This is a genomic window from Stenotrophomonas sp. YJH_SMC_33 (assembly GCF_059372295.1).
The window spans coordinates 57,672-113,354 of the sequence record NZ_JCAFVJ010000010.1; the positions used below are offsets into that span (position 1 = coordinate 57,672).

General features: G+C 66.8%; 54 protein-coding genes and 1 other RNA gene (2 of these 55 running past the window's edge). 23 read left to right on the forward strand and 32 right to left on the reverse strand.

All coding sequences use genetic code 11. The features are described from left to right. From secF to queA, 5 genes are all read right to left on the reverse strand, one after another. On the reverse strand, nt 1–506 hold the 5' portion of the coding sequence (gene secF, locus AC5P9W_RS15040; protein ID WP_021202635.1) for a protein translocase subunit SecF. 475 nt of this gene lie to the left of the window's left edge; only the first 506 of its 981 coding nucleotides appear in the window; the start codon lies at nt 504–506; its stop codon lies off the left edge, out of view. A gap of 15 nt (nt 507–521) precedes the next feature. After that, nucleotides 522–2,378, reverse strand: a complete 1,857-nt coding sequence (gene secD / locus AC5P9W_RS15045) for a protein translocase subunit SecD (RefSeq protein ID WP_019661260.1) — start codon at nt 2,376–2,378, stop codon at nt 522–524. A gap of 61 nt (nt 2,379–2,439) precedes the next feature. Then, on the reverse strand, nt 2,440–2,784 hold the full coding sequence (gene yajC / locus AC5P9W_RS15050; RefSeq protein ID WP_006434333.1) for a preprotein translocase subunit YajC: 345 nt from the start codon (nt 2,782–2,784) through the stop codon (nt 2,440–2,442). 133 nt (nt 2,785–2,917) lie between these two features. Then, nucleotides 2,918–4,048: a tRNA guanosine(34) transglycosylase Tgt gene (tgt, locus tag AC5P9W_RS15055; RefSeq protein ID WP_005409256.1), complete on the reverse strand. Its 1,131-nt coding sequence runs from the start codon at nt 4,046–4,048 to the stop codon at nt 2,918–2,920. A gap of 237 nt (nt 4,049–4,285) precedes the next feature. Next, on the reverse strand, nt 4,286–5,362 hold the full coding sequence (gene queA, locus AC5P9W_RS15060) for a tRNA preQ1(34) S-adenosylmethionine ribosyltransferase-isomerase QueA (RefSeq protein WP_134730510.1): 1,077 nt from the start codon (nt 5,360–5,362) through the stop codon (nt 4,286–4,288). Nucleotides 5,363–5,573: 211 nt separating this feature from the next. Between queA and AC5P9W_RS15065 the strand changes: the two genes are divergently transcribed. Then, nucleotides 5,574–7,070 carry an aminotransferase class III-fold pyridoxal phosphate-dependent enzyme gene (locus AC5P9W_RS15065; protein WP_019661257.1) on the forward strand — a complete coding sequence of 499 codons (1,497 nt, stop codon included), beginning with the start codon at nt 5,574–5,576 and terminating at the stop codon, nt 7,068–7,070. Between the two features lie 183 nt (nt 7,071–7,253). Next, complete coding sequence (locus AC5P9W_RS15070; RefSeq protein ID WP_019661256.1) at nt 7,254–7,847, forward strand: LOG family protein; 594 nt, start codon at nt 7,254–7,256, stop codon at nt 7,845–7,847. A 20-nt stretch (nt 7,848–7,867) separates the two neighbouring features. On the opposite strand, the gene AC5P9W_RS15075 is transcribed toward AC5P9W_RS15070, so the two are convergent. Further along, on the reverse strand, nt 7,868–10,711 hold the full coding sequence (locus AC5P9W_RS15075) for a bifunctional diguanylate cyclase/phosphodiesterase (RefSeq protein WP_111104020.1): 2,844 nt from the start codon (nt 10,709–10,711) through the stop codon (nt 7,868–7,870). Between the two features lie 247 nt (nt 10,712–10,958). Here AC5P9W_RS15075 and AC5P9W_RS15080 point away from each other — a divergent pair, with 247 nt between their 5' ends. From AC5P9W_RS15080 to AC5P9W_RS15100, 5 genes are all read left to right on the forward strand, one after another. Then, nucleotides 10,959–11,477: an RNA polymerase sigma factor gene (locus AC5P9W_RS15080; RefSeq protein ID WP_229301621.1), complete on the forward strand. Its 519-nt coding sequence runs from the start codon at nt 10,959–10,961 to the stop codon at nt 11,475–11,477. After that, the gene (locus AC5P9W_RS15085) at nt 11,474–12,478 is read left to right on the forward strand and encodes a hypothetical protein (RefSeq protein WP_021202637.1); all 1,005 of its coding nucleotides are present in this window, start codon (nt 11,474–11,476) and stop codon (nt 12,476–12,478) included. Before AC5P9W_RS15080 ends, AC5P9W_RS15085 begins: the two co-directional genes overlap by 4 nt. Nucleotides 12,479–12,518: 40 nt before the next feature. After that, nucleotides 12,519–13,112 carry an IMPACT family protein gene (locus tag AC5P9W_RS15090; protein ID WP_021202638.1) on the forward strand — a complete coding sequence of 198 codons (594 nt, stop codon included), beginning with the start codon at nt 12,519–12,521 and terminating at the stop codon, nt 13,110–13,112. Further along, on the forward strand, nt 13,105–14,877 hold the full coding sequence (locus tag AC5P9W_RS15095; RefSeq protein WP_021202639.1) for an ABC transporter transmembrane domain-containing protein: 1,773 nt from the start codon (nt 13,105–13,107) through the stop codon (nt 14,875–14,877). Before AC5P9W_RS15090 ends, AC5P9W_RS15095 begins: the two co-directional genes overlap by 8 nt. A gap of 70 nt (nt 14,878–14,947) precedes the next feature. Then, complete coding sequence (locus AC5P9W_RS15100; RefSeq protein WP_019661251.1) at nt 14,948–15,142, forward strand: hypothetical protein; 195 nt, start codon at nt 14,948–14,950, stop codon at nt 15,140–15,142. Between the two features lie 231 nt (nt 15,143–15,373). Here the strand turns inward: AC5P9W_RS15100 and AC5P9W_RS15105 are convergent, their stop codons facing one another. The 3 genes from AC5P9W_RS15105 to AC5P9W_RS15115 all read right to left on the reverse strand — a co-directional run bounded on the left by AC5P9W_RS15105 (nt 15,374) and on the right by AC5P9W_RS15115 (nt 19,178). After that, nucleotides 15,374–16,498 (reverse strand): prephenate dehydrogenase, encoded by a 1,125-nt coding sequence (locus AC5P9W_RS15105; protein ID WP_111104002.1) that lies wholly within the window; start codon nt 16,496–16,498, stop codon nt 15,374–15,376. Continuing rightward, nucleotides 16,495–17,403, reverse strand: a complete 909-nt coding sequence (pdxY, locus tag AC5P9W_RS15110) for a pyridoxal kinase (protein ID WP_019661249.1) — start codon at nt 17,401–17,403, stop codon at nt 16,495–16,497. The genes AC5P9W_RS15105 and pdxY overlap by 4 nt, the downstream gene beginning before the upstream one ends. Before the next feature lie 575 nt (nt 17,404–17,978). Beyond that, a complete protein-coding gene (locus AC5P9W_RS15115; RefSeq protein ID WP_021202055.1) occupies nt 17,979–19,178 on the reverse strand; it encodes an MFS transporter in 1,200 nt (399 codons plus the stop codon). Nucleotides 19,179–19,250: 72 nt separating this feature from the next. On the opposite strand from AC5P9W_RS15115, the gene AC5P9W_RS15120 reads away from it, so the two are divergent. Beyond that, nucleotides 19,251–20,048, forward strand: coding sequence for an AraC family transcriptional regulator (locus AC5P9W_RS15120; protein WP_019661247.1), 798 nt, complete (start codon nt 19,251–19,253; stop codon nt 20,046–20,048). A 59-nt stretch (nt 20,049–20,107) separates the two neighbouring features. Here AC5P9W_RS15120 and dnaJ read toward each other — a convergent pair whose 3' ends face one another. From dnaJ to hrcA, 4 genes are all read right to left on the reverse strand, one after another. Next, nucleotides 20,108–21,229: a molecular chaperone DnaJ gene (gene dnaJ, locus AC5P9W_RS15125; protein WP_021202054.1), complete on the reverse strand. Its 1,122-nt coding sequence runs from the start codon at nt 21,227–21,229 to the stop codon at nt 20,108–20,110. Between the two features lie 154 nt (nt 21,230–21,383). Further along, entirely contained in the window at nt 21,384–23,306 is a 1,923-nt protein-coding gene (dnaK, locus tag AC5P9W_RS15130; protein ID WP_021202053.1) for a molecular chaperone DnaK, read from the reverse strand. Nucleotides 23,307–23,487: 181 nt separating this feature from the next. After that, nucleotides 23,488–24,003 (reverse strand): nucleotide exchange factor GrpE, encoded by a 516-nt coding sequence (gene grpE / locus AC5P9W_RS15135; RefSeq protein WP_111099308.1) that lies wholly within the window; start codon nt 24,001–24,003, stop codon nt 23,488–23,490. 63 nt (nt 24,004–24,066) lie between these two features. Beyond that, nucleotides 24,067–25,131, reverse strand: a complete 1,065-nt coding sequence (hrcA, locus tag AC5P9W_RS15140; protein ID WP_019661243.1) for a heat-inducible transcriptional repressor HrcA — start codon at nt 25,129–25,131, stop codon at nt 24,067–24,069. 115 nt (nt 25,132–25,246) lie between these two features. Between hrcA and recN the strand changes: the two genes are divergently transcribed. Further along, the gene (recN, locus tag AC5P9W_RS15145; RefSeq protein WP_495219347.1) at nt 25,247–26,908 is read left to right on the forward strand and encodes a DNA repair protein RecN; all 1,662 of its coding nucleotides are present in this window, start codon (nt 25,247–25,249) and stop codon (nt 26,906–26,908) included. A 113-nt stretch (nt 26,909–27,021) separates the two neighbouring features. On the opposite strand, the gene AC5P9W_RS15150 is transcribed toward recN, so the two are convergent. Beyond that, nucleotides 27,022–27,939 carry a LysR family transcriptional regulator gene (locus tag AC5P9W_RS15150; protein ID WP_021202444.1) on the reverse strand — a complete coding sequence of 306 codons (918 nt, stop codon included), beginning with the start codon at nt 27,937–27,939 and terminating at the stop codon, nt 27,022–27,024. Between the two features lie 98 nt (nt 27,940–28,037). Here AC5P9W_RS15150 and AC5P9W_RS15155 point away from each other — a divergent pair, with 98 nt between their 5' ends. After that, on the forward strand, nt 28,038–29,282 hold the full coding sequence (locus AC5P9W_RS15155) for an SGNH/GDSL hydrolase family protein (protein WP_111099306.1): 1,245 nt from the start codon (nt 28,038–28,040) through the stop codon (nt 29,280–29,282). A gap of 58 nt (nt 29,283–29,340) precedes the next feature. Here the strand turns inward: AC5P9W_RS15155 and fur are convergent, their stop codons facing one another. Continuing rightward, nucleotides 29,341–29,757 carry a ferric iron uptake transcriptional regulator gene (gene fur / locus AC5P9W_RS15160; RefSeq protein WP_014646807.1) on the reverse strand — a complete coding sequence of 139 codons (417 nt, stop codon included), beginning with the start codon at nt 29,755–29,757 and terminating at the stop codon, nt 29,341–29,343. 103 nt (nt 29,758–29,860) lie between these two features. Between fur and AC5P9W_RS15165 the strand changes: the two genes are divergently transcribed. Next, nucleotides 29,861–30,253, forward strand: coding sequence for an outer membrane protein assembly factor BamE (locus AC5P9W_RS15165; protein WP_005409234.1), 393 nt, complete (start codon nt 29,861–29,863; stop codon nt 30,251–30,253). A gap of 36 nt (nt 30,254–30,289) precedes the next feature. Here AC5P9W_RS15165 and AC5P9W_RS15170 read toward each other — a convergent pair whose 3' ends face one another. Further along, nucleotides 30,290–30,547, reverse strand: a complete 258-nt coding sequence (locus tag AC5P9W_RS15170; protein WP_021202446.1) for an RnfH family protein — start codon at nt 30,545–30,547, stop codon at nt 30,290–30,292. A 3-nt stretch (nt 30,548–30,550) separates the two neighbouring features. Then, nucleotides 30,551–30,976 carry a type II toxin-antitoxin system RatA family toxin gene (locus AC5P9W_RS15175; protein ID WP_032959119.1) on the reverse strand — a complete coding sequence of 142 codons (426 nt, stop codon included), beginning with the start codon at nt 30,974–30,976 and terminating at the stop codon, nt 30,551–30,553. 57 nt (nt 30,977–31,033) lie between these two features. Between AC5P9W_RS15175 and smpB the strand changes: the two genes are divergently transcribed. Next, a complete protein-coding gene (smpB, locus tag AC5P9W_RS15180; RefSeq protein WP_019661238.1) occupies nt 31,034–31,537 on the forward strand; it encodes an SsrA-binding protein SmpB in 504 nt (167 codons plus the stop codon). A 157-nt stretch (nt 31,538–31,694) separates the two neighbouring features. Here the strand turns inward: smpB and AC5P9W_RS15185 are convergent, their stop codons facing one another. Beyond that, nucleotides 31,695–32,267 (reverse strand): hypothetical protein, encoded by a 573-nt coding sequence (locus tag AC5P9W_RS15185; protein WP_019661237.1) that lies wholly within the window; start codon nt 32,265–32,267, stop codon nt 31,695–31,697. Between the two features lie 219 nt (nt 32,268–32,486). On the opposite strand from AC5P9W_RS15185, the gene ssrA reads away from it, so the two are divergent. Further along, nucleotides 32,487–32,840, forward strand: a transfer-messenger RNA (tmRNA) gene (gene ssrA / locus AC5P9W_RS15190). 153 nt (nt 32,841–32,993) lie between these two features. Next, nucleotides 32,994–33,476, forward strand: coding sequence for a hypothetical protein (locus AC5P9W_RS15195; RefSeq protein ID WP_111099304.1), 483 nt, complete (start codon nt 32,994–32,996; stop codon nt 33,474–33,476). A gap of 14 nt (nt 33,477–33,490) precedes the next feature. On the opposite strand, the gene AC5P9W_RS15200 is transcribed toward AC5P9W_RS15195, so the two are convergent. Then, on the reverse strand, nt 33,491–33,952 hold the full coding sequence (locus AC5P9W_RS15200) for a methyltransferase family protein (RefSeq protein WP_111104902.1): 462 nt from the start codon (nt 33,950–33,952) through the stop codon (nt 33,491–33,493). Nucleotides 33,953–34,097: 145 nt separating this feature from the next. Here AC5P9W_RS15200 and AC5P9W_RS15205 point away from each other — a divergent pair, with 145 nt between their 5' ends. From AC5P9W_RS15205 to AC5P9W_RS15230, 6 genes are all read left to right on the forward strand, one after another. Then, nucleotides 34,098–36,110: an esterase/lipase family protein gene (locus tag AC5P9W_RS15205; RefSeq protein WP_111099303.1), complete on the forward strand. Its 2,013-nt coding sequence runs from the start codon at nt 34,098–34,100 to the stop codon at nt 36,108–36,110. Between the two features lie 84 nt (nt 36,111–36,194). Beyond that, nucleotides 36,195–37,067 (forward strand): glyoxalase III HchA, encoded by an 873-nt coding sequence (gene hchA, locus AC5P9W_RS15210; protein ID WP_197575796.1) that lies wholly within the window; start codon nt 36,195–36,197, stop codon nt 37,065–37,067. Nucleotides 37,068–37,072: 5 nt separating this feature from the next. Then, complete coding sequence (locus AC5P9W_RS15215) at nt 37,073–37,777, forward strand: PA1136 family autoinducer-binding transcriptional regulator (protein ID WP_111104704.1); 705 nt, start codon at nt 37,073–37,075, stop codon at nt 37,775–37,777. A gap of 87 nt (nt 37,778–37,864) precedes the next feature. After that, on the forward strand, nt 37,865–38,101 hold the full coding sequence (locus AC5P9W_RS15220; RefSeq protein ID WP_021203968.1) for a hypothetical protein: 237 nt from the start codon (nt 37,865–37,867) through the stop codon (nt 38,099–38,101). Between the two features lie 59 nt (nt 38,102–38,160). Then, a complete protein-coding gene (locus AC5P9W_RS15225; RefSeq protein WP_227200225.1) occupies nt 38,161–38,388 on the forward strand; it encodes a hypothetical protein in 228 nt (75 codons plus the stop codon). A 138-nt stretch (nt 38,389–38,526) separates the two neighbouring features. Beyond that, nucleotides 38,527–39,381: an endonuclease/exonuclease/phosphatase family protein gene (locus tag AC5P9W_RS15230; RefSeq protein WP_329867481.1), complete on the forward strand. Its 855-nt coding sequence runs from the start codon at nt 38,527–38,529 to the stop codon at nt 39,379–39,381. Between the two features lie 19 nt (nt 39,382–39,400). Here the strand turns inward: AC5P9W_RS15230 and AC5P9W_RS15235 are convergent, their stop codons facing one another. Next, the gene (locus AC5P9W_RS15235; protein WP_021203970.1) at nt 39,401–39,664 is read right to left on the reverse strand and encodes a hypothetical protein; all 264 of its coding nucleotides are present in this window, start codon (nt 39,662–39,664) and stop codon (nt 39,401–39,403) included. 140 nt (nt 39,665–39,804) lie between these two features. Here AC5P9W_RS15235 and AC5P9W_RS15240 point away from each other — a divergent pair, with 140 nt between their 5' ends. Continuing rightward, on the forward strand, nt 39,805–40,182 hold the full coding sequence (locus tag AC5P9W_RS15240) for a VOC family protein (RefSeq protein WP_111104702.1): 378 nt from the start codon (nt 39,805–39,807) through the stop codon (nt 40,180–40,182). Nucleotides 40,183–40,223: 41 nt separating this feature from the next. On the opposite strand, the gene AC5P9W_RS15245 is transcribed toward AC5P9W_RS15240, so the two are convergent. From AC5P9W_RS15245 to AC5P9W_RS15270, 6 genes are all read right to left on the reverse strand, one after another. Then, complete coding sequence (locus AC5P9W_RS15245) at nt 40,224–41,645, reverse strand: efflux transporter outer membrane subunit (RefSeq protein ID WP_111104699.1); 1,422 nt, start codon at nt 41,643–41,645, stop codon at nt 40,224–40,226. Further along, nucleotides 41,639–42,376 carry an SDR family oxidoreductase gene (locus AC5P9W_RS15250; RefSeq protein ID WP_021203972.1) on the reverse strand — a complete coding sequence of 246 codons (738 nt, stop codon included), beginning with the start codon at nt 42,374–42,376 and terminating at the stop codon, nt 41,639–41,641. The genes AC5P9W_RS15245 and AC5P9W_RS15250 overlap by 7 nt, the downstream gene beginning before the upstream one ends. Nucleotides 42,377–42,440: 64 nt before the next feature. Then, entirely contained in the window at nt 42,441–45,611 is a 3,171-nt protein-coding gene (locus AC5P9W_RS15255; RefSeq protein ID WP_111099298.1) for an efflux RND transporter permease subunit, read from the reverse strand. A gap of 127 nt (nt 45,612–45,738) precedes the next feature. Further along, nucleotides 45,739–46,965 carry an efflux RND transporter periplasmic adaptor subunit gene (locus tag AC5P9W_RS15260; RefSeq protein WP_019661223.1) on the reverse strand — a complete coding sequence of 409 codons (1,227 nt, stop codon included), beginning with the start codon at nt 46,963–46,965 and terminating at the stop codon, nt 45,739–45,741. A 91-nt stretch (nt 46,966–47,056) separates the two neighbouring features. Continuing rightward, complete coding sequence (locus tag AC5P9W_RS15265; RefSeq protein WP_019661222.1) at nt 47,057–47,827, reverse strand: SDR family NAD(P)-dependent oxidoreductase; 771 nt, start codon at nt 47,825–47,827, stop codon at nt 47,057–47,059. Continuing rightward, nucleotides 47,824–48,051 (reverse strand): hypothetical protein, encoded by a 228-nt coding sequence (locus AC5P9W_RS15270; RefSeq protein WP_329867484.1) that lies wholly within the window; start codon nt 48,049–48,051, stop codon nt 47,824–47,826. The genes AC5P9W_RS15265 and AC5P9W_RS15270 overlap by 4 nt, the downstream gene beginning before the upstream one ends. 146 nt (nt 48,052–48,197) lie before the next feature. Between AC5P9W_RS15270 and AC5P9W_RS15275 the strand changes: the two genes are divergently transcribed. Beyond that, the gene (locus AC5P9W_RS15275) at nt 48,198–49,229 is read left to right on the forward strand and encodes a LysR family transcriptional regulator (protein ID WP_005409107.1); all 1,032 of its coding nucleotides are present in this window, start codon (nt 48,198–48,200) and stop codon (nt 49,227–49,229) included. 222 nt (nt 49,230–49,451) lie between these two features. On the opposite strand, the gene AC5P9W_RS15280 is transcribed toward AC5P9W_RS15275, so the two are convergent. Together AC5P9W_RS15280 and AC5P9W_RS15285 are read right to left on the reverse strand one after the other, a co-directional pair. Next, entirely contained in the window at nt 49,452–50,147 is a 696-nt protein-coding gene (locus AC5P9W_RS15280) for a YiaD family glycine zipper/OmpA-like lipoprotein (protein WP_005416156.1), read from the reverse strand. A 140-nt stretch (nt 50,148–50,287) separates the two neighbouring features. After that, on the reverse strand, nt 50,288–51,703 hold the full coding sequence (locus AC5P9W_RS15285; RefSeq protein WP_021203977.1) for a cryptochrome/photolyase family protein: 1,416 nt from the start codon (nt 51,701–51,703) through the stop codon (nt 50,288–50,290). Nucleotides 51,704–51,812: 109 nt separating this feature from the next. Here AC5P9W_RS15285 and AC5P9W_RS15290 point away from each other — a divergent pair, with 109 nt between their 5' ends. Next, nucleotides 51,813–52,397, forward strand: coding sequence for a hypothetical protein (locus AC5P9W_RS15290; RefSeq protein ID WP_021203978.1), 585 nt, complete (start codon nt 51,813–51,815; stop codon nt 52,395–52,397). Between the two features lie 19 nt (nt 52,398–52,416). Here the strand turns inward: AC5P9W_RS15290 and AC5P9W_RS15295 are convergent, their stop codons facing one another. The 4 genes in view from AC5P9W_RS15295 to AC5P9W_RS15310 are tightly spaced (at most 14 nt apart) and all read right to left on the reverse strand, a layout consistent with a single transcriptional unit that may run on beyond the window. Then, nucleotides 52,417–53,031 (reverse strand): inorganic diphosphatase, encoded by a 615-nt coding sequence (locus AC5P9W_RS15295; protein ID WP_021203979.1) that lies wholly within the window; start codon nt 53,029–53,031, stop codon nt 52,417–52,419. A gap of 10 nt (nt 53,032–53,041) precedes the next feature. After that, entirely contained in the window at nt 53,042–54,391 is a 1,350-nt protein-coding gene (locus tag AC5P9W_RS15300) for a purple acid phosphatase family protein (RefSeq protein WP_227854417.1), read from the reverse strand. Nucleotides 54,392–54,405: 14 nt separating this feature from the next. After that, the gene (locus AC5P9W_RS15305; RefSeq protein WP_197575794.1) at nt 54,406–55,524 is read right to left on the reverse strand and encodes an NHL repeat-containing protein; all 1,119 of its coding nucleotides are present in this window, start codon (nt 55,522–55,524) and stop codon (nt 54,406–54,408) included. Further along, nucleotides 55,521–55,683: the end of a TonB-dependent receptor gene (locus tag AC5P9W_RS15310; protein WP_478433068.1), read on the reverse strand. It continues 2,351 nt past the right edge of the window; only the last 163 of its 2,514 coding nucleotides appear in the window; its start codon lies off the right edge, out of view — the gene reads right to left on this strand; it ends in the stop codon at nt 55,521–55,523. Before AC5P9W_RS15310 ends, AC5P9W_RS15305 begins: the two co-directional genes overlap by 4 nt.

Here is a 55,683-nt window from a genome sequence, read left to right on the forward strand (position 1 = left end):
CGCACCGCGATGTAGATCAGGAAGCCGGCCAGCATGAAGATGGTGGCGTACAGGCCATTCATCGCCAGGTCCTTGCCGATCTGCGGGCCGACGAACTCGTTGCGCAGCACGGTGGCCTGGTTGTCAGCCGTGGACAGTGCCTTCACCACGGCAGCGGCAGTGGCCTTGTCCTCGGCAGCGGCATCACCGGTGCCCGGCGCATGCTCGCCGTGCGGCGCCAGGCGGATGAGCAGATCGGTGTTGCCACCGACGCTCTGCACCTGCGCGCCTTCGAAGCCGTTCTGCTCGAGCTTGGTGCGGACCTGCTCGACGTCCACCGCCTTGTCGAAGCGGGCTTCGATCAGGGTGCCGCCGGTGAAGTCCAGTGCGTAGTTGAAGCCCTTGATGCCGATGATGGCGACCGAGGCCAGGAACACCACGATGGTGACTGCCATGGCGACATGGCGCCAGCGCATGAAGTCGATCTTGGTGTCGTTCGGGAGGATGTGCAGCGGAAACAGTTTCATGTGCGTGTCGTCCCGTCAGATGGCCACGTTCTGGAGCTTCTTGCGGCGGCCGTAGATCAGCGTCGCCAGCGCACGCGACACGGTGATCGCGGTGAACATGGAGGCGAAAATACCGATGATCATGGTCAGCGCGAAGCCCTTCAGCGGACCGGTACCGAATGCAAACAGCGCCACACCGACGATCAGGCCGGTCAGGTTGGCGTCGAGGATGGTGCCCGAAGCACGCTCGTAACCGGTCACGATCGCGGTCTTGCCCGGCACGCCGGCACGCAGCTCTTCTCGGATACGCTCGTTGATCAGCACGTTGGCGTCCACCGACAGGCCGACCGACAACGCCAGGCCGGCGAAGCCCGGCAGGGTCATGGTCGCGCCGAACAGCGACATCACCGCCACCACGATCAGCAGGTTGAACAGCATCGCCGCCGAGGTGATCACACCGAACATGCGGTAGTAGATGCTGAAGAACACCAGGGTGAACAGGAATGCGAACACGACCGCGCGCATGCCGTTCTTGACGTTCTCGGCGCCCAGGCTCGGGCCGACCACGCGCTCTTCGACGAAGTCCATCGGCGCAGCCAGCGAACCCGACTTCAGCAGCTTGGCCAGGTCCTCGGCTTCCTTCTTCTGCAGGCCGGTGGTCTGGAAGTTCTTGCCGAACACACCATTGATGTTGGCCACCGAGATCACTTCCTCGTTGACCTTGAAGCCACGCACTTCCTGGCCGTCGACGACGGTCACGGTCGGCACGCGCTCGGTGTAGACCACCGCCATCGGCTTGTTCACGTTGGCGCTGGTGAAGTCGAACATGCGCTGGCCGCCGACATTGTTCAGCGTCACGCTGACGGCCGGAGAGCCACTGTTCGGATCGGTCACCGCCTGCGCGCCGACCATCTGGTCACCGGTGACGATCACGCGCTTGTTCAGCAGCACCGGGCCCAGGCCGTCACGACGCTGGTACACCTTCGCCTCCGGCGGGATGCGGCCGGAATTGATGGCGTCCTGCGCATTGCCCTCGACCACCGCGCGGTACTCCAGGGTGGCGGTGGCGCCGATCATGCGCTTGGCTTCGGCGGTGTCCTGCACACCCGGCAGCTGCACGACCACGCGGTCCGCACCCTGCCGCTGGATGATCGGTTCGGCCACGCCCAACTGGTTCACACGGTTGCGCAGGGTGTTGATGTTCTGCTCGATGGCGCCATTGGCGATCTGGGTGATCTCGGTCTCCGGCACGGTGACCGTGATGCGGTTGCCACTGACGTCATAGCCCAGCGTCGGCTGCGCCTTCACGAGGGCGGCGCGCGCACGCTGCGCGGCGTCGTCGCCGGCGGACGGGCTCAGGTTGGCCACGATGCTGTTGTCGGCACGGCGTTCCACCGACTGGTACGGAATGCGGGCGTCGCGCAGCGTGCTGCGCACGTCTTCGGTATAGGCATCCAGGCGCTTGTCGAGGGCAGCCTTCTGGTCAACCTGCAGCACGAAGTGCACGCCGCCCTGCAGGTCCAGGCCGAGCACCATCGGGCGGCCACCGAGTTTGGCCAACCAGTCCGGCACGGTCGAGGCCAGGTTCAGGGCCACGGTGTAGTTCTCGCCGACGGTGTCACGCAGGGCGTCGCTGGCGGCGGACTGCGCCTTCAGGTCCGGCAGGCGGACGATCAGGCTTTCCCCTTCCTTCTCGGCGCCGACGGGAGTGATACCGGCCTTCTTCAGGTCGGCCAGCACACGGTCGCGCAGCGCATCATCGATCTGCCCGCCACGGTTGGCGGTGATCTGGACGGCCGGGTCCTTCTGGTAGATGTTGGGCAGCGCATACAGCGCACTGAGCGCCAGTACGATCAGGATGACGACGTACTTCCAGCGTGGAAATTCGAGCATTGCTTGGGTCCCGCGCGGCGCCATCCCCGGCGCCGCGGTTGTGCATCGGAAAGGGAGTGGCTTACTGGGCCGACTTCAGGGTACCGGCCGGCAGCACGTTGCCGACAGCGCCCTTCTGCACGCGGATGCGCACGTTGTCAGCCACTTCAATGGTGATGAAGTTGTCGCCGATGTCGGTGACGATGCCGGCGATGCCGCCGTTGGTCAGCACTTCATCGCCACGCTTGATCTTCTCCAGCATGGCCTTGTGCTCCTTCTGCCGCTTCATCTGCGGGCGGATCATCAGGAAGTACATGATGGCGATCAGGATGATCGGGAACAGCAGCGTGGTCAGGCCCATGCCCTGCGGTTGGCCGCCGGCGGCCTGGGCGTGGGCGGCGGGAATCAGGAAAGCAAGCAGGTTCATCGTTGGTCCTTTGGTTGGGCGGCGCTCCCGTCCCTTGAGGGCCGGGGGTGTCGACCGCGGATCTGGGTCAGCCTTGAAGTATGCCACGGCCCCGGGCGTTCGTCCTTGGACCGTTTGGCAGGGGGCGTCCGGGTTAGAGGGGCGGGGCCACCGCCCCGCGTGCCGCGTAGAAAGACTCACGGAAGGCCAGGAAGGTTCCCGCCTCGATGGCCGCACGGATGTCGGCCATGAGCTTTTCGTAATAGAACAGGTTGTGCAGGGTGCCCAGCATCGGCGCCAGCATCTCGTTGCAGCGGTCCAGGTGGCGCAGGTAGGAACGGGTATAGCCACCGGTGCAGGCCACGCAGCCGCAGCCCGGCTCGATCGGGTCCATGTCGCGCGCGTACTGGGAATTACGGATGCGGACGGTGCCGAACGAGGTGAAATAATGGCCGTTGCGCGCATTGCGGGTCGGCATCACGCAGTCGAACATGTCCACGCCACGTGCGACACCCTCGACCAGGTCCTCCGGCCGGCCCACACCCATCAGATAGCGCGGACGGTCGCTTGGCAGCTCCGGGTCCAGGTGGTCGAGCATGGCGTTGCGCTCGTGCTCCGGCTCGCCCACGGCCAGGCCGCCGATGGCATAGCCGTCGAAGCCGATCGCCTGCAGGGCCTCGGCCGAACGGCTGCGCAGATCGGTGTGCACGCCCCCTTGGACGATGCCGAACAGGGCCGCGTCGTTGCCGAGCTCGTCATGCGCGTTGCGGCTGCGCTGGGCCCAGCGCAGGCTCAGCTCCATCGAGCGGCGCGCCACATCCTCGGTGGCCGGATAAGGGGTGCACTCGTCGAAGATCATCACCACGTCCGAATCGAGCACCTTCTGGATCTTCATGCTCTCTTCCGGGCCCAGGAACACGCGGGCACCATCGGTGGGCGAGGCGAAGGTCACGCCCTGCTCGGTGATCTTGCGGCGGTGGGCCAGCGAGAACACCTGGAAGCCACCCGAATCGGTCAGGATCGGGCCATCCCAGCGGCAGAAGCCATGCAGGCCGCCGTGGTCGGCGATGATGTCCAGGCCCGGGCGCAGGTACAGGTGGAAGGTGTTGCCGAGGATGATCTCGGCGCCCAGCGCCCGCACCTGGTCCGGCAGGATGCCCTTGACCGAGCCATAGGTCCCCACCGGCATGAAGGCCGGCGTTTCCACCGTGCCACGCGGGAAGGTCAGGCGGCCACGGCGGGCACGGCCGTCGCGGGTCTGGAGCTGGAACTGCAATCGGGACATGGAGCGGTCATTCGGGCAAATAGTTGCCCATTGTCTCCCAAAACCGCCCTCCCTGCTCCGGTAGCGCCGGGCCATGCCCGGCGGAGCGGTTTGCCCGGGATGGCCAGGGCTACCGGATTCATCACGCATGGTGTGGATCTACCTGGGCAGTAGAGCCACGCCATGCGTGGCTTTCCTGGTCTCCAGGCACCTGCAAGTGCGCACCAACGGTGCGCACCCACCACAAGCAGGCAGAGGTCAGCGCCCTACCCCCGCCTGCGGGAACAGCAGCATCGCGTCGCCGTAGCTGAAGAAGCGGTAGCGCTGCTCGATCGCGTGCCGGTAGGCCTCGAACACCCGCTCCTTGCCGGCAAACGCGGAAATCATCATCAGCAGGGTGCTTTCCGGCAGGTGGAAGTTGGTCACCATCGCGTCGACGCTGCGGATGCGGTAGCCCGGGGTGATGAAGATCTGCGTTTCACCGGCAAACGGCAGCAGCTCGCCATCGCGCATCGCACTTTCCAGCGCGCGCACCACGGTGGTGCCGACGCCGATCACCCGGCCGCCGGCGGCGCGCGTGCGCCGCACCTGCTGCACCAGTTCGGCGCCGACGTTCAGCCACTCGCGGTGCATCACGTGGTCCTTCAGGTCATCGGCGCGCACCGGCTGGAAGGTGCCCGCCCCCACGTGCAGGGTGACGTGGCCGAAGTCCACGCCCTTCTCCTTCAGCGCGGCCAGCAGCGGTTCGTCGAAATGCAGGCCGGCGGTCGGTGCCGCCACCGCGCCCACTTCGCGCGCGAACACGGTCTGGTAGCGCTCGCGATCGTCCACGCCCGGCTCACGCTGGATGTACGGCGGCAGCGGCAGGCGGCCGGCGTGCAGCAGCCACTGCTCCAGCGACTCAGGCACGTGGAACTGCAGCACGTAGAACTCGCCGTCGCGACCCAGCACCTCGGCCTCCCCACCGGCATCCAGCGCAATGCGGCTGCCGGCCTTCGGCGACTTGCTGGCGCCGACCTGGGCACGGGCCTGCTGGCCACCGAGCAGGCGCTCGATCAGGATCTCCACGCGGCCGCCGCTGGCCTTCTGCCCGAACAGGCGCGCCGGGATCACGCGGGTGTCGTTGAACACCAGCAGGTCGCCCGGCTGCAGCAGGGACGGCAGGTCGCGCACCTGCAGATCGGTGAAGGGCGCAGGTGCGGCCGGCACCAGCATCAGGCGGCTGGCGGAACGTTCGGCCAAGGGAGCCTGCGCGATCAGTTCAGCCGGCAGGTCGTAGTGGAAATCGGACTTCTTCAAGGCAGTGGGCGGCAACAGGTCGACAATGGCGCGCATTGTACGTCCAGCGTCTGCGAGCCGGCGCGCTTCGCGGCGAACGTCGCGCAAAATGCTGCTATGCAGCAGGTTTCTGCGGGGTTATCGCGCAAAAAAACAAGTGCTAGCATCGAGTTGGAAGTCCGCTGCACGAGCCTGCCCCCAAGCGCGCGTGATGACGCGCGTTTTGCATTTGAAGGCCCGTGCGACCCATCGTTTCAGGAGATCTGCAATGAGCTTCATCGAACGCCTCGCCCCCCTGCGCGCCCAGCCCGGCACCCGCCTCACCTCCGGCCTGGACGACGCCACGCTGACCGCCCTGTCCGCCAACCACCCGCAGCTGATCGCCGCGGTGGACGCCGCCGCCGAGGAATTCGCGCGCGTGCAGGCCGACCTGGGGCCGCTGCTGGCGCAGGACGAACAGGCGCAGATCGACGCGATGCAGGATGGTTTCGTCAACTTCTACGCCGATGACGCGGTGACCCCGTACGTGGCACTGGCTGCGCGCGGCCCGTGGGTGGTCACCCTGAAGGGCGCCGTGCTGTACGACGCTGGCGGCTACGGCATGCTCGGCTTCGGGCACACCCCGGACGCCGTGTTGGAGGCAATGGCCCGCCCGCAGGTGATGGCCAACATCATGACCCCCAGCCTGTCGCAGCAGCGCTTCATCACCGCCCTGCGCGCCGAGATCGGCCATCGCCGTGGCGGCTGCCCATTCGCCCGTTTCATGTGCCTGAATTCCGGCTCCGAAGCGGTCGGCCTGGCCGCGCGCATCGCCGACGTCAACGCCAAGCTGCAGACCGACCCGGGTGCGCGCCACGCTGGCGCTGCGATCAAGCGCGTGGTGGTCAAGGGCAGCTTCCATGGCCGTACCGACCGCCCTGCCCTGTATTCCGATTCCAGCCGCAAGAGCTACATGCAGCACCTGGCCAGCTACCGTGGCGAGGATTCGGTGATCACCGTGGCGCCGTACGATGAGGCCGGCCTGCGCAAGGTGTTCGAGGACGCCGCACGCAACCAGTGGTTCATCGAGGCGGTGTTCCTGGAGCCGGTGATGGGCGAAGGCGACCCGGGCCGCTCGGTGCCGCCGTCGTTCTATGCCGTGGCCCGCGAACTGACCCGTGCGCATGGCAGCCTGCTGCTGCTCGACTCGATCCAGGCCGGCCTGCGCGCGCATGGCGTGCTCTCGGTGGTCGATTACCCGGGCTTCGAAGGCTTGGACCCGCCGGACATGGAAACCTATTCGAAGGCGCTGAACGCCGCGCAGTACCCGCTGTCGGTGCTGGCGGTGACCGAGCATGCCGCGCAGCTGTACCGCAAGGGCATCTACGGCAACACCATGACCAGCAACCCGCGTGCGCTGGACGTGGCCTGCGCCACGCTGGCCCAGCTGACCCCACAGGTGCGCGCCAACATCGCCGAACGTGGCGCCGAAGCCGTACGCAAGCTGGAGCAGCTGAAGAACGAGCTGGGCGGCCTGATCACCAAGGTGCAGGGTACCGGCCTGCTGTTCTCCTGCGAGCTGGCGCCGCAGTTCAAGTGCTACGGCGCCAATTCCACCGAAGAATGGCTGCGCCAGCACGGCATCAACGTGATCCACGGTGGCGAGAACTCGCTGCGCTTCACCCCGCACTTCGGCATGGACAGCGAGGAGCTGGACCTGCTGGTGGGGATGGTCGGCCGTGCCCTGCGTGAAGGCCCGCGCCGCGAACAGGCCGCTGCCGCGTAAGCCTGCTTGGCGTTTGTAGAGTCGAGCCATGCTCGACTCGGCCTTTGCCGCGATCTGAACGAAGAGCAGCCGAGCATGGCTCGGCTCTACAGAAGGGCTCATAATCCAAGGACACCCCGTCCCCGACCGCCCTGCGGTTGGCGACGGGGCGTTTTCGTTTCCGGCCAAGAGACAGGAAGATCCATGAAATCGATCTGTGTGTACTGTGGTTCCAACGCTGGCAGCAAGCCGGCCTACACCGAACGCGCCATTGCCCTGGGCGACCGCATTGCCCGCGACGGCCTGCGCCTGGTGTATGGCGGCGGCAACGTCGGCCTGATGGGAACCGTGGCCAATGCCGTGCTCGCCGCTGGCGGCGAGGTGACCGGCGTGATCCCGCGCCAGCTGGCCGACTGGGAAGTGGCCCACCGCGGCCTGACCGAACTGGAGATCGTCGGTTCGATGCATGAGCGCAAGTCGCGCATGTTCGATCTTGCTGACGGCTTCGTCGCCCTGCCCGGCGGCTTCGGCACCATGGAAGAGATCTTTGAAATGCTGACCTGGCGCCAGCTGGGCATCGGCAACAAGCCGTGCGCCTTCCTCGATGTGGAAGGTTTCTACGCCCCGCTGATCGGCATGATCGATCGCATGGTGGAAGAGCGCTTCCTGCACCCGGACCAGCGCCAGGACCTGTGGTACGGCTCGGACATCGAAGCGATGCTGGAGTGGATGCAGAACTACCAGCCGGCCCAGGCCTCGAAGTGGATCGACGAGAAGCGTCGCGCTGCCCTGCGTTGATGCAGCCGCACGCGGTGGGCTCAGGCCGCCGCGTGCGACCACGGGGCGGGCCGCCCCAACAGGTAGCCCTGGCCGTAGTCGCAACCCAGTTCGCGCAGGGTCTGCCGCTGCGCCTCGGTCTCGATTCCTTCGCCGATGGTTTCGATGCCCAGCGTGCGCGCCAGCGACAGCACGCCCTCGACCAGCGCGCGCGTGCTCTGCACTTCCGGCCCATGCAGGCCAGCGATGAAACTCTGGTCGATCTTCAACGTGCTGATCGGGAAACGGTGCAGGTAGGACAGCGCGGAGAAGCCCGTACCGAAATCGTCCAGCTGCACCTGGATGCCGCGCTCGCGCAGCCCCTGCAGGATGCGCAGGGTGTGCGGGGCATCATCCAGCAGCGCCACCTCGGTTATTTCCAGCCGCAGCCGCTGCGGATCGGCCCCGTATGCGTCCAGCAGGCCGAACAGGCGGCCGCTGAACTCTGCAGAGCGGAAATGCCGCGGTGATACGTTGACCGATACATAGCTGTGCCCGCCTTCGGCGAGGCCAATGATCACCTGTTCGTAGATCAGCCAGTCGACCTGCTCGATCAGGCCGCTTTCCTCGCCCAGCTCCAGGAACGCGCCGGGCAGCAGCAGGCCACGGCGCTCATGCTGCCAGCGCAGCAGCGCCTCGTGGCCGACCACTTCACCGTCGGACAAGCGCACGATCGGCTGGTAGAACGGTACGAAATCGCGGTTGTTGATCGCACGGCGCAGGTCGGCTTCCAGGTCCAGGCTGCGCATGGCTTCTTCGCGCATGTCCTCGTCGAAAATCGCACAGCGGTCATGGCCCTGCGCCTTGGCCCGGTACATGGCCGCATCCGCATCGCGCAGCAGCTCTTCTCCGGTGCGGTAGCGCGGATTCCACAGGGCAATGCCCAGGCTGCCGGACGGAAACAGTTCGCGCCCGGCGATCCACATCGATTCCTGCAACGCCAGCAGCAGCCGCTGGCCGAAATCCAGTGCCTGGGCCAGACCTTGCGGGCATTGCAGCAGCACCGCGAATTCATCACCGCCCAGCCGTGCCACCACGTCGTCGGCGCCGGCCATCGATACGATGCGCTTGGCCACTTCCTCCAGCATGCGATCGCCGGCGGCATGCCCGATGCTGTCGTTGACCAGCTTGAAGCGATCCAGATCGAGGAACAGTACGGCGAACACCGGGCCACCCTCACGCCTGGCCAGCACCAGCGCATCCTGCAGTCGATCCAGCAGGTGCAGGCGATTGGGCAGGCCGGTCAGCGCATCGTGCATGGCCTGATGGGTGAGCCGCTGCTCGGCCCGCAGCCGCTCGCCGATCTGCCCGAGCAGCTTTTCGTTGACCTCGGCCAGCTCGCGGGTACGTTCTTCCACGCGCTTTTCCAGTTCGGCATGCGCCGAACGCAGCCGCTGCTGGTCGCGTTGACGGGCCAGGCCGGTACCGATGTTCTGGGCGACGAAGGTCAGCAGGCGCTGGTCGTGAACGCTGAACGTGCTGTTTTCGCTGTAGCTCTGCACCACGATCGCGCCGACCACTTCGTCGTCGCGCAGCAGCGGCACGCCCAGCCAGCAGTGCGAACGTGCACCGGATTCACGCACCTCGCCACTGGCCAGCAGCGCATCGATCTGCGCGCGCGAGGCCAGCAGCGGGCGCCGGTTGCGCACCACGTATTCGGTCAGGCCCCGGCTGAAGGGCCGTGGCGCGCGGCTGGCATTGTGCTCGTCCACCGAATACACGAAATCCAGGCCGTTGCCGGCCGGGTTGACCAGGGCGATGTAGAAATTGCGCGCGTCGAGCAGGCGCCCGACCACGCCGTGCACCTGCCCGTAGAACTGAGCCAGGCTGTCGGCCGACATCGCCATTTCGGCGATGTTGTAAAGGGCGGTCTGCAGCTGTTCGGCACGACGACGCTCGGCTACCTCGTCCTGCAGGCTGTGGTTGGCCCGCTGCAGTTCCTGGGTGCGCCGCGCCACCTGCTGTTCCAACCGGACCTGCGCCTGGCGCCGATCCATCGCGGTCTGCACGTGCTGGGCGACGAAGCCCAGCAGTGCGCGCTCGGCCTCGCCGTAGCGGGCGGCCTGTTCATAGCTCTGAACCACGATGGCCCCGCAGACGCGGCCGTCGCGCAGCATCGGCACGCCCAGCCAGTCCAGGCTTTCGGGACCGCGCTGCGGGTCATGCTCCTGTTCCATCACCTGCGCCAGCAGTTTGCGCGAAGGGCCACTGAGCGGCTTGCCATGGCGCAGCAGCGCCACGGTCAGGCTGCGCGACATCTCGCTGGCGTCATGGCTCTGCGTGGGATCGGCGACGAAGTCATCGACCTGATCGGCAAAGTACAGGAACCGGATCTGGTCGCGCACATCGTCGTATTCCACGATGTAGCAGTTCTCGGCATACATCAGCGTGCCGAGCACGCCATGCACGTGGCGCAGCATCTCGGGCATTTCCAGATCGGCACCGGCCAGATCGGCAATCTGGAACAGGGCCTGCTGCAGCCGCTCGGCCTCTTCCAGTGCCTTGATCTGGCCGGCTTGGCGGCCGCGCTGCAGCGCCAGTTCCATCGCCTGCCGGGCAACCCCCCACCATGCAGGCGAAGGCGCCGCCCCGGCTACCGACAACAGCAACCGCGCACCGTCGTATTCCCAGCCATGCTGACCCTCGCCGATTCCCGGCTCCGCGGCCACCTGGCCGGCAACTGCTGGCGACGGCCAGCCGCCCTGGCCACGACCGAGCTGCGGGTCGTCCCAGCCAACGCGAACCACGGCCGTTTCCGGCAAAAGCGCATGCAACGCGCGCACCAGCGCCGTGCTCAGCACGGCCTCGTGTGGTGACTCTTCCGCCGGTTCAGCATGCGTGGACAAATGACAATCTCTTGGCGCCGTCTGTGCGTCGCCTCCCCTGAGCCGCCGAGCATAGCGCGCCACCCGGGGGGCAATGGAAGCCCGTAAACCCCGAATCGTGCACCCGTACGTTTTTCCTGCTGTCCGTAGCCCCATCCCAGCCATGACCCTCGCCCTGCCCGCCCCCGCCACCGGCTATGCGCCATCGCCCGCAGGCCTTACCCTGTACGCCGTGGAAGCCAGCGCACTGCCAACCGATGAAGCCTTGATGCTGGCCTGGGCCGGTGGCGACCTGCGCGCCTTCGAAAGCCTGTATGCGCGCCACCGCAAGCGCCTGTTCGGCTTCCTGCTGCGGCAACTGCGCGACAACGCGCTGGCCGAGGAGATCTTCCAGGACGTCTGGCAGCGGGTGATCAGCGCCCGCGCCGGCTGGCAGCCCGAGGCCGCGTTCAGCACCTGGCTGTTCCGCATCGCCCACAACCGCCTGAATGACCATTGGCGTGCCGCCCGTCATCGCCCCGCCGCGCCGGCCGACGCCGATCTGCGCCTGGCCGCGATCGAGGATGGGCAGACCCCGGAGGGCGAGCTATCCGAATTCGAGCAACGTCGCCGCATCCAGCTGGCGATGGAACAACTGCCGCCGGAGCAGCGCGAAGTGCTGCAGCTGCGGCTGGATCAGGAACTGAGCCTGGAGGAGATCGGCCAGATCACCGGCGTAGGCCGGGAAACCGTGAAATCGCGGCTGCGCTATGCGATGGACAAGCTGCGTGCGGGATTGAACGCATGAACCGAGACGAACCACTGACGCCGGAAGAACGCGAGCTGTCCCGGCTGCTCGGCCGTCGCGCCGAACAGGCACCGCCGGCCGCACTGGACACCGCCATTCTGGCCGCGGCCCGCGCCGCCGTGGATGCTCCGCCTGCCGATGCAGTGGCCTCTCCGGAGGCGCCGCGCACGCAGCGCACACGCCCGCGTTGGCCGGCCGTGTTCGGCATCGCCGCCTCGATGGTGTTCGCCATCGGCATCGCCTGGCAGCTGCGTCCGGAACCGCCGCCGATTCCGGCCGGTGAGGCGGCCGTGGCTGCGGCACCGGCTGCGGCAGAAGACAGCGCGGCTGCCGATCAGGCCGCTGGCAACCGCGCAGCCGACAGCGCGGTGGTGGCAGCGGATCCTGCTATTGCGCCCGCAGCACCCGAGGCGGCCCCCGTTGCCGCCGCCCCGGCACCGGCCATCGCGCGGACGTCCAAGCCCGTTCCGGCCGAACCCGATGAAGCGTCGGCCCAGGCAGCACGATCGATGGCTGCGGATGCGGCCGCCGATGTCTCCTTTGCGGCCCTCCCGCCCGCACCGGCAGCGGCGCCGCCTGCGCCACCTGCGCCACCGGCACCGGCCGCCTACTCGGCACCCACACCGGCACCGGCCCTCGCGCCGGCAGCGTCCGGGGCACTGAAAGCACGCGCGGCCAGCGCACCGGCCGCCAATGCAGCAGAGGTCGAGCGGGCGCAGGCGCTGGATCGGGTGGAGATCACCTCGATGAAGCGTGAGGCTCCCAGCCGTTCCGCACCGGGCATCATGCGCCGCGGCAGCGATGCGCGCCTGAGCGCGGATGCCGTGCAGGCCGAAGTGGACGCCGACGCACGACTGCCGCGCCGGCAGTGGCTGCAGAAAATCCGCACACGACGCGACGACGGCCAGCGCGATCTGGCCCGTGCCAGCCTGGAGCGCTACATGCAGCAGTACCCGGAAGCGCGCCTGCCGCGCGACCTGCGGCCGCTGCTGGACGATTGAAGCGGACGGGAACACCCGGCAACCCCGTAGAATGACGGGAATGCTCGATACCCTCGCCCAGCCGGTCAGCCACACGCTGGAAGTCAAACACAGCCGTTTCATCGCCCAGGCCGCGCCCATCGACGGCGCCGCAGCGGCCATGGCGTTCCTGCAGCAGGTCGCGGTGACCGATGCCACCCACAACTGCTGGGCCTACCGGCACGGCCAGGACTATCGTTCCAGCGACGATGGCGAGCCGGCCGGCACGGCTGGACGTCCGATCCTTGCGGCGATCGACGGGCAGGGCTTCGACCGGGTGATGGTGGTGGTGACGCGCTGGTTCGGCGGTATCAAGCTCGGCGCCGGTGGCCTTGTACGCGCCTACGGTGGCGCCGCCGCCGAGTGCCTGCGCACCGCCCCGCGCCTGCCGCTGGTGGCGCTGGCCCGGTTGCAGCTGCTGGCTGGCTTTGAGGACCTCGGCACCCTGCACGCCACCCTGCCCGCCTTCAGCGCGGAAAAGCGCGATGAACAGTTCGATGCCAACGGTGTGTGCCTGCGGATCGAACTGCCTGCCGATCAGGTCGACGCATTGAAAATCCGCCTGCGCGACGCCACCCGTGACCGTATCCGCATAGAAGACGACCAGGATGACTGACAAGGACGACGCCCCCGCTTCGACCCCGCCGCTGCGGCGCCTCGGCAGCCTGCGCACGCTGTGGCCATTCGTACGCCGCCACAGCGGGCTGTTCACCGCCTGGCTGCTGGCCCTGGCGGTGTCTTCGGCCGCCACGCTGAGCCTGCCTCCGGCGGTGAAGCAGATGATCGATCATGGTTTCAGCAGCGGCGGCCAGATCAACCGTGCGTTCGCCCTGCTGATGCTGGTGGCGGTAGTGATGGCGTTGGGCACGGCCGCGCGCTTCTACTTCGTGTCGCTGCTTGGCGAGAAAGTCGTGGCCGACCTGCGCAGCCAGCTGTATGCCCACCTGATCCAGCTGGGCGCCGGCTTCCACGACCGCAGCCGCAGCGGAGAGCTGGTTTCGCGCCTGACCGCAGACACCGAACTGCTGCGCAGCGTGGTCGGCTCGACCATGTCGGTGGCTCTGCGCAGCACGGTCACGGTCATCGGCAGCCTGGCGATGCTGTTTGTGACCAGTCCCCGGCTGGCGGCGTGGTCGCTGCTTGGCATCCCACTGGCGGTGCTGCCCATCATCATCGGCGCACGCAAGCTGCGCACCGTCGCACGCAACAGCCAGGACCGCATCGCCGACGCCAACAGCCTGGCCAGTGAGACGCTGGGAGCGGTGCGCACGGTACAGGCACATGCGCGCGAACCCTATGAACGCGGACGCTTTGACAAGGCACTCGGTGATGCCATCGGTGCCGCTCGGCGCCGCATCGGCGCGCAGTCGCTGGTCACCGCCAGCGCCATCCTGCTCGTGTTCGGCGCCATCGTCGGCGTGTTGTGGCTGGGCGCGCACGACGTCATCGACGGCCGCCTCAGCGCCGGCACGCTGGGTCAGTTCGTGCTGTATGCATTGATCGGCGGCGGTTCGGTGGGCGCGCTGGCCGAAGTATGGAATGAGCTGCAGCGCGCGGCCGGCGGCATGGGCCGCATCGGCGAGCTGCTGCAGGAAGACATCGAGATCCGCGCGCCGGCCCAGCCGCACGCGTTGCCGCAACCGCTGCGTGGCGAGATACGATTCGACGACGTGGTGTTCCACTACCCGCAGCGACCAGACCAGGCCGCACTGGACCACTTCAACCTGCATGTGCGCCCCGGCGAGACCGTAGCGCTGGTGGGTCCGTCAGGGGCGGGCAAGAGCACGGTGCTTTCGATGCTGCTGCGCTTCCATGACCCAGCCAGCGGCCACATTGACGTGGACGGCATCGACGTGCGCCAGGTCGACCCGGCCGAGCTGCGCGCGCAGCTGGCGCTGGTGCCGCAGCAGCCGACGCTGTTCGCGGCCAGTGCACGCGACAACATCCGCTATGGCCGCCTGCAGGCCAGCGATGCGGAAGTCGAGGATGCCGCGCGTGCCGCCGAGGCCGATGCTTTCCTGCGCGCGTTGCCGCAGGGCTATGACAGCGAGCTGGGTGAGCGCGGTGCCCGCCTTTCCGGTGGCCAGCAGCAGCGTGTGGCGATTGCCCGCGCGCTGCTGAAGGATGCGCCGATCCTGCTGCTGGATGAAGCCACCAGCGCGCTGGATGCACAGAGCGAACACAGCGTGCAGCAGGCATTGGAACGGTTGATGGCGGGTCGCACCACGCTGGTCATCGCCCACCGCCTGGCCACCGTGCTCAAGGCCGACCGCATCGTGGTGATGGACCAGGGCCGCATCGTCGCCGAGGGCACGCATGCACAGCTGCTGGCCGAAGACGGACTGTACGCTGAACTGGCACGCCTGCAGTTCATCGATTGATGACATCCGGCTAACATCGGCGCGGCCAAGCTGGCCGCGCAACAGCAGCATCCGCTGAAGGAGGTGCACGATGTCGTTCCGTCAGTTCCCCGCCGTCGACAGCAACGGCGAAAGCCACATCATCATCGAGTTCAAGCCCGAAGCGAGTGGCAGCGGGCACCACTCCGAAGCTACGCCACGCTATGAGCTGGATGACGGGCGCCAGCTGGTGCGCAATGGCCGCGAATTCACAACAAGCGGCGGTGAGCTGAGGCTGACGATCTGAGGCTCGCCAGGCATGCCCGGCGCTACCGGATTTCATTCCGCCCCGCTCTGGTGGGTGTCGACCTTGGTCGACATGCTTTTTGCCAAAGGCGGTCGAGCATGGCTCGACGCTACAAAAAAAGCATGGCCAATTTTTCACCAGGCATCTTGACAGCCTTGGCTGCCAAGGGCTGCGCGCGGTTATCCACACCTTTGCTCAGAAACCATCCACACCACCTGTGGATGAATGTGCTCAGCCCAGCACCCGTCCGATGCCGCTGGCGTCCACCTCGGCCGCTGCCCGACGGATCGCCGTCGGATCACTGCCGGCCACGAATCCGATACGGAAATGCACCTCGCCCCCGGGCGTGCGTGAGGAATGGATCGAGGCCAGGCTGATGCGGTGCTGCTCGAACACGTTCAACAGTTCACGCAGCGAGCCCGGCCGGTCCTCCGGCAAATGCACCGACAGCGCGTTGCGCTCGGTGAGGTCCGCCAACAGGTAACCCACGCGTTCGAACGTGTAGTTGCCGTCAGCCAGTTCCTGCTCGCCGAAGGCATTGCGATTGGCCAACAACAGCTGCTCACGGAATGCACTGCGTGCAGTGTCGTCGCCCTGCCCGACCTGGGCCTGCAGGGCCTGCAGCTGGCCGACCAAGCGCTCCAGCATCGGCGCCACGTACGGGTTGCCGAACTGGATGTCCTCGTAGATCGCGGGGTTCAGCGACAGGATGCGCGAGATGATCGCCGTATCCAGTTCGAACGATGCCGACCGGTACGGCATCATCGCGGCCAGGTCGCCCAGCTGCGGCTGGTACTGGCGCAGCACGCCGGCCTGGGCTAGGTGGGTGGCATGCACCATCGCCTGCACCAGCGCCATCATCTGGTCGTGATGCTGCGGCGTGGCGCGCACGCACTCAGCCTGCAACGCCGTGCACAGCGTATCAACCCACGGTTGCCAGTGCCGCAGCCGCGCTTCGCAGACCACCATCACCCGGCCCTTCAGGGTCGGCGCCTTGGGCGGCGCGGTCATCGGGTGCAGGCCGACCACTTCGGCTTGAGAGGCCAACATCGCCTGCACCGGCGCTTCTTTTACCGAGGTCACGTCCAGCCACAGCCGGTCCTGCTCGCGGCCGGCCGACTGCTGCACGTACGCGGCAATCAGAGCCGGCGTATGCCGGATCGGTGCCGAGAACACCAACACGTCAGCCTGCGCCAGCAGCTGTTCCGGCGTATGCGAGTCCGGATCGGCCGGATCGTGGCCGATCACCTGCAGCTGCATGTGCTGCTGGAAGAAGCGGGTCAGCCAGCGCCCGTAGGCGCCGGCACTGCCGATGATGCCGACCGTGCGCGGCGTGCGTGGGTCCAGGCCGCTCATGCCACGCGTTCGGCGCGGAAGCGCGTTCCTTCGGCCAGCGCCGCCGGCGCTGCAGCAATCACGTCGAACTCTTCGAAGCCGTTGTCGAGGGTCGCCTCCAGCGCCGCATGGGTGCCGGCAATCGCGCGCGAGATAGCTTGCTGCATCGATTCGCCGCGCAGCAGGAACGACACCACCAGCGACATCAGCACATCACCGGTGCCTGCCACGTCCACTGGCAGCAACGGCGAGGTCCAGCGCCAGGTTTCCTCGCGGCCAACGGCCAGGGTTACCAGTTCACCCGGGGTGCCGCCCACGCTGTGCGCGATCACCCAATGCGGGCCGCGATCCAGCAGCGTGCGCGCGGCGGCGATGGCATCGGCCTCGGCCAGCGCTGGCATGCCGGTCAGGCGATTGAGTTCAAAGGCGTTCGGGGTCACCAGCCAGGCATGGGGCAGCAGGCGCTCGGCGAAGATCGCTTCCAGGCCCGGTTCCACGTACGGGCCGGTGTGGGTGTCACCGATCACCGGGTCCAGGCAATAACGCAGTTGCGGGCAGCCCGGCAGGATCGCGTCCAGCCAGTCGGCGAAGGCGGCACCGTTGGCGGTGCTGCCGAAGTAGCCGGACACCAGCATCTTCGCGCGTTGCGGCAGGCCGCGCTCGTGGCTGCCGAGCAGCAGGTCGGCGAACCAGTCGGCCGGCAGCACGCGGCCACGCGTGGTGTCGTAGAACGGCGCGTTGCTGAGCAGCACCGTCGGAATGCTTGCCACACGCACGCCCAGCGCGCGCATCGGCGGGATTGCCGCGCTGTTGCCGGCATGACCGTAGACGAGTTGCGACTGGACCGAGATGACATCGATCGGCGACGGACCGTCGGGCCGCTGGCGGCGGCCGTGGACCAGGTGGTTATCAAGGGATTCGCTCATGGCCGCATTCTACGCCCAAGGGGGTTTTCGGCAGGGCTTGCAGCCCTGCACCTGCCGAAGCTGCAAGCAACGGCAACGGCAACGGCAACGGCAAAAGCGAGCTATCCGTGGGGTGGCGGGGCGGTGTCGGAGTGCGGGGACGCCGCAAGTACGTCCGTGTAGGCTTGGCAGCCGCATCCATGCGGCTGACACCCCGCACTCCGACACCGCCCCGCCTTCGACAGGTTCACGCGGCTGTTGGTAACTGCGGCTGTTGGTGGGTGTCGACCTTGGTCGACACATCTGTCAGATATCGAATGAATTCATCCACGCATGGCATGGATCTACCGTGTCGACCAAGGTCGACACCTACCAGTGCCGGACGCTGTTCCAACAGATCGCGGAAAACCGTCGAAGGCGGGGTGGGTCCGGTGGCGGGGGCGTGAGCCGCATGGATGCGGCGACCGAGCTTACATGGACGTACTTGCAGCGGCCCCCGCCACCGGACCCACCCCGCCACCCCACGGATAGCGCGCTTCGGCTGTTGCCGTTGCCTCTGCGGGTGCAGGGCTGCAAGCCCTGCAAACCAAAACCCCTCAGTGAGCAGCAGGCCGCGACGGCGGCAGCCACGCCGCCACGATGCCCAGCAGCGGCAGGAACGCAGTCAGCTGATAGACGTACTCGATGCTGGTCTTGTCCGCCAGCAGGCCCAGCACGGCGGCACCCAGCCCGCCCATACCGAACGCGAAACCGAAGAACAGGCCGGACACCATGCCGATCCGGTGCGGCATCATTTCCTGCGCATAGACCACGATGGCCGAGAACGCCGAGGACAGCACGAAACCGATCAGCACCGCCAGCACCGTGGTCCAGAACAGATCGGCATGCGGCAGCATCAGTGCGAACGGCGCAACGCCCAGGATCGAGGTCCAGATGATCGGCTTGCGGCCGATGCGGTCACCCAGCGGGCCGCCGAGGAAGCCGCCGGCCGCGGACGCCACCAGGAATGCGAACAGGTGCAGCTGCGCCTGTGCCACCGGAATGCCGAAATGGTGGATCAGGTAAAAGGTGAAGTAGCTGCCGATGCTGGCCATGTAGAAGTACTTGCTGAAGATCAGCACCAGCAGGATCGCCAGCACCTTGGCCACGGTGCGCGGCGGATGGCGCGGCGCCGTCGAGGCGGTGCTGGCCGGACGCGGGGTGCCCAGGTGCAGCGCGTACCAGCGGCCGACATAGGTCAGCAGCGCGATGCCGATCAGGGCGGCGCCGGCAAACCACGATGCGGCATGCTGGCCATACGGCACGATCACCGCCGCGGCAATCAGCGGGCCCAGCGCGGTACCGAAGTTGCCACCGACCTGGAACACCGACTGCGCGAAACCATGGCGACCGCCCGAGGCCAGCCGCGCGATGCGCGAGGCTTCCGGATGGAAGATGGCCGAACCAATGCCGACCATCGCCGCCGCCATCAGCACCACCGCGTAGTTCGGTGCGAAGCCCAGCAGCAGCATGCCGCACAGGGTCGAGGCCATGCCGATCGGCAGCGAGTACGGCGCCGGGCGGCGGTCGGTAGCCATGCCGATCAACGGCTGGAAGATCGAGGCGGTGAGCTGGTAGGTCAGCGTGATCAGGCCGATCTGGGTGAAGCTGAGGTTGAAGCCGCCCTTGATCACTGGATAGATGGCCAGGATCAGCGACTGCATCATGTCGTTGACGACATGCGAGGTGGAGATGGCGGCCAGCACGCCGGGGGCCACCGGGCGTGAGGTGGTTGCGGGAGAAGCCAGGGTCGACATGGATACAGTCAGGTTGGGGGCGAGCCACGCATGCTACGGTGACCTCCCCCTCCCTTCTGCCGCGTTCGGGTCATGGCATATCGCAAAAAGGACATCCCCTGCCAGGTCCGCGAGACCGCGCCGTGGAACGAGGTTCCGGTGCACCGCCCAGTGACCTGCCGCGCCCGCCATTACAAGCCCGGGACCCACATCGCGCCCCACCGGCACCGGCGTCACCAGCTGGTGTTCGCCATGTCCGGACTGATGGTGGTGCGTGCAGACGGCGGCCGCTGGGTAGTGCCTTCAACCCGCGCGATCTGGGTCCCGGCCGGCATGGCCCATGCGGTGGACTGCATCGCCGAAGTACACATGCGCAGCCTGTACGTGGAGCCGGACTTCGCGCCGCAGCTGCCGGACGAAGCGTTCGCGGTACAGGTGGCGCCGCTGCTGCGCGAGCTGCTGCTGGCCGCCAGCCTGATCGAGACCGCGCATGTGGACGACAGCCGCGACGGCCGCGTGGTGCGCCTGCTGCTGGACGAGCTGCACCGCATGGACGTGCTGCCGCTGCACCTGCCCTCGCCCACCGACCCGCGCCTGCAGCGGATCTGCCAGCACATCCAGAAGCATCCCGGCGACGACGCCACGCTGCAGGATTGGGCGCAGGCCCTGCAGGTGGACGTGAAAACCATCCAGCGCCATTTCGCCAGCGAACTGGGCATGACCTTCGGGCAGTGGCGACAACAGGCGCGGCTGCTGGCCGCACTGGAACGGCTGGCCGTCGGCGACAAGGTCATCGATGTCGCGCTGGCGATGGGTTACGACAGCCCAAGCGCGTTCACCAGCATGTTCAAGCGGCAGCTGGGGCAGACACCTGCGGCGTTTTTCCGCTGACCGCATACGAAAACGCCGGGCATGGCCCGGCGCTACCGTTCAATGCTTGCGTTGAGAACTCAGGACGTCATGCGGTCCCAGAAGCCCTTCACGCCATCGATGAAGGTGGCCGACTTCGGCGAATGCTTGCGCGCTTCCTCACCAACGAAGGTGGCTTCGAACTGCTCCAGCAGCTTGCGCTGCTCGTTGGTGAGGTTGACCGGGGTCTCCACCACCACACGGCAGTACAGGTCACCCTCGCTGCGGCTGCGCACCGAACGTACGCCCTTGCCACGCAGGCGGAACAGCTTGCCGGTCTGGGTCTCGGCCGGGATGCGGATCTCCGCCTCGCCGCCGAGCGTGGCCACGCGCACGGTGTCACCCAGTGCCGCCTGCGAGATGCGGATCGGCACTTCGCAGTGCAGGTCGTCGCCATCGCGCTGGAAGATCGCATGCTCGCGCACGCGCACTTCCACGTACAGGTCGCCCGGCGGCGTACCGGCCGGCCCGGCTTCACCCTCGCCCTGCAGGCGGATGCGGTCACCGGTATCGACGCCGGCCGGCACCTTCACTGACAGCACCTTGTCTTCCTCGACACGGCCGTTGCCATGGCAGGTCTTGCAGGGCTTGGCGATGATCTGGCCACGGCCGCCGCAGTTGTGGCAGGCCTGCTGCATGGCGAAGATGCCGCGCTGGATGCGCACTTGGCCACGGCCATGGCAGACGTTGCAGGTCTCGACCTTGCCGTCCTCGGAGCCACTGCCATCGCAGTCGCTGCACTCGGCCAGGGTCGGAATCTCGATGCGGCGCTCGACGCCGCGCACGGCTTCTTCCAGGTCCAGCTCCATCACGTAGCCGATGTCGGCGCCGCGACGGGCCTGGCGCGGACCACCGCCGCCACCAAAGATGTTGCCGAAGATATCGCCGAAGATATCGTTCATGTCCGGGCCGCCCGGACCACCGCCGCCCATGCCGTGCTCGAACGCGGCGTGGCCGTGGCTGTCGTACATGCGGCGCTTGTTGCCGTCGGACAGTACTTCGTAGGCTTCCTTGCACTCCTTGAAGGAGGCTTCGGCCGCCGTATCGCCCGGGTTGCGGTCCGGGTGGAACTTCATCGCGCAGCGACGGTAGGCCTTCTTCAGCTCTTCGTCGGTGGCGGTGCGGGCAACGCCCAGCACTTCGTAGTAATCGCGCTTGCTCATATCGTGAATCGGGTTCCGGAACGTCGGGATTCGTCAAAGCGGAAGAGCGGAACCAGGTCCGCTCTTGCGTCGGGCGCCCCGACACGCCGGTGGGCGGTCAGGACCCTGATGCGACAACGGGACGCTGGTGGCCAGCGTCCCGCGTCGGTCCGGATCAGGACTTCTTGTCGTCCTTGACTTCGGTGAACTCAGCGTCGACCACGTCGTCCTGCGCCTTGCCGGCATTGCCGGCGTCGGCACCCGGGGCACCGCCCTGGTCGGCCGAAGCAGCAGCGAACAGCGACTGGCCAGCTTCTTCCAGTGCCTTCGACTTGGCTTCGATCTGTGCCTTGTCGTCGCCCTTCATCGCGGTTTCCAGGTCAGCCAGCGCTGCCTCGACCTTGCCGATGACATCGCCGCCGACCTTGCTGCCGTGCTCGGTGATCGCGCTGCGGGTGCCGTGGATCAGGGCGTCGGCCTGGTTGCGGGCCTGCACCAGTTCCTGGAACTTCTTGTCTTCTTCGCGGTTGGCTTCCGCGTCGGCGACCATGCGCGCGATCTCCTCCTCGGACAGGCCCGAACCGGCCTTGATCTCGACCTTCTGTTCCTTGTTGGTCTTCTTGTCCTTGGCCGACACATGCAGGATGCCGTTGGCGTCGATGTCGAAGGACACTTCCACCTGCGGCAGACCGCGCGGGGCCGGCTCGATGCCGGACAGGTCGAACTTGGCCAGCGACTTGTTGAAGCGGGCCTGTTCGCGCTCACCCTGCAGCACGTGCACGGTCACGGCCGACTGGTTGTCCTCGGCGGTGGAGAACACCTGCGAGGCCTTGGTCGGGATGGTGGTGTTCTTCTCGATGATCTTGGTGAACACGCCACCCATGGTCTCGATGCCCAGCGACAGCGGGGTCACGTCCAGCAGCAGCACGTCCTTGACGTCGCCGCCCAGCACGCCGCCCTGGATCGCCGCACCCAGTGCCACGGCTTCGTCCGGGTTGACGTCCTTGCGCGGTTCCTTGCCGAAGAACTCGGTCACGGCCTGCTGCACCTTCGGCATGCGGGTCTGGCCGCCGACCAGGATCACTTCGCTGATGTCGCTCGAACGCAGGCCGGCATCGTTCAGGGCGACGCGGCACGGCTCGATCGACTTCCTGATCAGGTCATCCACCAGCGCTTCCAGCTTGGCGCGGGTCAGCTTGATGTTCAGGTGCTTCGGACCCGACGCGTCGGCAGTGACGTACGGCAGGTTCACTTCGGTCTGCTGGGCGCTGGACAGCTCGATCTTGGCGCGCTCGGCAGCGTCCTTCAGGCGCTGCAGGGCCAGCGGATCCTTGCGCAGGTCGATGCCCTGGTCCTTGTTGAACTCTTCAACCAGGTACTCGATGACGCGGTTGTCGAAGTCTTCGCCGCCCAGGAAGGTGTCGCCGTTGGTGGCCAGCACTTCGAACTGCTTTTCACCGTCGACGTTGGCGATCTCGATCACCGAGACGTCGAAGGTGCCGCCGCCCAGGTCGTACACCACGATCTTGCGATCCTTGTTGTCGCCCTTGTCCAGGCCATAGGCCAGCGCGGCCGCGGTCGGCTCGTTGATGATGCGCTTGACGTCCAGGCCGGCGATGCGACCGGCGTCCTTGGTCGCCTGGCGCTGGCTGTCGTTGAAGTAGGCCGGCACGGTGATGACCGCTTCGGTGACCTTCTCACCGAGGAAGTCCTCGGCGGTCTTCTTCATCTTCTCCAGCACCTTGGCCGAGATTTCCTGCGGGGCCATCTTCTTGCCGTCGCTGGTGGCGACCCAGGCGTCGCCATTGTCATGGGCCAGGATGCTGTACGGGACGTGGGCGATGTCCTTCTGCACCTCGCCGTCGGTGAACTTGCGGCCGATCAGGCGCTTCACCGCGTAGAAGGTGTTCTTCGGGTTGGTCACGGCCTGGCGCTTGGCCGAGGCACCGACCAGGACTTCGCCGTCCTTGGTGTAGGCGACGATCGACGGGGTGGTGCGATCGCCTTCCGAATTCTCGATGACGCGGGCCTTGCCGCCGTCCATGATCGCCACGCACGAGTTGGTGGTGCCGAGGTCGATACCAATGATCTTGCCCATGGGGGAGACTCCTGAGGATGCTTGTTGGGGTCAGTCCGGCCGTTCGGCCGGTGGATGAATACGATGTGGGGGAGGCTCGTGGAACATTCAAGCCATCCTCCGAACGCTGTGTTTCCGGTCATCCGGCGCGTTCAGCGTCGGGTCGGGTGGCGGGTCTGTCCGCCGCCCCGGCCCTGCGGGATCACTCGGCGGCCACTACCACCAGCGCCGGCCGCAGCAGGCGCTCGTTGAGCAGGTAGCCCTTCTGGAACACGGTCACCACGCTGCCCGGGGCGGCGCCCGGGGTCGGCGCCTGGCTGATCGCCTGGTGGTGCTCCGGGTTGAACGGCTGGCCGATCGGGTCCAGCAGGACCAGGCCGTTGTCGGCAGCGACCTTGAGCAGCTGCTTGTAGGTCAGCTCCAGGCCTTCGCGCAGCGGGTGCGGGTCGTCGCCGGCGGCCTTCAGGCCGGCGTCCAGGCTGTCGAACACGGGGAGCAGATCGCCCAGCAGCTTCTCGTTGGCGAACTTGCGGGCCTGCTCGATGTCACGGGCAACGCGCTTGCGCTGGTTCTCCAGGTCGGCGCGCTCACGCAGGGCATCGGCCTTGACCTGTTCGATTTCGGCGCGCAGGCGCTCGACTTCGTCGTTGACGCCGGCGGTGGCGGCCGCATCGGCGGCACTCTGCTGGGATTCGGTATCTGGCTGTTCGTGGTTCATGTCTGGGTCCCTGGCGGTCAAACTCCGCCTCCAACCACCCTAGTGTGGGCGGGATGCTGCGTTTCAAGCGTCGGATGTTCCCGGCGTGCGCGAGGCCGGTGAAAAGGCCGCGCCGAGCACATCGGCCGTGGCCTGGACCAGCGGGATCACGCGGTCGTAGGCCATCCGCTTGGGACCGATCACGCCCAGCACGCCCAGCACCTGGCCGTTGGCGGTGTACGGGGCGGTGACCAGCGAGACGCCCTGCAGCGGCATCATCCCGGTCTCCTCGCCGATGAAGATGCGCACGCCCGGCGCCTGGATGGTCCGCTCCAGCAGCTGCAGGATCTCGCGCTTGCTGGAGAACAGCTCGAACAGTTCGCGCAGGCGCTCCAGGTCAGACAGGTCCTGCACCCCCATCAGCCGGGTCTGGCCGGCCACCAGCATGTCGTCGGCCGGCGGCTGCAGGGCCTGTTCGGCCAGTTCGATGCTGTGCGCCAGCAGCTGTTCCAGTTCGGACCGGGCATCGCGCAGTTCCAGCAGCAGGCGGGTGCGGATCTCGGCCAGCGGCAGGCCGGCGAAATGCGCATTGAGGTAGTTGGCGACCTGCTCCAGCTGCCCCGGCGCAAACTCCTGGCGGGTCTCGATGACCCGGTTCTGTACCTCGTTGTCGGCGAACACCAGGATCGCCAGCACCCGCCGTCCGTCCAGCGCCACGAAATCGATCTGGCGGAAGGCGAACTGCTCCCGCCGCGGGGCGCTGACCACGCCGACGAAGTGGCTCATCGCCGACAACAGTTCCGAAGCGCTGCCGAGCAGGGCCTGGGTGCTGCCACCGCCGGCCAGCTCCTGGCGCAGCCGGGCCAGCTCGCCCTCGCCCGGCGGCTGCATCTGCAGCAGGCTGTCGACGAATACCCGGTAGCCGTGCGCGGTCGGTACCCGCCCGGCCGAGGTATGCGGCGAGGCCAGCAGGCCCAGGTCCTCCAGGTCGCCGAGGATGTTGCGGATGGTGGCCGGGCTGACCTCCAGCCCGGCCACGCGTGCCAGCGTCTGCGAGCCCACCGGCTCACCGTCCTGGATATAACGCGCGATCAGCGTGCGCAGCAGATGGCGCGCACGCGGGGCAAGCTGGTCGGGAGAACCGTGCATGGAATCAACCTGTGAGACACGGACACTAGATAATGGCGGCGCATCACCTTGGCAAGTCATTGGACCTCCCGCGCCCGCGTGCTAGCGTTGCGCGGCTGCTGATACCCCCTTACCCATGCTCAGACATCTTTCGATCAAGGATTTCGCCGTCGTCCGCGCTACCGAACTGGAGTTCGGGCCAGGCATGACCGTGGTTTCAGGCGAGACCGGCGCCGGCAAGTCGCTGATGGTCGACGCGCTGGGCTTCCTGTCCGGCCTGCGCGCCGACAGCGGCGTGGTCCGCCATGGCGCCGCCCGCGCCGAGCTTTCCGCAGAGTTCGTGCTGGACCAGCTTCAGGCTGCGCGCCAGTGGCTGGCCGACAACGAGCTGAACGACGAGGACCAATGCCAGCTGCGCCGCGTGATCCGCGCCGACGGCGGTTCCCGGGCCTGGATCAACGGCCGCCCGGTGACCCTGGCCCAGCTGGGCGACCTGGCCTCGTTGCTGGTGGAGATCCACGGCCAGCACGAACAGCAGGCCCTGCTGACGCGCCCGTCGCAGCTGGCGCTGCTGGATGCCTATGCCGGCAACGAGAACGAACGCCGCCAGGTACGGCGCGCCGCCGCGGCCTGGCAGGCACTGGTCGATGAATCGCTGGCGCTGTCGCAACAGGGCGACGTCAGTGACCGGATCGGCTTCCTCGAGCACCAGCTGCGCGAACTGGACCGGGAAGACCTTGAGCCGGAATCGATCGCGGCACTCGGCGCCAGCCACCGTCGCCAGGCCCACGCCAGCGCCCTGCTGAGTGCCTGCCAGGCGGCCAGCAACCAGCTCAACGGTGACGACGGCAGCTCCGCGCTGGACCTGTTGCAGCAGGTGCGCCACGAGCTGTCGCGCCTGATCGAACACGACCCACGGCTGGGCGAGGTGGACGGCCTGATCGAGAATGCCTCGATCCAGCTGCACGAAGCCCTGTCGCTGCTTGACCGCGTGCACGACGATCTGGATGCCGACCCGGAACAGTTCGAGGAGAACGAGCGCCGCCTCGGCCGCCTGCACGACCTGGCCCGCAAGCACCGCGTGCCGATGGACGAGCTGGGCGCGCAACGCGAGCGCATGCATGCCGAAGTGGAGCAACTGCGCGGCGCCGACGAGCGCCTGCAGCGCCTGGCCGGCGAGATCGACAAGGCCGCCGCCGCCTGGCGCGTGCAGGCTGAAGTGCTGACCGCCAGCCGCCGCAGCGCCGCCGCCGAACTGTCGGCCACCACCACCAGCATCATCGCCGAGCTGGGCATGGGCGGCGGCCAGTTCCTGATCGAGCTGGAACCCCAGGACGCCGGCAAGCCCGACCCACAGGGCGCCGAACGCGTGGAGTTCCTGGTCGCCGCCAACGCCGGCCAGCCGCCGCGCGCCCTGCGCAAGGTGGCCTCGGGCGGTGAACTGTCACGCATCTCGCTGGCCATTGAAGTGGCCGCGCTGGATCTGGACGCGGTGCCGACGATGGTGTTCGACGAAGTGGATTCAGGCATCGGCGGCGCGGTGGCCGACATCGTCGGCCAGAAGCTGCGCGCACTGGGCGAGAAGCGCCAGGTGCTGTGCGTGACCCATCTGCCGCAGGTCGCCTCCAAGGGCCATGCCCATTACCGGGTCAGCAAGGCGCCGGTGGAAGGCATGACCCAGAGCGCCGTGGAAAAGCTGGACAGCAAGGCGCGCGAAGAAGAGCTGGCGCGCATGCTGGGTGGCGTGGAAGTGAGCAAGGAAGCGCGCGCCGCTGCGCGCAAGCTGCTGGCACATTGAGCCGAGCATAGGCTCGGCTCTACAGCCGCCCCCCCCCCCCCCCCCCAAAAAAAAACGAAACCGACATGTAGAGCCGAGCCCACGCTCGGCTACGCGCACCGGCGCGGCGCATATCACCCCAACGGCCGCTCCAGATCCACGTTCTCCACCAGGAAATCGAGGAACGCGCGCACCCGCAGCGGCAGGTAACCGCCCTGCCCCAGGAACACGGCGTGCACTTCTTCCAGGTCACCCGGATTGGCCTCTTCCAGCACCGGCAGCAGGCGCCCGGCGGCGACGTCGTCCTGCACCTGGAACGCGGCCAGGCGGGCCATGCCCAGACCACCCAGCACCAGCTGGCGCAGTGCATCGCCGTTGCTGGCACGGGCGTTGCCGCTGGGCAGCACCATCCGCTCTCGCCCCTCCTGCAGCAGCGGCCAGCCCTGCATCGCACGCGCGTGGCCGATGTCCAGCCGGTTGTGCGACTGCAGTTCGTCGGCGTTGCGCGGCATCCCGTGCCGCTGCAGGTACGCCGGCGCGGCCACGATCATCATCCGCGTCGCGCCCAGCCGTCGCGCCACCAGGCTGGAGCTCTTCAGCGGACCAGCCCTTACCGCAACGTCGGTGCGCTGCTCCAGAAGGTCGATCACTTCATCATTGAGGGTCAGGTCCACCCCCACCTGCGGGTTGCGCGCCAGGAACGCCGGCAGCAGCGGCAACAGGAAATGCTGGCCGAACGGCACGTTGGAGTTGACCCGCAGGCGTCCACGCGGTTCGGCATGGGCACTGGCGCAGCGCTCTGCTTCTTCCAGATCGGCCAGCACCCGCAGGCCCCGCTCGTAGAACGCGCAGCCTTCCGGGGTCAGCTGCAGTTGGCGGGTGGATCGCTGCAGCAATCGCGTGCCCAGCCGCTGCTCCAATCGTGCCACGAGCTTGCTCACCGCAGACGGCGTCATGTCGAGCGTGCGCGCGGCGGCGGAGAAGCCGCCGGTCTCGATGACCCGCACGAACACTTCCAGCTCGCCGGATCGGTTGATGTCGGGTCGCGCCATGACGATGAATCCAGTTCACAGATGATTGTCCATGCGCAGTCTAGTTCACAGATGGCCGGAGAATCACCATGGCAATTCCTCCTTCCCGGGATTGCCCGATGAACCGCTTGAGCCAGTTCACCGCCGCCGCATTGATTGCCCTGTCCGGCGCTGCCAGCGCGGCCACGGCCCCGCACTGGGTCGCCAGCTGGCAGGCCAGCCCGCAACCGGTCTGGGGCGCGGATTTCCTCTTCCCAACCCTGGTTCCGGCCGCGCTGCATGACAAGACTTTCCGCCAGACCGCGCGCATCAGCCTGGGCGGGGCGCGGCTGCGGGTGCGGCTGAGCAATGCCTACGGTACCCAGCCGTTGCGGATCGGAGCGGCCAGCATCTCCGCACGCATGGGCGGCGCGCCTCACCCGCTCAGCTTCGACGGCCAGCCCAGCGTGGTGATCGGCCCCGGCCAGGAACGGCTGAGCGATCCGCTGGCGCTTGCCACGGATGACCGGCAGGCGCTGCAGGTCAGTGTCTTCGTGCCGGGGCCGGCGGCGGTCCAGACGTTCCATTGGGACGGTCGCCAGACCAGCTGGATCGCCGCTGGCGACCAGAGCCGGGCCCAGGCGCTGCGCGCTGCCAGCAGCACCACCGCGCGCCTGCTCCTGGCCGGTATCGAGGTCGAGGCCAACGCCAGCGCGCGCAGCGTGGTGGTGATCGGCGACTCGATCACCGATGGCGCCACGGCCAGCCTCGACCAGGACCAGCGCTGGACCGACCATCTGGCCGCGCGCCTCGCCCCGCGCGGGGTGGCGGTGGTCAATGCGGGCATTTCCGGCAATCGGCTGCTGAGCGACGGCATGGGTGAGTCCGCCCTGGCTCGTTTCCAGCGCGATGCACTGGATCAACCCGGTGTGGCGAGCGTCATCGTGCTGATCGGCATCAACGACATCAGCTGGCCCGGCACGGCGTTCGCCCGGGGCCAGGCCAGGCCAACGCTGGCCGAACTGCAGGCGGGCTATCGCACCCTGGCAGAACAGGCCCGCAGGCGTGGTGTGCGGATAATCGGCGCCACCCTGCCACCGTTCGCTGGTGCCCTGCCCGGCACGCCGCTGGACGACTACTACCACCCGGACAAGGACGCCCTGCGGCGGCAACTCAATGCCTGGCTGCGTACGGACAGCCCGTTCGACGCGGTGATCGACCTGGACGCGGCGCTTCGCGACCCGGCCGAGCCGTTACGGATGGCCGCCGCCTACGACTCCGGCGATCACCTGCATCCGGGTGATGCAGGGAACCGGGCGATGGCCGAGGCGGTGGACCTGGACCTCCTGATGGGATCATCCAGGCGTGGCGGGAATCTACCGTAAGCAACGAAAAACCCCGGGCAGGCCCGGGGTTTCGTCGCATCCAGCGGGCCTGAACGGCCTACTTCCGCTTCTTGCGCACGTACAGCACCAGCGAGTGCTCTTCCAGCTCGTAGCCATGGTCGGCCGCGATCTTGCGCTGCAGCTCCTCGATCTCATGGCTCTCGAACTCGATGATCTTGCCGCTGTCCACGTCGACCATGTGGTCGTGGTGGCCACCACGGTCCAGTTCGTAAACGGCCTGGCCGCCCTCGAAATTGTGCTTGAGCACGAGGCCGGCAGCCTCGAACTGGGTCAGCACCCGGTAGACGGTCGCCAGGCCGATCTCGTCGCCATGCTCGAGCAGCTGGCGGTAGATGTCCTCGGCGGTCATGTGATGCTGGTGGTGCTGGGCATTGCGCTGCTCGAGCAGCGCCAGGATCCGCATCCGCGGATGGGTCACCTTCAGGCCGACTTTACGCAGGTCGTGGGTTTCCATAGGTCTCCGTTCATTGGCGATTTAGCGCCAGCTGCCTCGGATTGGGTCGCGGTGGCACGCCGGGAGTGTATCATCGGTTTGATTTCCCCAACCGCCAGTCCCGATGCGCAATCTCCTGTTGGTCGCCGCCGTCGCCCTGTCCACCACCGGGTGCGGCATCATCTACAAGCAACCCATCTATCAGGGCAACCTGATCCGGGAAGATGCCGTGGCCAAGCTGCAGGTCGGGCAGAGCAAGCAGCAGGTCACCGCGCTGCTGGGCACCCCGTCCATTCCCGACCCGTTCCACGCCCAGCGCTGGGACTACACGTCCAGCCAGCGCGTGAACCGCCTGGGCCGTACCGAAGTGAAGAACTTCGTGGTGTTCTTCGAGAATGACACCGTGACCCGCTGGGAGGGCGATTACTTCCCGGGCAACGACAAGGCCCTGGCCCAGCAGACCGTGCGCCAGTTCGGCCGCAACCTGCCCAAGGACAAGAAGAAGAAGGGCCGTTAAGCGCCCAGCCCCGTCCGCAGGGACGGGTTGCCGGGATCAACCGCCGAGCGCGCGACGCCGGCGGTTGTCCTTGGGATCGGCCAGCAGCGGGCGCAACAGCTCGACGCGGTCGCCATCCAGCAGCACCTGCTGCGGACGCGCCAGGACGCCGTGCACGGCAGCGGCCGGACAATCGGCACTGCCTTCCAGCGCCGCAGCGGCAATGGCGTCGGCCACGGTGGCACCCTCCTCCAGTTTCAGTCGGCACGACAGCACCCGCTGCGGCCAGGCCAGTACCACCTCGACCTCGATCATCGCTCAGCCCTCGTCGGCGACGCGGACGAAATCGTTGACCATCCGATCGGCCAGGCCCTGGAAGCCGATCGCCAGCGCCGGACCGAGCAGGCGCGAGCTGGGTTCGAACTCCAGGGTCAGGGTGACCTTGCAGGCATCCTCGGCCAGCGCATGGAATTCCCAGCGGCCGTGCAGCTGCTTGAACGGGCCATCGCGCAGCTGCATATCGATGCTGTGTGGGCGCTGCAGGGTGTTTTCGGTCTGGAACCAGGTGCTGAAAGAGCCCAGGCCGAGGTCCAGGCGCGCCACCAGGCGGTCCTCGCCCTGCTCCAGGATCTGGGCGGCCGAACACCAGCGGAAACGGCGCGGATAGGCCTGGACATCGTTGACCAGGTCGAACATGCGCGCAGCCGAATGTTCGACCAGGGCGCTGCGGCGGATAGTAGGCATGAATACAGGACGTTTCGGCAATCGACCGGGCGGGCCCGAATCGGAGACAATACGGAAATGAGCAAGAACAGCGGCAAGGATAAAGCAAAGAGCGCGACGGCCAACAAAACCATCGCGTTGAACAAGCGTGCCCGCCACGAGTATCACATCGAAGAGCGCTTCGAGGCCGGCCTCGCCCTGCAGGGCTGGGAGGTCAAGTCGATCCGCGCAGGCCGTGGCAACATCATCGACGCCTACGCCTATGTGAAGCGCGGCGAGATCTACCTGATCGGTGCACAGATCACCCCGTTGATCCAGGCCTCCACCCACGTGGTCGCCGAGGACCGCCGCGAGCGCAAGCTGCTGCTGCACCGGAACGAGATCGACAAGCTGATCGGCAAGGTCGAGCGCGACGGCTACACGATCGTGCCTACCGCGATGTACTGGAGCAAGAACAAGATCAAGCTTGAGATCGCACTGGCCAAGGGCAAGCAGAACCACGACAAGCGCGATGCCGCCAAGGACCGCGACTGGGCGATCGAGAAACAACGCGTGATGCGTCGCGGCAACCGCGACGCGTAAGGCGGCTGCGCAGCACCCTGTAGAGCCGAGCCATGCTCGGCTGCTTTGGCTTTCTGTAGAGCCGAGCTGTGCTCGGCTTCCGCGTTCGTAGAGCCGAGCTGTGTTCGACTGCCGTGAAGCAGCCGAGCATAGGCTCGGCTCTACAACACGATGCGGCTCAGCTGGCCAGAACGCCCTGCCTGCGCATCCTCGGCGCCAGCGCCGCATGCATCACCGCCAGGTGCATCACCACCGAAAGTTCCGGAGCGTGGCGATCATCACCGGCGCGCCACTGCTGCGCCAGCCGCGCGGCGTCGACGGGCAGCAGGGCCAGCAACTGGGCGTCGTCCAGCGCATCGGCGGAAGCCTGCAACTGTCGCGCAACTTGCCGCGACTGCCACACATGCACGCCAATGCTGAGGCTGGCCAGCGACATCAAGGTCAGGGCCAGGCCATGTTCGAACCACTGTGACAGTACATCCGGGCCCCACAGCAGCGCGGCGAGCACCGCCAGCGCCGGCAGCCGCCAGCCCAGCCAATGCAAGCGCCCACGCTGCGGCCAGTGCACCACCACCGCACTGGAGACCAGCGCGGCTGCCGCCGTCGCCGGCAGCTCGGTCGGCCAGGTGGCCGCCAGCAGCACCGCCAGCACCGCCCAGACCCAGCCGGGCGGCAACGCGCGCCGCTGGTAGTCGGCCCCGACGGGTCCAACCAGCTGTCGCAGGCTGCGTTGTTGGCTTGCCTCGGTCACCCACAGTCTCCCTGTCTGTCCTGGCTTGGATGGTCGTCGCCAGTGTGTCGCAAATTCGTGCCCATGACGTTACCAATCCGCTATGACGGAGGCTCTACAACTTGTTGTGGATTGCCACGGTGACTGTTCAGCTGTTTTGGCGTAGCATTGGCAGCGTTGGGCAGGCCCCGCTCGTGGCAACACGGCATTGGCCCTGTACATTGCAGCACTGTAGAAACCGGGGGTGCATTGGTTTCGACGGGGGTTGTGAAGTCGCCTGGCGCATGCCGAGGGGGTAGCTTTCCTCGTAAATCCAGCTGCAAAACTCTAGTTGCCAACGACGACAACTACGCTCTGGCCGCTTAAGGCCTAAGCCTCGAAACCGCTTGTGTCCATGCTCGCGGTGTAGAGTCACTATCATGGAATCGCGCTGGGCGGCTGCCTGTCAGCCCGGCACTAGAACACAACAGGCTGGTTCCCGGATGCGCTTTGCGCACCGTGCTGTTCGGGGACGAGATCCAACGGTGAGCTAAGCATGTAGTGCTGGGGATGGAGTGCCTTCGGACGGCGGTTCAATTCCGCCCACCTCCACCATCTGTATGGCCTGTCGAGGCCGCAAGAAGCCGGATCTCCCGTCAACCGGGGTTCCGGCTTTTTTGTGCCTGCACGTCGCGGAGGATGTGTGGCGCATAATCGGGATGACACCTCCAACAGCCCCTCACTCCGCGATCGCCAGAAGGATCTGCCATGAAAGCCCCCCTCGCGATGTCCCTGCTCCTCACCGCCCTGGCCGCAGCCCCAGCCACGCACGCCTCCACACCCACCATCGCGCCGCCAGGCACCGCAACGTTGGAAGCCCTGCTGTCCTGCAGACCTGGCTCCAACTTCAGCGAGGCCGAAGCCATCGATGCCCTGCAGGCAGCCGGCCTGGCCAAGAAGCCGGGCGGTACATTCGAACCGGAGGACAAGCCGGTCGCGCTGTTTGGTGGCACGGTCACCAGTGCCGATGTGAACGTGGCCGAAGGCGAGAGGAGCCTCTTCGTGTACTTGAACGGTGTCGATGCCAAGCGCCTGGCCAAGGCCTGGTCGGTGACCGAAGTCAACGAGCACGCCAATACCGAAGAACCGTCGTACGCGAAGCGCATCGACAAGCGCCATACCCTGCACGTGATCGCGGGCGACGATTACGAGGGCTATTCGGCCGCAGTGAAATGCCAGATCAGCCGCTGATGGCGTAGCCAACGCTACAGCCAGCGCGGCACGCGACGACGGTACTGCGCGTACGCCTCGGGAAAGCGCGCCATCAGTGCCCGCTCCTCCGGCAGGATCTGCAACCGCGTGATGTACGCCAGGAACAGCGGGACCACGATCAGCGCGATCAGATGCTGCAGGTACACCATGGCTCCCAGCAGAACCAGCGCCTGGCCCAGATACATCGGATTCCGTGTGCGGCGGTAGACCCCGCTGGTAACCAGCACGCTCGAGGCCGAAGGTCGCAGAGGATTGACGGTGGTGCCTGCTCGCCGGAAGGAGACCTTGGGCAGCAGGTTGAGCACCACACCGAGCGCCATCGTCAGACCCGCCAGTAGCGCCGGCACCGGTGCCCGAAAGGCAGAACCCGGCCACAGCCTGCACGCTGCATAGCCGACAGCTGCACACAGCAGCATCACCATGGGCGGGGGAACACGTGTTTCCAGCCAGGTCATCACGATCACCAAGCACGTTCCACCACAGTGTCACACGGGAATGCCCGGATCGCACGGCGGACGCATCGGCCAGGCCCAATCCGGCCAGTGGATTCCGCTTTGACAGACCGACCGCTAGAGTGGCGCCTCCGCGCAGGAGGATCGCATGGCTACCACGGGCTTGGGCTTGATCGGCCGCACGACCCTCATCATCACTGCGCTGCTCAGCCTGGGAGGTTGCGCGACGCTGCGGCAGTTCGGGCCTTCGGTGCAGGTCGCCTCGGTCACGCCCGGCCAGTACATCGCGCTCAAGCGCGGTGACATCCTCACCTCCGGCAAGCTCAGTGCGGCGACCACGGAGACGCTGCGCGTGGCCGGCCTTGATGAAGGTGTCTGCGCCAAGCCCGGCCTGCCCTGCATCGAAGCGATGGAAGCCAGCATCGTCGTGCGCGAGGAGGACAAGCGCTCCAGCCTGGCCGAGCTGTGGCTGCAGCATGCGATGACCCTGCCGGCGCCGAAGCGCGAGTACTCCGCCTCGGGTCGCGCCAAGACCGCAATCAACGAGTTGGATGCCGACTTCCAGCCGCGCCTGGACGCATGGATGCAGGTCGCGCGCCAGGCCTACGCCTACCTGTTCTTCACCGAGCGCACCGCCAACCAGCGCGGCTTCGAAGACCGCCAGACCCAGGTGCGCGACTATTACAACCTGGCCGTGCAGGAGGCGTCGGTGCAGCTGTACGACGCCTACGCCACCGGGCGCGTGCACAACGATGCCAACCATCTCCAGCTGGGCCGCTGGACGTTCGTGCTGGCTCCTCCAGGGGAAGCATCGGCGTTGGACGAGCGTACACCGACCGAACTGGTACCCGCCGCCTCGCTGTCGTTCACCGGCACGCTGCGCAGCGTGCACCGCCGCGATGGCTTCGGTGCCGAACTGGTGGCCGTGATGGATGACCCGGCCGCAACCACGCCCAGCACTACGCCGGCAGCGGTGCAGGCAAGCCCTTCCGCCACGCAGAGCTGGAGCGAGATGCCTTCGCCATCGATGACGGTGCTGCTGCGCTTCTCGGGAAAGAACCTGTGGGAAGTGCTGCACGATGACGAGCCGGAGCTGGAGATTCACGATCCCTACCAGGTTTCGGAAGTAACCCTGCACGGCCAGCACGTGCCATTGGCGGCCAACTTCACCGCCGGCTATGCGTTGTGGCTGGCCCGTTCCAATTTCAGCCGGCAGTCGCTGCGCTCGCTGTTCGGGGGCAAGGGCGGCATCGACACGCCGCATCTGTACATGATGCAGCCCTACGATCCCAACCGTCGCGTACTGCTGATGATCCATGGCCTGGCCAGCAGTCCGGAAGCCTGGGTCAACGTGGCCAACGAACTGCTGCGCGACGACGAGATCCGCCAGGACTTCCAGGTCTGGCAGTTCTACTACCCCACCAACATGCCCATCGCGATGAGCCACGATGCGATGCGCCACACGCTGGATGAGGTGTTCAAGCATTTCGACCCCAGCGGCAAGGCGCGGGCTTCGCATGACATGGTCCTGGTCGGGCACAGCATGGGTGGGGTGATCGCGCGGTTGATGGTTTCCTCTTCCGGCGATCATCTGGTCGATACCCTGCTGGCAACCGCGCAGATGACGCCGGCACAGCGTGAACTGCTGCGCACCAAGGGCGCACCGGTGCTGACCTTCCTGCCGGAACCGGCAGTGTCGCGGGTGGTGTTCATCGCCACGCCACACCGCGGCACCGATGTGGCGGGCACCCGCCTGGGCCGCTGGATCGGTCGCCTGGTGCGGTTGCCGCTGACCGTGCTGGAAGACGTTGCCACCATCGCCAACGACGGCCAGATCGACCGCACCGACGGCAAGCACGGCTACCAGATGAACAGCATCCAGAATCTGGACAAGGACGATCCCTTCGTCCGCGCCGTGGCAGACCTGCCGATGTCGCCGAAGGTGCACTACCACTCGATCATCGCGCGGGCAAAGGCCGATGGTCCGCTGGGAAAGACCAGCGACGGGCTGGTGCCCTACTGGAGCTCGCACCTGCCGCATGCGGACTCGGAGAAGGTGATCGTCTCCGGGCACAGCGTGCAGGAAGCCACGCCGGCCATCGTCGAACTGCGGCGGATCCTGCATGAGGACATGCAGCAACACGGAAACCAGGCCAATTAGCCGTGGACAGCTGAGGGAAATCCCTCATCGCGCGTGCGCACCCACCCTCCTATGCTGGCCTCACATTTCCCGCAGGAGATCTGCATGAACACGCAAGAGCCCAGCCGCCAGCCCAGCCCCGACCCGGCCGAGCGCGATGCCTTCTTCCCGTCTCCCTACTCGCTGTCACAGTTCACATCGCCCAAGAGCAACCTTTCCGGTGCCGACTACCCGGATGCGCGCCGCGATGGCCGCTGGAAGGTGCTGATGATCGCTGCCGACGAACGCTATCTGCCAACTGCCAATGGCCACCTGTTCTCCACCGGCAACCATCCGGTGGAGACCCTGCTGCCGATGTACCACCTCGACAAGGCCGGCTTCGGCATCGACGTAGCCACGCTGTCGGGCAACCCCGCCAAGTTCGAGTGGTGGGCATTTCCAAACGAGGACAAGGAAATCGGCGGGCTGTACGAGCGTTATGCCCCGTGCTTCCGCCAGCCGCTGCCACTGGACGAGGTGGTTGCCGGGCTCGATGCGGATTCGGACTATGCTGCAGTGTTCATCCCCGGTGGCCATGGCGCCCTGATCGGACTGCCGCAGAGCCGCGCGGTGAAGTCCGTCCTGCATTGGGCGATGGCCCAGCAACGCCACATCATCACCCTTTGCCACGGTCCGGCCGCACTGCTGGCTGCGGGCGTGGACGAGGCCGATGGCGGTTCGCTGTTCCGCGGCTACCGCATCTGCGCCTTCCCCGATGCGATGGACCGGCAGACGCCGGAGATCGGCTACATGCCTGGACAGTTGCCGTGGTTCTTCGGTGAGCGCCTGGCACAGCGGGGCGTGCAGATCGTCAATGACGGCATCGATGGCAGCGTGCTGCAGGACCGCCTGCTGCTGACCGGCGACAGCCCGTTGGCTGGCAATGCGCTGGGCAAACTGGCTGCACGCGCCCTGCTCGACGCCTTGGCCGGGCGCTGAGCCGGATGACCGAGCTGGTGCAGGCGCTGCTGGAGCTGGAACGCGCCAGTTCGCTGAGCGCGGTGGGTGCAGTCCTGCGAGGCATCGCGGCACCGCTCGGCTTCGACCGCGTGCTGGTGTTTGCCACCGGCACCGGGCTGGAGCGGGGTACGCAACGCGTGTACTGGATCGAGGGCGACTGGTTCGGCGATGGCAGCGATACCGACCTTGCGCGCTACCTCCACGCCTGCCCCGTCAATCGCCACGTGCTGGACAGCAACGCGCCGTTCTTCTGGAGCAAGCGCCTGGGCGTTCGCGGCGAGCGCTACCAGGTGGTGAAGCAGCCTCGCGGCGAAGGCCTGCATGGGCTGCAGGTGCCGGTGTTCGGCATCACCGGCCTGGAAGGCGCGGTCAGCGTTGCCGGTACGTCAATCGACGCGTCGGCCAACGCGCGCCTGCGGCTGGAAGCTGCTGCAACCGCAGCATTCCGGGCCGCGCGCCGTCTGGCCGAATCACCTGCCGAGCGTTCGGGAAGCGCACTGAGCAACCGCGAGCGCGAAGTGCTGCGCTGGGTCGCCGCCGGGCGCCGGCAAGCTGAGATCGCGGCCACGCTTGGGCTTTCCACGCGCACGGTGGAGAACCACCTGCGCCACGCGCGGCAACGGCTGGGTGTGGCGACCACCGCGCAGGCAGTGCGTGCCGCCAGCCGTCGCGGCGAGATCGAAGACTGATCGCGGCGAGGCACTTCCGGAGCTCTGGTTCGCGTGTTACACACGCCATGCGCATGTGCGCGATTGCAGAAAGCAAGGATGATGCTTATGAAACTGCAACTGGCCGCGATGGCCGCATTGATGTTGGCATTGGGTAGTGGGATACCGGCGACTGGCCACGCGGCCGGGTCCCCCGGATCGACGACCGATTGCGTGCCCGTAAGACTTGGGCCCAACCTCGTGCATCAGCGCTGCACCGTCACCCGCACTCTGGCAGACGGCACCGTTTTCACGTCGGTGTACTGGATAGACGAGAACGGTCAGTGGTACCTCCCGGCAGACTGATCTGCATCGGACACCGACTACGGCTACAAGGAGTGTGATCAATGACGCTGCACAATCGAATGACCGCTTTTTCTTTCGCTGCAGTAGTTGCACTTGCGGCCCTGGTGCCCTCGCCGCCGGCGAATGCAGCCGAAGAGGTCGGCCTGCAGGAGGAGTGCGTGCCCTTCCGCATCAGCGGCAACGTGTTCCACCAGCGTTGCACGCTGTACGTGGTCCATGACGACGGCACCCGCGTGGCCAGCGACCACTACAACCGCGACGAGAACGGGATGATCTACGACCCCTGATCGGGCAAGGGGCATCTGCCGGGCGGAGCGTCCAGCGCCCGCCCGGCGTCTCCAAGTCGCCCGTCCCGGCATACCACTGCCCCCGCCTTCCATGGCATGCTCCATGAAACCGTTTTCATGGGATGGAGGGATTCCACGATGTTGTCGCGTTTCCGTCGCCCGGCGCTGAGTGCGCTGCTGGCGCTTGCTCTGCCTGCCGTTGCCTGGGCCGTCACGCCGGCGCCGTTGAAGGTGATGTCATTCAACGTCCGTACCCCGGCTGACACCGAGCCGGGCAAGCGCTGGCCCGACCGCCGTGATGCGATGGTCAAGGTGATCCTCGACGCGCACCCGGCAGTGATCGGCACCCAGGAACTGGTGAAGGAACAGGCCGACTACCTGTCAGGGCACCTGCCCGACTACCGCTGGTTCGGTGAAGGCCGCCGCGGTGGCAGCGGCGATGAGCACATGGGCGTGTTCTACGACAGCAAGGTGCTGGCCATCGAGGAATCCGGCAACTTCTGGCTTTCGGATACGCCGGACGTCCCTGGCAGCATCAGCTGGGGCAACCTGTACCCGCGTATGGTCACCTGGGCCCTGTTCCGGCGCCTGGACGATGGCCGTCGCTTCTACTTCCTCAATACCCACCTGCCCTACCGCGACGAGGACGAACCGCGCCGGGTGAAGGGTGCCGAGCTCATCGGCAAGCGCCTGCAGGCCATGCCGGACGACCTGCCGGTGGTGTTGACCGGTGACTTCAACAGCGAGCCCGGCGGTGACACCTACAGGGCGTTCACCCGCCTGCTGCAGGACACCCGTACCCAGGTGAAAACACCGCAGGGTCCGCGCCCGACCTTCCACGACTTCACCGGCAAGGCCACCGTGCAGCTGGACTGGGTGCTGGTGCGTGGCTTCCGTGCGCGCAGCTTCCTTACCGATGATCGTCGCATCGACGGCGTGCTGCCGTCGGATCATTTCCCGCTGGTGGTCGAGCTGGACTGGCCGAAGCCCTGAATTCCCGCGGCAGCCGTGGCTACGGCGGCGGCTGCCGCGACAACAGCCGGTACAACGCCTGGTGCTGGTTGCGCGCCTGGCAGATGCGGGCGCCGACGGCAAGGAACACGGCGACACCGATCAGCCCGAGCCCCAGCATCGGATCGGGCAGTCGCAGGAAACCGATCGCAGCGGCCATCGTCGCCAGCACCAGCAGCACAACGACCGCCACCGAAAGGCCCGCACCGGGTGGCCCCGGGTCGCCAAACAGCATGCGCTGGGTATCCCGCCTGTCATCGCTCATCGTGTGTACTCCCTGGAATCTGCCCCACTAGTTACACGGCGGACACGGCTTCCGGCAGAGTCAGAAACGTCACGACTGTGACAACGTCCACAGCAGACGCCGCGCTACCCTGCCCCTGTTCCCGAACTGTGGAGAAAGGCATGGCACACCAGAGTCGCCTGGCCGGTTTCATCATCGATTGCGAGGGCATTCCCGCCGACGAAGGCGCCCGCTTCTGGGCCGCCGCGCTTGGCCTGCAGGCGCAGCCCGCCCGTGCCGAAGACGCCGCCGAGTATGCCGACCTGCTCGGTGCTCCGGCGGGCCTGGACGTTGAAGTCCAGCGCGTCGATCACCCGTCACGGGTGCATCTGGACATCGAGAGCGACGACATCGATGCCGAAGCCGACCGCCTGGAGAAGCTCGGCGCGCGACGGATAGGCTTCGTCAAGCGCTGGTGGGTGATGGAAGCACCAACCGGCCATCGCTTCTGCATCGTGCGCATGCGCGAGCGTGAGGTACCGGCCAACCACTGGCCCTGAAAGAACAAGGGGACGGAAGTCCCTGCTTCCGTCCCCTGCGGTTACTGCGCCTGCGCCACGCTTGGCGGCTGCGGTGATTGACCCCAACCACCCAGCGCCTTGTACACACCCACCACGCTGACGTTGACGTCGGCCTCGGCCGCCGCCAGCGCATCATCGGCTGCCAGCTGGGTCCGCTGCGCGTCCAGCAGGGTCAGGAAGTCCTCCGATCCCTCGCGATAGCGGATCTGCGCCAGCGATTCGGCACGCCGAGCCGCCTGCGCCTGCTCCACCACGATTGCCAACCGTGCCTGCTGCTTGGAATAGCGGGTCAGCGCGTTCTCGGTGTCCTCCAGGGCGAGCAGTACCGCCTGTTCGTATTGCGCGGCCACGCCTTCGGCTTCAGCCTTGCTGGCACGCAGGCGCGCACGCACGGTGCCGAAGTCGAACGCGGCCCAGCTCAGCGAGGGCGTCAGCGACCAGGCCTTGTTGCTGCCATTGACCAGGCCACTGGCATCGCCGCCGAGGAAGCCGACGAAGCCTGACAGCGACAACCGCGGGAACAGGTCCGCTGTGGCCACGCCCACGCGTGCGGTAGCAGCGGCCAGGCGACGCTCGGCCACGCGCACGTCGGCGCGTTGGCGCAGCAGCTCGCGGGTATCGCCCAGCGGCAGTGCCTTGGCGAATGCCGGCACATCATGTGGTGCCAGCATCGCCGTCAGCACTTCCGGGCGCTGGCCCAGCAGCACGGCCAGCCGGTTGCGCGACTGCGTCTCGGCTACTTCCAGCAGCGGGATATCGGCCTCGATCGCCTTCAGGCGGGCGCGGCTGCTCTGCACGTCCAGTTCGCTGCCGGCCCCAAGTTCCCAGCGTGCTTCGGTCAGCTTCTGCGTATCGCGCAGGTTCTCCAACGTGTGCTGGGCCACTGCGATGCGCTTCTGGGTGCCACGCAGTTCGAAGTAGTTGCGCGCCACTTCAGCGGCAACCAGCACCTGCGCGTCGGCCAGGTTGGCCTGCTCGGCGTCCAGGTCGGCGCGCGCGGCTTCTGCAGCACGGCGCTTGCGGCCGAACAGATCCAGTTCCCAGCCGGCGTCGAAGCCGAGCTGGTAGCTTTCACTGAACACCCGCTGCCCACCCAGCTGCGGATCGGGTTGCTTGCGGCGGTCGTAACTGCCGCCTGCGGTGATGTGCGGGGCCTGGTCGAAACGGCTTTCGACGAACACAGCACGGGCCTGGCTGACGCGGGCCACGGCCACGCGCAGGTCTAGGTTGTCCGACAGTGCGCCGTGCACCAGCTCTTCCAGCACCGGATCGTCGAACTGCGCCCACCAGCTGGCCACCGGCGAGGTAGTGCTGAACACAGGCTGCTGCGCCCCCTGCAGCACCACCGGTTCTTGCACCGGCGCCTTGTAGTTCGGGCCGACGCTGACACAGCCCGCCAGCACCAGGCTGGAGACGGCCATCGCCAACGTGCGGATCACCATGGCAGCACCTCGCCCAGGTAGGTGAAGCTGCCGCTGGCACCGGATTCACCGATGAGTGCCATTTCCACGCTGGACCGCGCGCCTTCACTGATTTCGATCTCGCCGTTGCCGCCGTTCATGTCGGTCTTGACGTAACCCGGATGCACGGTATTGACCTTGATCGGCGTGTTGCGCAGTTCGTAGGCCAGGCTCAGGGTCCAGCTGTTCACCGCGGCCTTGGAGGCGTTGTACGCCGGGATCTTGAAATCGTAGATGCCCGAGGTCGGGTCGGCATGCAGGGTCTGCGAGCCGAGCATGCTGGACACATTGACGATGCGCCCGGACTTGGCCTGCCTGATCAGCGGCAGGAAGGCCTGGGTGACTGCCACCAGCGCGTAGACGTTGGTGTCGAAGGTGCGCTTCCAGGTCTCGAGCGATTGCTCCGACGGCGCCTGCGCGGGATTCTCGATCATGATGCCGGCATTGTTGACCAGGATGTCGAGGCGGCCATGGCGCTGGCGCACCTGCTCGACTGCCTCGGCGATGCTGGCCGCGTCGGTCACGTCCAGCTGCAGGGCTTCCACCGGCAGGCCCTCGGCCTGCAGCTTCAGGGCCAGCTCCACCGCCGTTTCGCGCTTGCGACCGGCCAGCAGCGTGTGCACGCCCGCCTGGGCCAGCTGGCGCACGGTTTCCAGGCCGATGCCACGGGTAGCGCCAGTGACCAGCGCGATCTTGTTCTGATGGGTGTTCATGGATTCATGCCTCGTGAGGGAAAAGCCGCCGCCGGCCGGTAGCCGGCGGCGGCGGGGTTCCATGTCAGTGATGGATGGTCGGTTCGCCATGCTGCACCAGCTGGCCGCCACCGTTGCGGGTAACCAGCTTGCGCAGTGCCACGTAGAACACCGGGGTGAGGAACAGGCCGAACAGGGTCACGCCCAGCATGCCGGCGAACACGGTGATACCGGTCACCGAGCGCACCTCGGCGCCTGCGCCATGCGACAGCACCAGCGGCACGGTGCCGGCGATGAACGCGATGGAGGTCATCACGATCGGGCGCAGACGCAGGCGGCAGGCTTCCAGCGCGGCTTCAACGATGCCCTTGCCGCCCATCTCCAGCTCTCTGGCGAATTCGACGATCAGGATTGCGTTCTTGCACGCCAGGCCCATCAGCACCACCAGGCCGACCTGCACGAACACGTTGTTGTCACCACCGGTCAGCCACACGCCGAACAGCGCCGACAGCAGGGTCATGGGCACGATCAGGATCACCGCCAGCGGCAGCGACCAGCTCTCGTACAGCGCGGCCAGCACCAGGAAGGCCAGCATGATCGCCACCGGGAACACGATGAAGGCGGCCTTGCCCTGGGTTGCCTGCTGGTAGCTCAGGTCGGTCCATTCGGTGGTCATGCCGACCGGCAGTACCTTGCCGGCGATCTCGGTCAGCTTGGTCATCGCCTCGGCCGAGGACAGCAGGCGCGGGTCGGCCTCGCCGGCCAGGTCCGCTGCCGGGTAGCCATTGAAGCGCAGCACCGGATCCGGGCCGAAGGTCTGCTTGATGGTGACCATCGAACCGATCGGCACCATCTCGCCACGATCGTTGCGGGTGCGCAGCTTGCCGATGTCCTCGACCGTCTCGCGGAACGGACCGTCGGCTTGGGCGATCACCTGCCAGGTACGGCCGAACTGGTTGAAGTCGTTGACGTAGGCCGAACCCAGGTAGGTCTGCAACGTGTCGAACAACTCAGTGAGCTGCACGCCCTGTGCCTTGGCCTTGACGCGGTCCACCTCGGCATCCAGCTGCGGCACATTGGCCTGGTAGCTGGAAATCGGGAAGGCCATGCCCGGGGTCTGCGCAACGGTGCCCTGCATCGCCTGCACGGCATTCTGCAGTGCGCCGTAGCCCAGGTTGCCGCGGTCCTCGATGAACATCTGGTAGCCGTTGCCGTTACCCAGGCCGAGGATCGGCGGCGGCATCATCGCGAACGCGAAGCCCTCCTGCAGGCCAGCGATCTTCTGGTTGATCTCGGCGTTGATCTGCGCGGCAGTGCGGCCATGGCGCTCGGCGAACGGCTTGAGCGGAATGAACGCCACACCGGTGTTGGGCGTGTTGGTGAACTGCAGTGCATTCAAACCCGGGAACGAGATGGTGTGGGCCACGCCATCGGTTTCCTGGGCGATCTTGGCCACCTTGCGCAGCATTTCATCGGTGCGTGCGATCGACGAACCTTCCGGCAGCTTCACGCCGGCAATCAGGTACAGCTTGTCCTGGGTCGGGATGAAGCCCGGCGGCACCAGCTTGAAGATCACGCCGGTACCGACCAGCAGGATCGCGTAGACCACGAACACCGCACCACGACGGCCGAGGATGCGGGCCACGCCACGTTCGTACTTCTCCGAGCTGGACTTGAAGAAGCGGTTGAACGGACGGAACACCCAGCCGAACAGGCGGTCGATCAGGCGGCTCGGGCCGTCCTTCGGCGCACCATGGGCCTTCAGCAGGCGCGCGGCCAGGGCCGGCGACAGGGTCAGCGAGTTGATCGCCGAGATCACCGTGGAGATCGCGATGGTGACGGCGAACTGCTTGTAGAACTGGCCGGTGACACCGGACAGGAACGCCATCGGCACGAACACGGCGCACAGCACCAGCGCGATCGCCACGATAGGGCCGGACACTTCGCGCATGGCCTGGTGTGCCGCCGCAGTGGGCGACAGGCCTTCCTCGATGTTGCGCTCGACGTTCTCCACCACCACGATCGCATCGTCGACCACGATGCCGATCGCCAGCACCAGGCCGAACAGGCTCAGCGTGTTGATCGAGAAGCCCAGCACGTACAGCGCGGCAAAGGTACCCACCACCGACACCGGCACCGCGATCAATGGAATGATCGACGCACGCCAGGTCTGCAGGAACAGGATCACCACCAGCACCACCAGGGCGATCGCTTCCAGCAGCGTGGAGACCACGGCCTTGATCGAGTCGCGCACGAAGATGGTGGTGTCATACACCGCTTCGTACTTCACATCGGCCGGCATGGTCTTCTGCATCTCGTCCATCGTCGAGATGACCTGGTCGCGGATTTCCAGCGCGTTGGCACCCGGCGACTGGAAGATGCCGATACCCACCGCGTTCTTGCCGTCCAGCTGCGAGCGCAGGGTGTAGTCGCCCGCGCCCAGTTCCAGGCGGGCCACGTCGGACAGGCGCACGATCTCGCCATCCGTGCCGCTCTTGAGCACGATGTCGCCGAATTCCTTTTCGGTCTTCAGCCGGCCCTGGGCATTGATGAGGGTCAGGAACTTGCTGTCCGGCAGCGGTTCGGCGCCGAGCTGGCCGGCCGACACCTGCACGTTCTGCTCGCGCATGGCGCGCACCACGTCGCTGGCGGTCAGGCCGCGCGACGCCACCTTGTCCGGGTCCAGCCAGGCACGCATGGCGTAATCGCCGCCACCGAAGATCTGCGCGTCACCCACGCCCGGAATACGCGCCAGCGCATCCTTGACGTGCAGGCGCGCGTAGTTGCGCAGGTACAGAGTGTCGTACTTGCCTTGCGGCGAGGTCAGGTGCACCACCATCAGGAAGGTGGGCGACTGCTTCTGCGTGGTCACGCCCTGCCGGCGCACGTCCTCGGGCAGGCGTGCCTGTGCCTGCGCCACGCGGTTCTGCACCTTCACCGCCGCCGCGTCCGGGTCGGTGCCCGGGCGGAAGGTGACGGTCATCTGCAGCACGCCGTCCGAGCCAGCAACCGACTTCAGGTACATCATGCCTTCGACGCCGTTGATCGCCTCTTCGAGCGGGGTAGCAACGGTCTCGGCAATGACCTTGGGGTTGGCGCCCGGATACACCGTGCGCACGACCACCGACGGCGGCACCACTTCGGGGTACTCGCTGATCGGCAGGATTGGAATCGTGATCAGGCCTGCGGCGAAGATCACGATCGACAGCACCGCCGCGAAGATCGGCCTGTCGATGAAGAAGCGGGAAAAGTCCATGGAGGAATTCCTGGGAAAGGCATTCGGCGGGCAACAGCCGCCCCGCCCCTCGCCAATATGACGAAGGCAGGGAAGGCTGCCGCTGGCGCCGGCAGCTAAGCGGGGACGCGGATCAGGAGCGGGCGGATCAGTGGTTCAGCGCAGCGGTGGCATCGCGGCCCGGTGCGGGCTTTGCGGCCGGTGGCTGCATGGCCACCGCCTTGGCCTGCACCGGCATGCCCGGCATGAAGACCTTCTGCACACCGTCGATGATGACCTTGTCACCTGCGGCCAGGCCATGCTCGACAATGCGCAGGCCGTCGGCGGTACGGCCGAGCTGGATGTCGCGGCGCTGGGCCTTGCCATCCTTGTCGACCACATAGACGTACTTGCGGTCCTGGTCGGTCAGCACGGCCTTGTCGTCGATCAGCAGGGCCTGGAACTGGCCGCTGCCAAGCAGCTGCACGCGGGCGAACAGGCCCGGTGTGAACTGGCGGTCGGCGTTGTCCAGCAGCGCACGGACGCGGATGGTGCCGGTGCTGCGCGCCACCTGGTTGTCGAGGAAATCGACCTTGCCCGAGTGCGGATAGCCCTCTTCCCCCGACAGGCCGACCTTCACCGGCAGCTCGCTGTCCCGCTCGCTCGGGCGCTCGCCCTTGCGCGCCATCTGGGCGTAGCGCAGGAAAGTGCTCTCGTCGGCATCGAAGTAGACGAACACCGTGTCCAGCGAGACCAGCGTGGTCAGCACGCTGGCGCTGTCGCCAGCAGTGACCAGGTTGCCGGCGGTGACCATCGCGCGGCCGGCACGGCCGTCAATCGGCGCGCGCACCTTGGTGAATTCCAGGTTGAGCCGGGCTGCATCCAGGGCCGCCTGCGCGGCCTGCACGGCAGCCCCCGCCTGGTCGGCAGCCGCGCGACGCTGCTCGGCGGTCTCGGTGGAGATCGCCTGCTGCTCGGACAGCCGCTTGGCACGCTCGGACTCGCTGCGGGCCAGGCTGGCCTGGGTGCGGGCACGGGCCAGCTCGGCGGCTGCGCGGTCGTACTCGGCCTGGTAGCTGCGGGCGTCGATGGTGAAGAGCACATCGCCCTTCTTCACTTCCTGGCCTTCGACGTAGTTGACCTTGTCGATGTAGCCGGACACGCGCGGGCGCAGTTCAACGCTCTGTACCGCTTCGACGCGGCCGCTGAACTCGTCCCACTGGCTGACCTGCTTGACCAGCACCGGCGCGGCGCTGACCTGCGGCGGCGGCGGTGCACCGGCCTCTTCGGCATGGCCGCCGCTGCAGGCCGCCAGCACGGCCGCGGCGAGGATCGACACGCCAACCATCGCAATGCGATGGCCGAAACGATGTGGGGTGGTATTGGGGGAAGTCATGGCATGCATCCGTACGGAGGGGTGGTACAGCAATATGGGAACGTGTTGCAAAAATCGGCGGCGCATACTGCGACCTCAACCTTGGTCGAGGTCAAGCGACGCCTGCGGTATCGCGCCACAAAGGGGGAACTTCCAGGTGCAGCAGGCCGCGTGGCAGTTCGGCATCGCTGCTGTCGCAGCGGACGATGGCGCGGTTGTCCCGGCAACCATCGAGCAGCGAGACCACGCGGCGGCCGACCAGCAGCGAGCTGGGCCACTCGATGCAGGCGTTGGCCGCGTTGGCCGGGGTACACACCGGGCTGCAGACTTCCAGCATCTGCGCGCGCACGCCCAGCGCCTGCGCTTCCTGATGCACCACCTGCGCGTACATGCGCAGCGCGGCGGTAGTGATCGAGGTCTCGCCGTAGCCCGCCCAGGGCTTGGCGCTGGCCGGGCTGCCGATCATCACATAGCGCCGCGCATGCACGTTGTCCTGCAACAACGGCAGCAGGTGGCGCACCGCATGCACATGCGGCATCAGGTCGGCCTGCATGGCCCCGAGCAGCTCCTCGCCGTTGCGGTCGATCACCCGGCCGCGACGGTAGGGCCCGCCCATGGCCGCGATCACCGCGGCCAATGGACGCGGGCGCTGCCCGATGCGTTCGGCCAGGGCGCGTGCCGAGCCGTCATCGCTGAGTGAACCCAGCAGCGTCTCCAGGCCCGGCTCATCGGCGAACTGCTCATGCAGCGCAGCCAGCCGGCCCGGATCGCGACCGACCACCAGCACCGGACTGCCGGCTTCCAGCAAGGCGCCGACCACGCCCTGGCCCACGGCACCGGTACCACCGAGGACCAGAACTTCGGGCGTCAGTATCCCATTCACGGGACATTTCCTCCCAAATCCGGGATAGTCCCGATCCGGAGCAGCCGGTCACCCTTGTGGGGGGCCAAGCGGATGGCGCCGCCACGCTGCTGACGCATGGGCGCGGTAAACTCACGAAAGTCCTTGTTTACCAAGGAACTCGGACGGGCTTCGACGGTCATCGCCAGGTCCAGGGTGCTCTGGCCGGCGTTCCGGAGTCGGGCAAGAATGTTGCGCAGGCTCATGGCGGAAGGGCTCCAATTAACGAATGGCGCCACGATAGACCTCAAACCTTTACTTGATTAGTCCTGATTAAGGGGAATAATCATCCCGCTCCCGGTCCAATCGTTCTGTCACGATTGTCCCATCCCCGACGTCCAGGATCCCGACCATGTCCCACGATCTCAACGAGACGCTGATCTTCGTCAAAGTGGTCGAGCAAGGCAGCTTCATTGCCGCTGCCAAATCGCTCGGCCTGCCCAAGACCACGGTCAGCCGCAAAGTGCAGGAGCTGGAAACGCGCCTGGGCGCGCGCCTGCTGCACCGGACCACGCGCCGCCTCGGCCTGACCGAAGCTGGTTCGATCTACCACGAACATTGCCAGCGCATCGCACGCGAGCTTGAAGAGGCCGAAAGCGCGGTGAGCCAGCTGCAGTCCGGCCCGCGCGGCTGGCTGCGCTTCACCGTGCCCTATTCGATCGGCATCACCTGGATCGCCCCGCTGCTGGGCCAGTTCCATGCGCAGTACCCGGAGATCCGCCTGGACATGCACATGGGCAACGAAAAGCTGGACCTGATCGCCGGTGAAGCGGACCTGGCGCTGCGCGTGGGTGCCCTGCCCGATTCCAATCTGGTCGCGCGCAAGCTGGGCAGCCTGCGGACGCAGGTGTTCGCCAGCCCGGCCTACATCGAGCGCTACGGCGAGCCGCTGCATCCGGAAGAACTGCAGTTCCATCGCATCCTTGCGATGCGCAAGCCGTACCACACCGGCAACTCGCCGCGCTTCACCTGGCAGCTGGGCGAGAACGGTGGGGAACTGCGCGACTTCCCGGTTACCCCGCTGATGACCGCCAACGACATGTCTGCGTTGAATGGTGCATTGGTCTGTGGCGAAGGCCTGCTGCTGACCGGCGACGTGATGGCCAAGCCGTTCGTTGAATCGGGCATGGTGCGCCGCGTGCTGGCCGGCTGGACCGGCCCGGAAGTGGACTTCAACGCCGTGTTCGCCGGCGGCCGCCTGGTCTCGCCAAAGGTGCGTGCGTTTGTCGACTTCCTGGTCGAGAAGCTCAACTTCGATGCCAATTACATGCTGGCGCAGTGCCCGGGTGCGAAGCTGGCGCAGCAGCAGAAGGAAAAGGAAGACGCCGCTCTGGAAAGCAGCGGCAAGCGGATCCTGGAGAAGGTGGCCGCTTCGGCGGCGTAGCCGGGGGTATCCACGCATGGCGTGGCTCTACCCGGGCGCGCGATGCCGGTTTCTGTAGCGTCGAGCCACGCTCGACTGCCTCTGGTGAGTCGAGCACGGCTAGACTCCGCATACGCCATCGGCGTGCCGAGCAACGCTCGGCACCCACAAAAATGCCGCCTGCAAGGGCGGCATTTTCGCTCCGGCCGATGGCCGGACCGGCTCAAGCAATAACGCTACGCGTTACTGCTTGAGCGGAATCACCCGAATCTCGACGCGGCGGTTCTTGGCACGGCCGGCGTCGGTGCTGTTGTCGGCAATCGGATACGCCTTGCCGGCGCCCAGCGTTTCGATACGTACGCTCTGCACGCCCTGGCCGATCAGGTACTGGGCGACCGAGTCGGCGCGTTCCTTCGACAGTCGGTTGTTCACAGCGTCGCTGCCGATGCTGTCGGTGTGGCCGACCACTTCGATCATGGTCTGGTTGTACTCACGCAGCGTACCGGCGACGCCGTTGAGCGAGCCGTAGAACTGCGGCTTCAGGGTGGCCTTGCCGAAGTCGAAGGTGATGCCGTCCGGCAGGTTCAGCATGATGTTGTCGCCCTGGCGCTGCACATCGATGCCGGTGTTGGCAGTGCGCTCGCGCAGCGCGCGTTCCTGGCGATCCTGGTACTGGCCGACCGCGGCGCCGCTGAGCGCACCGATACCGGCACCGATCAATGCGTGCTGACGGCGCTCGGTGGCGCTGTCGCCGGTCAACAGGCCGGCAGCCACGCCGATGGCGGTACCGATCAGCGCGTTACGACCAGTGCGGTTCTGCTGCTCGGTCGGATTGCCGTACTGGTCACTCTGCACGTAGGAGCCGCCGGTGGCGCAGGCCGACAGGACGGCCGCACTCATCAGGGCCAGTGCGACGTTGCGGGTGGTGTTGCGGATCATGAGGTTCTCCTTGGTTTCCGGACGGGCCGGCGGCTTGCGGGCGCAGAGAGAATAAACAGCCCGATGCGACGTCGGGATGATGATCCGGTGCGCCGACAGGGCCGCGTTCAGCTAACTGACCGGATCGCTCGGGTCACCCTTTACCCCGCCCCCGACTGGCGGTATGCCGCCAATGCGGCGTCGCGGCCCGCGGCCAGGTCCACCAGCGGCGTACGCGGATAGCCCGGGGCATGCGCCGCCAGCAGCAGCGGATGCTGCCACGGCGCAAACCGGGCCTTCACCGGCAGCGCGGCCAGTTCGGGCACCCAGCGGCTGATGTACCGTGCCTGCGGATCGAATTTCTCGGCCTGAGTCACGGGGTTGAACACCCGGAAGTACGGAGCGGCATCGGCGCCAGTCCCGGCCACCCATTGCCAGCCCATGGTGTTATTGGCCAGGTCGGCGTCGACCAGGGTGTCCCAGAACCAGCGCGCGCCATGCAGCCAGTGCGCGCGCAGGTGCTTGCACAGGTAGCTGGCCACGATCATCCGCACCCGGTTGTGCATGTAGCCGGTGTGCCACAGCTCGCGCAGGCCGGCATCGACGATCGGCACGCCGGTATTGCCGCGCTGCCAGTCGTGCAGCTGCGTGGCACTCGGAGTGGCCCACGGGAAACGGTCGAAACGCGGGTTGAGGTTGTCGGTCGGCGTCTTCGGGAAGTGATGCAGCAGGTGGTAGGCGAAGTCACGCCAGCCCAGCTGGCGCAGGTAGCCGTCGATGTCGGCATCGGTGGCCGCACTGCGCAGCCCTTCCAGGGCTTGCGCAATGCGCCACGGCGCGATCTCGCCGAAGTGCAGATGGGGCGACAACCGCGAGGTCCCGACACGGTCCGGCAGGTCACGCTGCTCGCGATACCCGCGAAGGGCACCGTCTTCAAAGACGGACAGTGCTTCCAGCGCACCGGCTTCACCCGGCTGCCAGTGCTCCCAGAAGCCGGTATCCCAGTCCAGCGTCGGTGCCAGCTGGAGATCATCCAATGCCAGGCTGTCGACCGCGTGCGGCGCCAGTGCTTCCGGTGCAGCCTGCAGTGCCGGCAGGCGCCAATGACTGAGTACATTGCGCCAGTACGGCGTAAATACCTTGTACGGCTGGCCCTGCTGGGTGGCAATGTCCCAGGGTTCGAACAACAGGCTGCCATTGCAGCTCTGCGCGTCGATGCCCTGCTCGCGCAGCGTGCACTTGATGGCCGCGTCGCGGGGCTGGGTGGCCGGTTCGTACTTGCGGTTCCAGTACACCGCCTCGGCGCCCGCCTGCTCGATCAGCAACTGCAGGGCCGGCAGGCTATCGCCGCTGCGCAGCACCAGCGAGGAACCCCGCGCGCGCAGGTCCGCATCCAGCGCGGCCAGTGAACGGTGGCGCCAGGCATCGGAGGCCGCACCCGGCACCCATTCGCCTTCCTCGTGCGGCGCGTGGATGTAGACCGGCACCACATCGTGACCTGCATCCAGCGCGGCCTGCAGGGCCGGATTGTCCTGCAGCCGCAGATCACGGCGGAACCATACCAACGCTACCGACACAGGCACTGCCTTCGTTGTGGAAGGCGCACATGATAGCCAGCGGTGGTGAAGGAGATGCGCGCAGACGCCGTCTGCTAGGCTGCACGGCCGCTACCCGTTGGACTCTGACATGGATGATCTGCACGCCTCATTCGCCCGCTTCGGGCTGCTGCATGCCCAGCACGAGCGTGACTGGCAGGGCCCGTTCCCGCTGCCCCCCGTACTGGCACGTTTTTACGCGCAGGTGGGGCCGCTGGGCGAAGAGATCAATGCCAGGGTTGGCCGCGCCGGCATCACCGTTCCCGGCCTTGATGTCTGGATACCGCCACTGCAACGCCTGTGGAGCCAGCAGGCCGGCTATCGATGGCACGGCGTCAGCGGCGAACGGATCAACGACTGGCCATCGAACTGGCTGGTGATTGCCGATCGCAGCGCCGATCCGTTCATCCTCGACCTGGACGATGGCCGTGTACTGTTCAGCCATCACGGTGCCGGCCTGCTGGATGCCGGCGAGATCACCGCCGATGTGCCGACCCTGATGGCGGCTCTGGCTGCAGCGGGCACGGTATACCTCGATGCCGGCGATGACCTCTACAACGACGATGATGATGGCGGCATCCGCCCTGAACACCACGAGGCAGCAGTACAGGCGGTGGCCCGGGTACTGGGCGACCGCCTGCAGGCCGAATCGTTCATCGAGACGTTGCTGGACTGAATCCACGCATGGCGTGGATCTACTTTTCGAAGCGCTTCATCGCTTCGCTGATCAGTGCCCTCGCCTCGGCGGCGTTGCCCCAACCGTTGAGCTGCACCGGGTTGCGCCCGGCCGGCAGGTCCTTGTAGACCCGGAAGAAGGCCTCGATGCGCTGGCGCTCGACCTCCGGCAGATCCTTCAGATCGCGGATCGTGGCGTAGGTCGGGTCGACCTTGTCGGTCGGTACGCCGATGATCTTTTCGTCGTGCTCGCCGCCATCGATCATCTTCAGGTAACCGATCGGCCGGAAGCGCACGATCACGCCCGGATGCAGGGGTTCACGGGTCAGCACCAGCGCGTCCAGCGGATCGTTGTCGCCAGCCAGCGTGCGCGGCATCGAACCGTAGTTGGCCGGATAGGCGACCGGCATCGACTGGAAGCGATCCACATGCACCAGGCCGTCTTCCTTGATCTCGTACTTGGTGAAGCTGCCGGCAGGAATCTCCACCGCCAGGTGAACTTCATCCGGGGCCTGCTTCGGCTGGTCGGCCAGGAACGGGTGCAGCACGGTATCGGCAGCGGTCACTGCACTGGCCAGCAACAGCAGTGCCGCACCGATGGCAGCGAGAGGAACGATGCGGCGGTGCGTGGTCATCGGCATCTCCTCATTCCCAGCAGCGGTCGGTACGACCCTTGGCGGTCTGTGCGCGCGGGCAGTCGCGTGGCGTAACGCGGCCTTCGGTCAGCTCCGTGCGCTGCTTGCCCCCCTTGGCATCGCGGCGCAACTCGAAGGCATCGTAGAGACGACCGGTCACGGTACGCGCCTCATAGCGCAGGCGCTGCGGACCGATGTTCAACACCTGGAACAGCTGGGTGTCCTCGGCCACCGGATCCATCGTCTTTCGTGCCTCGTCGGAGAGACGGTACTGCTTGGGGCCGGCCACGGTCACCACGTACTGCGGGGTTGCGGCATGCCCTTCGCCACGGCGGCCGTAGGTGTGATCGTGGCCCTGCAACACCAGGTCAACATTGTGGCGGCGCACCACCGGCAGCAGCACGTCACGCAACGCGGCGTTCTCGCGTCCTTCGCGCGGCGAGTAGAACGGCTGGTGCAGCAGCACGATGGTCCACGGCTGCCGATTGCCGCCCAGTACCTTGTCCAGCCACTGTGCCTGTGCCTTGGCGGTGCCCAGGTCGAGTGCCGATGTGCCATCGACCACGGCCACGCGCACGCCCTGCGCATCGAACCAGTAGCTGGTCTGGTGCGCGGCGGTGGCACCATTGCCCGGCAGCGCGAACGTCACCGGCCAGTGGCGGCCCAGCACGCGGCGCTCCTGCGGGGTGTCCTCGAATTCCTCGAAGTACTCGTGGTTGCCGATGGCCGGCGCCACCAGGGTCTCCTGCGCCAGCCAACTGGTCGCAGCGAACCACTCACCCCACTCGCTGTCATCGGCACCATCACCTCCACTGACCAGATCGCCAGCGAACAGGCTCATGCGCGCCTCGGGTGCAGCCTTCTGCGCGGCACGCACCACCCGGCTGACGTGGCTGATGTTCTTGTTCTGGGTATCACCGAAGTACAGCAGGGTCAGCGGCTGGTCGGCGGCGGCCAGCGTACGCAGCTGGTTCCAGGCGCTCCAGCTGCCATTGCCCTGCACGCGGTAGACGTACAGGGTATCCGGCTGCAGGCCATCGATATCTGCTCGATGGTGGTGTGACAGCCCGTTCTCGGTCTGCAGCGCGCGGGTCGTCGCGTGTATCTGGCGGATGCCCTCGATGGCGGGCGAATCCCCGGCGGGGGCAATCTCCAGCAGCGGTGCCTGCACGCTGCCGTCGGTACGCCAGGCCACGGCGAACCCATGGCTGGGATCGGCCGACGGGGAGGCGACGATGCGGTCAGGTACCGTCGTCGCCGCGTAGTGGCGGCTGCCCGCCGGCACCTGGGTATTGGCTTCGGCTGCTGCGAACGACAGCGACGGTAGGGCCAGCAGCAGGCCCAGTGCCAACGTAGGCATCACGCAGTGCCGGCTCATGCACCACACTCCAGCGGTAGCGCCAGCTGCTTGGCGATGCTCTCCCAGTCGAAGGCCACCACGCCCTGGTCGTCGTGCACGGCGTACAGCGCACCATGCGGGAAGCGCGCGCTGGGTTGCTGCATCATCCAGATGCCATCGGTGTTGGCCACGGTATTGCCCTGGAACGCGCCGACCGGTTTCAGCGTGTGCCGGTCGAACAGGTGGAACACGCTGCGCTGCTTGCCCTGTTCGGTGGTGATCCACCAGCCGTCCTTGCCACAGGTGCGCAGGGTCACGCCTTCGGCCTGTGCCTTGAACACGTCGCGGCCGAAGGTGGTGCCGGTAAAGCGGCCCGCCAGGGTGTAGACCTTGAACTCGCTGGCGTAGCTCTCGTCCTCTTCGGCGATCAGCAGGCGGTCGTTCTCGGGATCGCCCCAGATCGACTCGACCACGCGCAGCGCACCGGCCTCGGTGGTGTCACCGATGCTGGCGACAAGCTTCGCGTCGACCTTCGCGCCATTGCGGGACACGTGGTACTGGCGCACGCGCTTGTCCAGCTCGGCCAGCGGCGGCAGGATGTCACGCCCCTGCGCATCCTCGCCGTTGTCCCAGGAGTCGGTGACGTAGACGCTGTAGCCATCGGCACGGCGGTCGACCCACAGCCCGTACGGCTTGCGCAGGTCGTCGGCAGCGAACGTCGCCAGCGGCGTGAAGTCCGGCAGGCTCAGCACCTGCACACGGTGATTGTCGCGCTCCACGATCCACAGCAGGTCGTCGATCACCGCGATGCCGTTTGGGCGGTCGAACTGCCCCGGTGCGGTGCCGCTGCTGCCGACGTCACGCAGGTGCTGCCCGGTGCTGCCGTCGTAAACCACCAGCTTGTCAGTGGCCTTGGCGGTGGCGATCAGCCACAGCGCGCCGTCCGGCGCGCGCCAGGCTGCAGGCGAGTCGATGTTGTCGGCCGGGGTCATCGGTGACAGGAAGGCCTCGGCGATGGTGGTCACCACGCGCTCGTCCACGGCGGCCGGCGCGGCTACTCCCGCAACCGGATCGGTGCCGGTGGCCGGCGTGCAGCCGGCGACCAGCGCGGCTGCCAGCGCAGCGGCCAGGACGGTGAAGCCACGCCCCCTCACAGCGCCACCTTCAGGCCCAGCGCATAGGTGCGGCCGTACTCTTCCATCTGCAGGGTGCGCGAACGGGTGCCCTGGTAAAGCTCCAATGGCTTGTCCAGCAGGTTCTGCGCTTCGAAGTACACGCTCACGCGCGGGGTGAATTTGTAGTCAAGCGAGAAA

Bases quoted from the DNA above. Each gene is read 5' to 3' on its own strand.
- AC5P9W_RS15245 (WP_111104699.1), bottom strand. From the start codon at position 41,645: ATGGTGATCCGCACGTTGGCGATGGCCGTCTCCAGCCTGGTGCTGGCG.
- AC5P9W_RS15085 (WP_021202637.1), top strand. From the start codon at position 11,474: ATGAACCGAGACGAACCACTGACGCCGGAAGAACGCGAGCTGTCCCGG.
- AC5P9W_RS15300 (WP_227854417.1), bottom strand. From the start codon at position 54,391: ATGCCTACGTTGGCACTGGGCCTGCTGCTGGCCCTACCGTCGCTGTCG.
- grpE (WP_111099308.1), bottom strand. From the start codon at position 24,003: ATGAACCACGAACAGCCAGATACCGAATCCCAGCAGAGTGCCGCCGAT.
- AC5P9W_RS15120 (WP_019661247.1), top strand. From the start codon at position 19,251: ATGGCATATCGCAAAAAGGACATCCCCTGCCAGGTCCGCGAGACCGCG.
- AC5P9W_RS15250 (WP_021203972.1), bottom strand. From the start codon at position 42,376: ATGAACACCCATCAGAACAAGATCGCGCTGGTCACTGGCGCTACCCGT.
- hrcA (WP_019661243.1), bottom strand. From the start codon at position 25,131: ATGCACGGTTCTCCCGACCAGCTTGCCCCGCGTGCGCGCCATCTGCTG.
- AC5P9W_RS15065 (WP_019661257.1), top strand. From the start codon at position 5,574: ATGAGCTTCATCGAACGCCTCGCCCCCCTGCGCGCCCAGCCCGGCACC.
- AC5P9W_RS15095 (WP_021202639.1), top strand. From the start codon at position 13,105: ATGACTGACAAGGACGACGCCCCCGCTTCGACCCCGCCGCTGCGGCGC.
- fur (WP_014646807.1), bottom strand. From the start codon at position 29,757: ATGGAAACCCACGACCTGCGTAAAGTCGGCCTGAAGGTGACCCATCCG.
- AC5P9W_RS15215 (WP_111104704.1), top strand. From the start codon at position 37,073: ATGACCGAGCTGGTGCAGGCGCTGCTGGAGCTGGAACGCGCCAGTTCG.
- AC5P9W_RS15295 (WP_021203979.1), bottom strand. From the start codon at position 53,031: ATGACCACGCACCGCCGCATCGTTCCTCTCGCTGCCATCGGTGCGGCA.
- AC5P9W_RS15230 (WP_329867481.1), top strand. From the start codon at position 38,527: ATGTTGTCGCGTTTCCGTCGCCCGGCGCTGAGTGCGCTGCTGGCGCTT.
- AC5P9W_RS15270 (WP_329867484.1), bottom strand. From the start codon at position 48,051: ATGAGCCTGCGCAACATTCTTGCCCGACTCCGGAACGCCGGCCAGAGC.
- recN (WP_495219347.1), top strand. From the start codon at position 25,247: ATGCTCAGACATCTTTCGATCAAGGATTTCGCCGTCGTCCGCGCTACC.
- AC5P9W_RS15170 (WP_021202446.1), bottom strand. From the start codon at position 30,547: ATGATCGAGGTCGAGGTGGTACTGGCCTGGCCGCAGCGGGTGCTGTCG.
- AC5P9W_RS15195 (WP_111099304.1), top strand. From the start codon at position 32,994: ATGAAAGCCCCCCTCGCGATGTCCCTGCTCCTCACCGCCCTGGCCGCA.
- AC5P9W_RS15105 (WP_111104002.1), bottom strand. From the start codon at position 16,498: ATGAGCGGCCTGGACCCACGCACGCCGCGCACGGTCGGCATCATCGGC.
- dnaK (WP_021202053.1), bottom strand. From the start codon at position 23,306: ATGGGCAAGATCATTGGTATCGACCTCGGCACCACCAACTCGTGCGTG.
- AC5P9W_RS15205 (WP_111099303.1), top strand. From the start codon at position 34,098: ATGGCTACCACGGGCTTGGGCTTGATCGGCCGCACGACCCTCATCATC.
- AC5P9W_RS15100 (WP_019661251.1), top strand. From the start codon at position 14,948: ATGTCGTTCCGTCAGTTCCCCGCCGTCGACAGCAACGGCGAAAGCCAC.
- AC5P9W_RS15115 (WP_021202055.1), bottom strand. From the start codon at position 19,178: ATGTCGACCCTGGCTTCTCCCGCAACCACCTCACGCCCGGTGGCCCCC.
- queA (WP_134730510.1), bottom strand. From the start codon at position 5,362: ATGCGCGCCATTGTCGACCTGTTGCCGCCCACTGCCTTGAAGAAGTCC.
- hchA (WP_197575796.1), top strand. From the start codon at position 36,195: ATGAACACGCAAGAGCCCAGCCGCCAGCCCAGCCCCGACCCGGCCGAG.
- AC5P9W_RS15240 (WP_111104702.1), top strand. From the start codon at position 39,805: ATGGCACACCAGAGTCGCCTGGCCGGTTTCATCATCGATTGCGAGGGC.
- smpB (WP_019661238.1), top strand. From the start codon at position 31,034: ATGAGCAAGAACAGCGGCAAGGATAAAGCAAAGAGCGCGACGGCCAAC.
- yajC (WP_006434333.1), bottom strand. From the start codon at position 2,784: ATGAACCTGCTTGCTTTCCTGATTCCCGCCGCCCACGCCCAGGCCGCC.
- AC5P9W_RS15165 (WP_005409234.1), top strand. From the start codon at position 29,861: ATGCGCAATCTCCTGTTGGTCGCCGCCGTCGCCCTGTCCACCACCGGG.
- AC5P9W_RS15150 (WP_021202444.1), bottom strand. From the start codon at position 27,939: ATGGCGCGACCCGACATCAACCGATCCGGCGAGCTGGAAGTGTTCGTG.
- AC5P9W_RS15275 (WP_005409107.1), top strand. From the start codon at position 48,198: ATGTCCCACGATCTCAACGAGACGCTGATCTTCGTCAAAGTGGTCGAG.
- AC5P9W_RS15255 (WP_111099298.1), bottom strand. From the start codon at position 45,611: ATGGACTTTTCCCGCTTCTTCATCGACAGGCCGATCTTCGCGGCGGTG.
- AC5P9W_RS15080 (WP_229301621.1), top strand. From the start codon at position 10,959: ATGCTGGCCTGGGCCGGTGGCGACCTGCGCGCCTTCGAAAGCCTGTAT.
- AC5P9W_RS15225 (WP_227200225.1), top strand. From the start codon at position 38,161: ATGACCGCTTTTTCTTTCGCTGCAGTAGTTGCACTTGCGGCCCTGGTG.
- AC5P9W_RS15200 (WP_111104902.1), bottom strand. From the start codon at position 33,952: ATGACCTGGCTGGAAACACGTGTTCCCCCGCCCATGGTGATGCTGCTG.
- dnaJ (WP_021202054.1), bottom strand. From the start codon at position 21,229: ATGAGCAAGCGCGATTACTACGAAGTGCTGGGCGTTGCCCGCACCGCC.
- secD (WP_019661260.1), bottom strand. From the start codon at position 2,378: ATGCTCGAATTTCCACGCTGGAAGTACGTCGTCATCCTGATCGTACTG.
- AC5P9W_RS15280 (WP_005416156.1), bottom strand. From the start codon at position 50,147: ATGATCCGCAACACCACCCGCAACGTCGCACTGGCCCTGATGAGTGCG.
- AC5P9W_RS15070 (WP_019661256.1), top strand. From the start codon at position 7,254: ATGAAATCGATCTGTGTGTACTGTGGTTCCAACGCTGGCAGCAAGCCG.
- AC5P9W_RS15235 (WP_021203970.1), bottom strand. From the start codon at position 39,664: ATGAGCGATGACAGGCGGGATACCCAGCGCATGCTGTTTGGCGACCCG.
- AC5P9W_RS15090 (WP_021202638.1), top strand. From the start codon at position 12,519: ATGCTCGATACCCTCGCCCAGCCGGTCAGCCACACGCTGGAAGTCAAA.
- AC5P9W_RS15260 (WP_019661223.1), bottom strand. From the start codon at position 46,965: ATGACTTCCCCCAATACCACCCCACATCGTTTCGGCCATCGCATTGCG.
- tgt (WP_005409256.1), bottom strand. From the start codon at position 4,048: ATGTCCCGATTGCAGTTCCAGCTCCAGACCCGCGACGGCCGTGCCCGC.
- pdxY (WP_019661249.1), bottom strand. From the start codon at position 17,403: ATGAGCGAATCCCTTGATAACCACCTGGTCCACGGCCGCCGCCAGCGG.
- AC5P9W_RS15290 (WP_021203978.1), top strand. From the start codon at position 51,813: ATGGATGATCTGCACGCCTCATTCGCCCGCTTCGGGCTGCTGCATGCC.
- AC5P9W_RS15155 (WP_111099306.1), top strand. From the start codon at position 28,038: ATGAACCGCTTGAGCCAGTTCACCGCCGCCGCATTGATTGCCCTGTCC.
- AC5P9W_RS15220 (WP_021203968.1), top strand. From the start codon at position 37,865: ATGAAACTGCAACTGGCCGCGATGGCCGCATTGATGTTGGCATTGGGT.
- AC5P9W_RS15175 (WP_032959119.1), bottom strand. From the start codon at position 30,976: ATGCCTACTATCCGCCGCAGCGCCCTGGTCGAACATTCGGCTGCGCGC.